41 protein-coding genes, 2 tRNA genes and 1 pseudogene (1 of these 44 running past the window's edge) are annotated in these 57,671 nt (G+C 60.5%); 33 read left to right on the top strand and 11 right to left on the bottom strand.

Annotated elements, in window-relative coordinates:
* The 5 genes from ACCD02_RS26470 to ACCD02_RS26450 form a co-directional block, all read left to right on the top strand.
* A protein-coding gene (locus tag ACCD02_RS26470) for a YqiA/YcfP family alpha/beta fold hydrolase (RefSeq protein ID WP_413308601.1) crosses the window boundary here: on the top strand, positions 1-387 show its 3' portion. 204 nt of this gene lie to the left of the window's left edge; 387 of the gene's 591 nt are visible here — the last part of the coding sequence; its start codon lies off the left edge, out of view; it ends in the stop codon at positions 385-387.
* Positions 388-523: 136 nt separating this feature from the next.
* Positions 524-2,428 (top strand): DNA topoisomerase IV subunit B, encoded by a 1,905-nt coding sequence (gene parE / locus ACCD02_RS26465; protein ID WP_413308599.1) that lies wholly within the window; start codon positions 524-526, stop codon positions 2,426-2,428.
* On the top strand, positions 2,428-3,411 hold the full coding sequence (locus ACCD02_RS26460; RefSeq protein WP_413308597.1) for an esterase-like activity of phytase family protein: 984 nt from the start codon (positions 2,428-2,430) through the stop codon (positions 3,409-3,411). The genes parE and ACCD02_RS26460 overlap by 1 nt, the downstream gene beginning before the upstream one ends.
* 82 nt (positions 3,412-3,493) lie before the next feature.
* The gene (gene parC / locus ACCD02_RS26455) at positions 3,494-5,758 is read left to right on the top strand and encodes a DNA topoisomerase IV subunit A (protein ID WP_413308595.1); all 2,265 of its coding nucleotides are present in this window, start codon (positions 3,494-3,496) and stop codon (positions 5,756-5,758) included.
* A gap of 182 nt (positions 5,759-5,940) precedes the next feature.
* Positions 5,941-6,633 (top strand): membrane integrity-associated transporter subunit PqiC, encoded by a 693-nt coding sequence (locus ACCD02_RS26450; RefSeq protein ID WP_413308593.1) that lies wholly within the window; start codon positions 5,941-5,943, stop codon positions 6,631-6,633.
* A gap of 238 nt (positions 6,634-6,871) precedes the next feature.
* Here the strand turns inward: ACCD02_RS26450 and ACCD02_RS26445 are convergent, their stop codons facing one another.
* Entirely contained in the window at positions 6,872-8,422 is a 1,551-nt protein-coding gene (locus ACCD02_RS26445) for a histidine kinase (RefSeq protein WP_413308591.1), read from the bottom strand.
* Between the two features lie 130 nt (positions 8,423-8,552).
* Here ACCD02_RS26445 and serB point away from each other — a divergent pair, with 130 nt between their 5' ends.
* Complete coding sequence (gene serB, locus ACCD02_RS26440; RefSeq protein WP_413308589.1) at positions 8,553-9,767, top strand: phosphoserine phosphatase SerB; 1,215 nt, start codon at positions 8,553-8,555, stop codon at positions 9,765-9,767.
* Between the two features lie 139 nt (positions 9,768-9,906).
* Here the strand turns inward: serB and ACCD02_RS26435 are convergent, their stop codons facing one another.
* The 4 genes from ACCD02_RS26435 to ACCD02_RS26420 form a co-directional block, all read right to left on the bottom strand.
* Positions 9,907-11,688 carry a molecular chaperone gene (locus ACCD02_RS26435; RefSeq protein ID WP_413308587.1) on the bottom strand — a complete coding sequence of 594 codons (1,782 nt, stop codon included), beginning with the start codon at positions 11,686-11,688 and terminating at the stop codon, positions 9,907-9,909.
* A 263-nt stretch (positions 11,689-11,951) separates the two neighbouring features.
* A complete protein-coding gene (gene asd / locus ACCD02_RS26430; protein ID WP_413308585.1) occupies positions 11,952-12,815 on the bottom strand; it encodes an archaetidylserine decarboxylase in 864 nt (287 codons plus the stop codon).
* 42 nt (positions 12,816-12,857) lie between these two features.
* Positions 12,858-13,673: a thiosulfate sulfurtransferase gene (gene rhdA / locus ACCD02_RS26425; protein ID WP_413308583.1), complete on the bottom strand. Its 816-nt coding sequence runs from the start codon at positions 13,671-13,673 to the stop codon at positions 12,858-12,860.
* Positions 13,674-13,726: 53 nt separating this feature from the next.
* Complete coding sequence (locus ACCD02_RS26420; protein ID WP_413308581.1) at positions 13,727-15,262, bottom strand: HDOD domain-containing protein; 1,536 nt, start codon at positions 15,260-15,262, stop codon at positions 13,727-13,729.
* A 210-nt stretch (positions 15,263-15,472) separates the two neighbouring features.
* Between ACCD02_RS26420 and motA the strand changes: the two genes are divergently transcribed.
* Positions 15,473-16,324 carry a flagellar motor stator protein MotA gene (gene motA / locus ACCD02_RS26415; RefSeq protein WP_413308579.1) on the top strand — a complete coding sequence of 284 codons (852 nt, stop codon included), beginning with the start codon at positions 15,473-15,475 and terminating at the stop codon, positions 16,322-16,324.
* 3 nt (positions 16,325-16,327) lie between these two features.
* Positions 16,328-17,326 (top strand): flagellar motor protein MotB, encoded by a 999-nt coding sequence (gene motB, locus ACCD02_RS26410; protein ID WP_413308577.1) that lies wholly within the window; start codon positions 16,328-16,330, stop codon positions 17,324-17,326.
* Positions 17,327-17,381: 55 nt separating this feature from the next.
* Here motB and rsgA read toward each other — a convergent pair whose 3' ends face one another.
* Entirely contained in the window at positions 17,382-18,413 is a 1,032-nt protein-coding gene (gene rsgA, locus ACCD02_RS26405; protein WP_413308575.1) for a small ribosomal subunit biogenesis GTPase RsgA, read from the bottom strand.
* 109 nt (positions 18,414-18,522) lie between these two features.
* Between rsgA and orn the strand changes: the two genes are divergently transcribed.
* Positions 18,523-19,056: an oligoribonuclease gene (gene orn, locus ACCD02_RS26400; protein ID WP_413308573.1), complete on the top strand. Its 534-nt coding sequence runs from the start codon at positions 18,523-18,525 to the stop codon at positions 19,054-19,056.
* Positions 19,057-19,069: 13 nt separating this feature from the next.
* Positions 19,070-19,681, top strand: coding sequence for a trimeric intracellular cation channel family protein (locus ACCD02_RS26395; protein WP_259104448.1), 612 nt, complete (start codon positions 19,070-19,072; stop codon positions 19,679-19,681).
* A 142-nt stretch (positions 19,682-19,823) separates the two neighbouring features.
* Here the strand turns inward: ACCD02_RS26395 and queG are convergent, their stop codons facing one another.
* On the bottom strand, positions 19,824-20,915 hold the full coding sequence (queG, locus tag ACCD02_RS26390) for a tRNA epoxyqueuosine(34) reductase QueG (protein ID WP_413308571.1): 1,092 nt from the start codon (positions 20,913-20,915) through the stop codon (positions 19,824-19,826).
* Positions 20,916-20,977: 62 nt separating this feature from the next.
* Between queG and ACCD02_RS26385 the strand changes: the two genes are divergently transcribed.
* From ACCD02_RS26385 to ACCD02_RS26330, 12 genes are all read left to right on the top strand, one after another.
* On the top strand, positions 20,978-22,483 hold the full coding sequence (locus ACCD02_RS26385; RefSeq protein ID WP_413308569.1) for an NAD(P)H-hydrate dehydratase: 1,506 nt from the start codon (positions 20,978-20,980) through the stop codon (positions 22,481-22,483).
* Positions 22,484-22,509: 26 nt separating this feature from the next.
* Positions 22,510-22,941: a tRNA (adenosine(37)-N6)-threonylcarbamoyltransferase complex ATPase subunit type 1 TsaE gene (gene tsaE, locus ACCD02_RS26380; RefSeq protein ID WP_413308620.1), complete on the top strand. Its 432-nt coding sequence runs from the start codon at positions 22,510-22,512 to the stop codon at positions 22,939-22,941.
* Positions 22,942-22,958: 17 nt separating this feature from the next.
* The gene (locus ACCD02_RS26375; protein ID WP_413308567.1) at positions 22,959-24,377 is read left to right on the top strand and encodes an N-acetylmuramoyl-L-alanine amidase; all 1,419 of its coding nucleotides are present in this window, start codon (positions 22,959-22,961) and stop codon (positions 24,375-24,377) included.
* On the top strand, positions 24,374-26,341 hold the full coding sequence (gene mutL, locus ACCD02_RS26370; RefSeq protein WP_413308565.1) for a DNA mismatch repair endonuclease MutL: 1,968 nt from the start codon (positions 24,374-24,376) through the stop codon (positions 26,339-26,341). The genes ACCD02_RS26375 and mutL overlap by 4 nt, the downstream gene beginning before the upstream one ends.
* A complete protein-coding gene (miaA, locus tag ACCD02_RS26365; RefSeq protein WP_413308563.1) occupies positions 26,341-27,312 on the top strand; it encodes a tRNA (adenosine(37)-N6)-dimethylallyltransferase MiaA in 972 nt (323 codons plus the stop codon). Before mutL ends, miaA begins: the two co-directional genes overlap by 1 nt.
* A gap of 88 nt (positions 27,313-27,400) precedes the next feature.
* Positions 27,401-27,661 carry an RNA chaperone Hfq gene (gene hfq, locus ACCD02_RS26360; RefSeq protein WP_120127775.1) on the top strand — a complete coding sequence of 87 codons (261 nt, stop codon included), beginning with the start codon at positions 27,401-27,403 and terminating at the stop codon, positions 27,659-27,661.
* Between the two features lie 12 nt (positions 27,662-27,673).
* Positions 27,674-28,975, top strand: a complete 1,302-nt coding sequence (gene hflX, locus ACCD02_RS26355) for a ribosome rescue GTPase HflX (RefSeq protein WP_413308561.1) — start codon at positions 27,674-27,676, stop codon at positions 28,973-28,975.
* 97 nt (positions 28,976-29,072) lie between these two features.
* Complete coding sequence (gene hflK / locus ACCD02_RS26350; RefSeq protein WP_413308559.1) at positions 29,073-30,248, top strand: FtsH protease activity modulator HflK; 1,176 nt, start codon at positions 29,073-29,075, stop codon at positions 30,246-30,248.
* Positions 30,248-31,117 (top strand): protease modulator HflC, encoded by an 870-nt coding sequence (gene hflC, locus ACCD02_RS26345; RefSeq protein ID WP_259104462.1) that lies wholly within the window; start codon positions 30,248-30,250, stop codon positions 31,115-31,117. The genes hflK and hflC overlap by 1 nt, the downstream gene beginning before the upstream one ends.
* Positions 31,118-31,391: 274 nt before the next feature.
* Positions 31,392-32,579 (top strand): ATP phosphoribosyltransferase regulatory subunit, encoded by a 1,188-nt coding sequence (locus tag ACCD02_RS26340; protein WP_413308557.1) that lies wholly within the window; start codon positions 31,392-31,394, stop codon positions 32,577-32,579.
* 54 nt (positions 32,580-32,633) lie between these two features.
* Entirely contained in the window at positions 32,634-33,926 is a 1,293-nt protein-coding gene (locus tag ACCD02_RS26335; protein ID WP_413308555.1) for an adenylosuccinate synthase, read from the top strand.
* 151 nt (positions 33,927-34,077) lie between these two features.
* The gene (locus tag ACCD02_RS26330; protein ID WP_413308553.1) at positions 34,078-36,012 is read left to right on the top strand and encodes a methyl-accepting chemotaxis protein; all 1,935 of its coding nucleotides are present in this window, start codon (positions 34,078-34,080) and stop codon (positions 36,010-36,012) included.
* A 178-nt stretch (positions 36,013-36,190) separates the two neighbouring features.
* On the opposite strand, the gene ACCD02_RS26325 is transcribed toward ACCD02_RS26330, so the two are convergent.
* Positions 36,191-36,277, bottom strand: a tRNA-Leu gene (locus ACCD02_RS26325).
* 122 nt (positions 36,278-36,399) lie between these two features.
* Positions 36,400-36,486, bottom strand: a tRNA-Leu gene (locus tag ACCD02_RS26320).
* Positions 36,487-36,702: 216 nt separating this feature from the next.
* On the opposite strand from ACCD02_RS26320, the gene rnr reads away from it, so the two are divergent.
* The 7 genes from rnr (at position 36,703) to dnaB (ending at position 43,977) form a co-directional block, all read left to right on the top strand.
* Complete coding sequence (gene rnr / locus ACCD02_RS26315) at positions 36,703-39,348, top strand: ribonuclease R (RefSeq protein ID WP_413308551.1); 2,646 nt, start codon at positions 36,703-36,705, stop codon at positions 39,346-39,348.
* Positions 39,345-40,106, top strand: coding sequence for a 23S rRNA (guanosine(2251)-2'-O)-methyltransferase RlmB (gene rlmB, locus ACCD02_RS26310; protein ID WP_413308549.1), 762 nt, complete (start codon positions 39,345-39,347; stop codon positions 40,104-40,106). The genes rnr and rlmB overlap by 4 nt, the downstream gene beginning before the upstream one ends.
* Before the next feature lie 267 nt (positions 40,107-40,373).
* A complete protein-coding gene (rpsF, locus tag ACCD02_RS26305; protein WP_259110413.1) occupies positions 40,374-40,799 on the top strand; it encodes a 30S ribosomal protein S6 in 426 nt (141 codons plus the stop codon).
* 28 nt (positions 40,800-40,827) lie between these two features.
* The gene (gene rpsR, locus ACCD02_RS26300) at positions 40,828-41,058 is read left to right on the top strand and encodes a 30S ribosomal protein S18 (protein ID WP_002551829.1); all 231 of its coding nucleotides are present in this window, start codon (positions 40,828-40,830) and stop codon (positions 41,056-41,058) included.
* A gap of 38 nt (positions 41,059-41,096) precedes the next feature.
* A complete protein-coding gene (locus ACCD02_RS26295) occupies positions 41,097-41,993 on the top strand; it encodes a hypothetical protein (RefSeq protein WP_413308544.1) in 897 nt (298 codons plus the stop codon).
* A 19-nt stretch (positions 41,994-42,012) separates the two neighbouring features.
* Positions 42,013-42,459, top strand: coding sequence for a 50S ribosomal protein L9 (gene rplI, locus ACCD02_RS26290; protein ID WP_259110731.1), 447 nt, complete (start codon positions 42,013-42,015; stop codon positions 42,457-42,459).
* A 123-nt stretch (positions 42,460-42,582) separates the two neighbouring features.
* Entirely contained in the window at positions 42,583-43,977 is a 1,395-nt protein-coding gene (dnaB, locus tag ACCD02_RS26285) for a replicative DNA helicase (RefSeq protein WP_413308542.1), read from the top strand.
* A gap of 35 nt (positions 43,978-44,012) precedes the next feature.
* Here the strand turns inward: dnaB and ACCD02_RS26280 are convergent, their stop codons facing one another.
* Both ACCD02_RS26280 and ACCD02_RS26275 read right to left on the bottom strand, forming a co-directional pair.
* Positions 44,013-46,925, bottom strand: a complete 2,913-nt coding sequence (locus ACCD02_RS26280; protein WP_413308540.1) for an RHS repeat domain-containing protein — start codon at positions 46,923-46,925, stop codon at positions 44,013-44,015.
* A gap of 153 nt (positions 46,926-47,078) precedes the next feature.
* On the bottom strand, positions 47,079-51,413 hold the full coding sequence (locus tag ACCD02_RS26275) for a hypothetical protein (RefSeq protein WP_413308538.1): 4,335 nt from the start codon (positions 51,411-51,413) through the stop codon (positions 47,079-47,081).
* Positions 51,414-51,627: 214 nt separating this feature from the next.
* Between ACCD02_RS26275 and ACCD02_RS26270 the strand changes: the two genes are divergently transcribed.
* From ACCD02_RS26270 to ACCD02_RS26255, 4 genes and pseudogenes are all read left to right on the top strand, one after another.
* The gene (locus ACCD02_RS26270) at positions 51,628-53,931 is read left to right on the top strand and encodes a YgiQ family radical SAM protein (protein WP_413308536.1); all 2,304 of its coding nucleotides are present in this window, start codon (positions 51,628-51,630) and stop codon (positions 53,929-53,931) included.
* A 304-nt stretch (positions 53,932-54,235) separates the two neighbouring features.
* Positions 54,236-54,355: pseudogene (locus ACCD02_RS26265) on the top strand (hypothetical protein); the annotation flags it as partial.
* Positions 54,356-54,432: 77 nt separating this feature from the next.
* Complete coding sequence (locus ACCD02_RS26260) at positions 54,433-55,314, top strand: DUF4123 domain-containing protein (protein ID WP_413308534.1); 882 nt, start codon at positions 54,433-54,435, stop codon at positions 55,312-55,314.
* On the top strand, positions 55,311-57,671 hold a 2,361-nt coding region (locus ACCD02_RS26255; RefSeq protein ID WP_413308532.1), incomplete at its 3' end, for a toxin VasX. The genes ACCD02_RS26260 and ACCD02_RS26255, both read left to right, overlap by 4 nt.

Raw genomic sequence — 57,671 nt, 5'->3', positions numbered from 1 at the left:
GGCAGCTCGCTCGGCGGCTACTATGCGACTCACTTGGCCCAGCGCTACGGCCTCAAAGCCTTGTTGATCAATCCAGCGGTCAATCCACACCAGTTGTTTGACGGCTTTCTTGGCCCCCAGGAAAACCTCTATACCGGTGAGCGCTGGGAACTGACTCTCGACCATGTGCAAGCCCTGGCCGAACTGGAAGTCCCGGCCCCGCAGGATCCGCAGCGTACGCAGGTATGGTTGCAGACCGGCGACGAAACCCTGGATTACCGGCGCGCCGAAGCCTTTTACCGGGCCTGTGCCCTGCGCATTCAGGCCGGTGGCGATCACAGCTACCAAGGGTTTGCCGAGCAGTTGCCTGCCGTGTTGAGTTTTGCCGGATTTGCGCCTGAGTTGTAACCGAACCGGTGGGACCGGCTTCAGCCGGGAAGGCGTTATGCCAGACAATGCAGATGCATTGAAGATACTGGCCCCTTCCCGACTAAAGCCGGTCCCACAGTGCTGAAATTTAACGAACCATTGATGACGAGACCCCATGGCCAATCCCAGCGCTAGCTCTTATAACGCCGACGCCATCGAAGTCCTCTCGGGCCTCGACCCGGTACGCAAACGTCCGGGCATGTATACCGATACCTCGCGGCCCAACCACCTGGCCCAGGAAGTCATCGACAACAGTGTCGACGAGGCCCTGGCCGGTCATGCCAGGTCGGTGCAGGTCATCCTGCATGCCGACAACTCGCTTGAAGTGTCCGATGACGGTCGCGGCATGCCTGTGGATATTCACCCGGAAGAGGGTGTCTCCGGGGTCGAGCTGATCCTGACCAAGCTGCACGCGGGCGGTAAATTCTCCAACAAAAACTACCAGTTCTCCGGCGGCCTGCACGGTGTGGGGATCTCCGTGGTCAACGCGCTCTCGACCCTGGTCCGGGTCCGGGTCAAGCGCGACGGCAACGAATACGAAATGAGCTTTGCCGACGGTTACAAGGCGTCCGAGCTGGCCGTGATCGGCACGGTGGGCAAGCGCAATACTGGCACCAGCGTATATTTCGCTCCGGATCCCAAGTATTTCGATTCGCCGAAGTTTTCTGTCAGCCGCCTCAAGCATGTGCTCAAGGCCAAGGCCGTGTTGTGTCCGGGGCTGCTGGTCAGCTTTGAAGACAAGGCCAGTGGCGAGAAGGTCGAGTGGCATTACGAAGATGGCCTGCGTTCCTACCTGCAAGACTCGGTGACGGATTTCCTGCGTCTGCCGGACGAGCCGTTCTGCGGCTCCTTCGCCGGTAATAAAGAAGCTGTCGACTGGGCCTTGCTGTGGCTGCCCGAAGGCGGCGACAGCCTGCAGGAAAGCTACGTCAACCTGATCCCCACGGCCCAGGGCGGTACCCACGTCAACGGCCTGCGTCAGGGCCTGCTCGATGCGATGCGTGAATTCTGCGAATTCCGCAATCTGCTGCCGCGCGGGGTCAAGCTGGCGCCGGAAGACGTCTGGGAGCGGATTGCCTTCGTCCTGTCGATGAAGATGCAGGAACCGCAGTTCTCCGGCCAGACCAAGGAGCGACTGTCGTCCCGGGAGGCGGCGGCCTTCGTTTCCGGAGTGGTCAAGGACGCTTTCAGTCTGTGGCTCAATGCCAACTCCGAACTGGGCATGCAACTGGCCGAACTGGCGATCAATAACGCCGGTCGTCGTCTGAAGGCCAGCAAGAAGGTCGAACGCAAGCGCATCACCCAGGGCCCGGCGCTGCCCGGCAAACTGGCTGACTGCGCCGGGCAGGACCCGATGCGTGCCGAGCTGTTCCTGGTCGAGGGTGATTCCGCCGGTGGTTCGGCCAAGCAGGCGCGGGACAAGGAGTTCCAGGCCATCCTGCCGTTGCGCGGCAAGATTCTGAACACCTGGGAAGTCGACGGCGGCGAAGTCCTCGCCAGCCAGGAAGTACACAATATTGCCGTGGCCATCGGCGTCGACCCGGGTGCCGAGGACGTCAGTCAGCTGCGTTATGGCAAGATCTGCATCCTCGCCGACGCCGACTCCGACGGTCTGCACATTGCCACTTTGCTCTGCGCGCTATTTGTTCAGCACTTCCGTCCGCTGGTCCTGGCCGGTCACGTGTATGTGGCCATGCCGCCGCTGTATCGCATCGACCTGGGCAAGGATATTTATTACGCCCTGGACGAAGCCGAGCGTGATGGCATCCTTGACCGACTGGTCGCCGAGAAGAAACGCGGCAAGCCTCAGGTCACCCGATTCAAAGGTCTGGGTGAAATGAACCCGCCGCAACTGCGCGAGACCACCATGGACCCGAACACCCGGCGTCTGGTCCAGCTGACCCTGGAGGACATCGAGCAGACTTCGGAAATGATGGACATGCTGTTGGCCAAGAAGCGCGCCCCGGATCGCAAGAACTGGCTCGAATCCAAAGGCAACCTGGCCGAGGTTCTGGCTTGATGCGAGTCTGGCTGGCGGCTTTGCTGGTCGTCATGGCCCCGGTCTTCGCCGTGCCGATGGTGGTGCAGGAAGAGCTCAAGCTGCTGTCCGAGCATGCCGTCGACGATATGCCCGGCGGTAATCTGTCGGGCCTGACCTATTGCAACGGCAGCATGTGGACGGTATCCGATCGCGACGACGAGGTGCTCTACAGCCTCGATATGAGCAATACGGTGTGGAGGGCGGTTGCCCATCACCTGGATCTTCCTCCGGTACCGGACAGTGGCCTGCCCCTGACCTTGCGTTCGATGACCAAAGCCTCGTCCTATATGCGGGGCGGGGCAATGGACTTCGAAGGCGTGAGCTGCGACGCCAAGGGCAACCGCTATCTGGTCAGCGAAGGCTATGCCACGGTGCTCAAGGTGCCGGTTGATGGCGCGCCGCAGTGGCTTGATCTGCCGACAAAGTTGGTGGAGGAGGCCCGTGACAGAGGCATGCTGCAACATTTCAATGCGATCTTCGAAGGCATCGCCGTCAACGCTGCGGGCGACCGTTTGTGGCTGGCGGCCGAGCGCGAGGAGCGTGGCTTGCTGGCGGTTCAGCATGACGCAAACGGCTGGCACTGCAACGGCAGCTGTGTGCTGAATACCGATACCGACAAGACCCGGCTACCCAAACAGTTGGGCGGCAAGAAGGTGTCCCAGGATTATTCTGATCTGATGCTCTACCACGACAAATTGTTCACGCTGGAGCGGGCAACCTATCGCATCTGCCGTCGCACCCTGGAAACCGGCGTGGTCGAGCGCTGCTGGTCATTCGCTGAAGAAGCCCTGCAGCCCATGCGCCTGTACGATCAACCCTATGGCCTGACCGAGGCGCTGGTGATTGACGACAAGGGTGCCTGGATCGGCATCGACAATAATTTCGGTGCTCGCGCCGATGGCGAGAAACGCCCGATTGTCTGGCGTTTCGCCGCCCCCGCCGATGGCTGGGATGCGCGTTGATGAGCCCGTTTGAAATCAATCGAATAGACCCGGCGCCGCAGCGACAGCCTGCCACGCCCGAATACTTACTGATGAGGCCCGCATGAGCGACTCCCTTGACCTCAGCCTGGATGGTGTAGAACGCCGTTCACTGTCTGACTTCACCGAACAGGCCTACCTCAACTACTCCATGTACGTGATCATGGACCGGGCCTTGCCGCATATCGGCGACGGCCTGAAACCTGTACAGCGCCGCATCATCTACGCCATGAGCGAGCTGGGCCTGGACGCCGATTCCAAGCACAAGAAGTCGGCGCGTACCGTCGGCGACGTGCTCGGTAAGTTCCACCCCCACGGTGACTCGGCCTGCTACGAAGCCATGGTGCTGATGGCGCAACCGTTCAGCTACCGTTACACACTGGTGGACGGCCAGGGCAACTGGGGTGCGCCGGATGATCCCAAGTCCTTCGCTGCCATGCGTTACACCGAGGCGCGCCTGTCGCGTTACTCCGAAGTGTTGCTCAGCGAACTGGGCCAGGGCACCGCGGACTGGGTGCCGAACTTCGACGGCACCCTGGATGAGCCAGCGGTATTACCGGCGCGCCTGCCCAATATCCTGCTCAATGGCACCACCGGTATCGCCGTCGGCATGGCCACCGACGTGCCGCCGCATAACCTGCGCGAAGTCGCCACCGCCTGCGTACGCCTGCTCGACGAGCCCAAGGCCACGGTCGAACAACTGGTCGAGCATATCCAGGGCCCGGATTATCCGACCGAAGCAGAGATCATCACGCCACGTGCCGATCTGCTGAAAATGTACGAAACCGGGAAGGGCTCGGTGCGCATGCGTGCTGTGTACCATGTCGAAGATGGCGACATCATCGTTACCTCGCTGCCGCATCAGGTGTCTGGCGCCAAGGTGCTCGAGCAGATTGCCGCGCTGATGCAGGCCAAGCCGTCCAAGGCGCCGCAGGTTGCCGACCTGCGCGACGAGTCCGACCACGAGAACCCTTGCCGTATCGTGATCATTCCGGTGAACAGCCGGGTCGACCACGAAGCGCTGATGCAGCACCTGTTTGCCACCACGGACCTGGAGTCCAGCTACCGGGTCAACATCAATATCATCGGTCTGGACGGCAAGCCGCAGCTGAAAAACCTGCGCGCCCTGCTGGTCGAATGGCTGGAATTCCGCGTGCTGACCGTGCGTCGCCGCTTGCAATTCCGCCTCGATAAGGTGGAGCGTCGTCTGCATCTGTTGGATGGCTTGCTGATCGCCTACCTCAATCTGGATGAAGTGATTCATATCATCCGTACCGAGGAGCATCCGCGTGCCCGCCTGATCGAGCGCTTCGAGCTGAGCGAAATCCAGGCTGATTACATCCTCGATACCCGCCTGCGTCAGTTGGCACGCCTCGAGGAAATGAAGCTGCGCAATGAGCAGGACGAACTGAACAACGAGCGCACCAAGCTGCTGGCTCTGCTCGGCAGCGAAGCCAAGCTGAAGAAGCTGGTGCGCACCGAGCTTCTCAAGGACGCCGAGACTTATGGCGATGATCGCCGCTCGCCGATTGTCGAGCGCGCTGAAGCCAAGGCCATGACGGAACATGACCTGCTGCCTAACGAGAAAGTGACTGTCGTACTGTCGGAAAAAGGTTGGGTGCGCTCGGCCAAAGGTCACGATATCGACGCGACCGGTCTGTCCTACAAGGCCGGTGACGGTTACAAGACTGCGGCAATGGGGCGTTCCAACCAGTACGCGGTATTCATCGACTCCACTGGACGCAGCTATTCCCTGGCGGCTCATACCCTGCCATCGGCACGGGGCCAGGGTGAGCCGTTGACCGGCAAGCTGCAGCCCCCTCCGGGCGCCACCTTCGAGTGCGTGCTGCTGCCGGACGACGATGCGCTGTACGTGATCGCCTCTGACGCTGGCTATGGCTTCGTGGTCAAGGGTGAGGATCTGCAGGCCAAGAACAAGGCCGGCAAGGCGCTGTTAAGCCTGCCGAATGGCGCCAGGGTTATCCTGCCGCGTCCCGTGGCTGATCGTGAACAGAACTGGCTGGCTGCGGTGACCACCGAAGGCCGTCTGCTGGTGTTCAAGATCAGTGACTTGCCGCAGCTGGGCAAAGGCAAGGGCAACAAGATCATCGGCATTCCCGGCGAGCGCGTGGCTACCCGCGAAGAGTACGTCACCGATCTGGCCGTGATTCCTGACGGCGCAACCCTGGTTCTGCAGGCTGGCAAGCGCAACTTGTCGCTCAAACCTGACGATCTGGAACATTACAAGGGCGAACGCGGTCGGCGAGGCAATAAACTGCCGCGGGGCTTCCAGCGGGTCGATGCCTTGTTGGTGGAAATCGCCGGATAATTGCAGATTAGAGCTATCGGTCTTCGTTTTCCTACGAAGATCGGTGCTTAATCGCTGGAGTCACGACGCATATTCACGGATGATATGACGAGATGCGGCACTTCAATGGCTGAGTGCCTGTACGGCTTTTATTCAGCATTTATACACGATGATGGCATTTTAATAGCTATCTGGACGGGACGATGAAACTTTTACGCCTTCCTCTTCTCATGCTGCTGACCAGCGTTCTGGGTCTTGCGGGTTGCAGCATGCATCAACCGACCGCCCTTTATCAGCTCGACAGTGGCGATCCCGGTCAACCGAAAAATACAGGTCTGGCCGTGGTGCTTGGCCCTGTTGCCATCGCTGACTATCTGCAACGTGAAACCCTGCTGCAACGCCAGCCCGATGGCAGCCTGACGGCTTCGCCGGATGGACGCTGGGCCGGCAGCCTGTCTTCGGACATCGATCAATTGCTGCTACGACAACTGTCGTGGAAGCTCGACAGCCAGCGTGTAGTCATGGCTCCCGCTGTCGCCAATTTCATTCCGGATGTACAGGTTGTGCTGTCCATCACCCGCCTGGACTCCGGCGAGCAGCAACCGGCGATTCTCGATGCCCAATGGCGTCTGCTGGATCGCAAGGGCCAGGTGCGCGACAGCCGCCTGATTCACTTGCAGGAAAACCACAACGGCACTTCTGCCTCGCAGGTGAAGGCGCAGGGCATTCTTTTGCAGCGCCTGGCCGATCAGGTCAGCGCCGCAGTCAAGCCGATTGCCTGGCAGCCGGTGGAAGAACCGAAGAAGCCGCCGGTAGCCAAGGCCAAAGAGCCTGAGAAGCCGAAGATTCCAATCGCTTCGCCGATTCGTACGGATCTGGAAGTGTTCAGGTTCTAATAGATTTCTATGTCGGCCTGCTCTGTTGGAGCGAGGCTTGCCCGCAAAATGAGCGACACGATAAGACAGCCATGCCGCGTCGACCCATTCGCGGGCAAGCCTCGCTCCAACGCATCACCATTGCCGCGAGATGGCGTGGTATCAGTTACACCGCAGAACGCTGAATTGATATAGATCTTGCCCCCCCACACCCTGCCTCGGCAGGGTGTTTTTGTTTGGGGCTTGGCAAGCGGGAGGGTCAGGCCTTGCGCGCTTCGTGCATGCGCGCCAGTTGCCGTTCCAGCATGGACGGGTAGGGCTCCATCAGGCGTTCGACGCAGCAGGCGCCTTCGGGGCTGGCGATGGGGCGGATGCGGGCGCGTTGGCGGATCAGGCTGTCGTCGCTGATCTTGCGCTCCACCAGCAGCAGGTTGCGGCTGTGTTGCGACAGGGCAAGGGCGTCCTGGGCAGTCTCGGTCAGCAGCAGGTCGATCTGGCTCAGACCGGACAAGCCATCACCCAGGGTCAGGCCCAATTGCAATTGCAGGGTGATGCCGCTGTCGGCGACTTCGATCTGCAGGGCATGGCTCAAGGCGCGCAACAGCTCACCACAGCAAATGGCGTTGGTCAGGTAGTCATCGCCGCTGTCCTGGCTGTGGAACAGCATCAGGGTGCTGCCGTCGTTCAGGGTGTGCAGTTCGCTGTCATACAGCGATGCGGCCTGGTCGATGCAGTCGCGATAGCGTTGCAACAGGTCAGTCAGGCGTGCCCGGGGCAGGCGACGCAACTGATCCTGAGCGCCCAGTTGCACGGCCAGCACCGCACTGTGGCGTGGCTGGGTGTCGACCACGGCGGTGCGTTGAGGCTGCACGACCGGAGCAGAGTGATCGCGCAGGTCGGCAAAGGGGTCGTGATCGTCTTCTTCATCTTCCTCGGCGACCAGGGCGCGCGGCACCAGAGGCTTGTGCACCGGGCGCGACGCCGGGGCTTCGTCGAAACCCGGATCGCGCAGATCACGGACTTCAAAGGCCGGATCATCATGCTCGCTGGCGTTGCCGAAGTGGTCGTCCTCTTCTTCTTCGTACTCGGGTTCCGGCTCCGGCACGGGCTCCGGAGCGGGAGGGGCGAAGGAGGTGCGCAGTTGCCGGGCCAGGTCGCCGATTTCGTCCTGGCGATCGGTGGCCGGGGTGTAGGGGTCGATATCCCGCAGCCAGATGCGCAGTTGCAGCAGCGGCGTGGAGATATGCCGGCCCAGGCGCAGGCTCAGGGCCAGGGCCAGAGCCAGCAGGATGCCGGCGAGGATCCCCATGCTTTGCAGGCTGATGGTCATGGGCTGCTGGAACTGGCTCATGTCCAGGCTGATGCGCAGGTGCCCGGCGATGACGTCCTGAAAGGTGATCTTGATCTCGTACAGCCCTTCGCTTTCGCCCAGCAGGCCGTTTTTCGGGCGCTGTCCGGCTTCGGCAAGGATGCGGTTATCCACGCTGTAGATTGCCGCATGGGCCACCAGCGGGTTTTTCACCAGGTTACCCAATAGGACGTTGAGGCTGAGGATGTCGTTGGACACCAGCAGTTCAGTCGCTGAGGTGGCTGTCTGAGTGGTCAGGGCCTGTCCCAGCGCATCGGCCTGCTCGTGCATGGCCTGCTTGAACTGCAGCCCCATGACGCCGGCATAGATCACCAGCGCCAGGGCGACGAGGATCACGTTATGGCTGGCGATACGCAACGCGATCGGCACACGACGGTGGCGTAACGCACGGAAGATCAGCAGGAAGAAGTTATCGGTTTTGACGGGCGTGGGCCGGTTCACAGAGCACGGCTCTCTTGGAGAAGTTGCCGCGCAGTATAGCGAGCGACCCAGTAGCGGCAAAGCGCTGGCTGTGCCCGATGGTCACTGAAAGTGGGTAGAATGCGGTTTTTTTCCACTGCGGGGGTGCGCCTTGCGCGAAATTGTCCTGATTAACATCACAGGTGTTGACCGTCCCGGTCTCACTGCGGCCATCACCGGGGTACTTGCCCAGGGTGGCGTGAACATTCTCGATATTGGTCAGGCAGTGATTCACGACACCTTGTCGTTCGGCATCCTGGTTGAAATTCCGGGGACCGAGCAAGGTTCTTCGGTGCTCAAGGACATCCTGTTCACCGCTTACAAGCTGGATCAGCAGGTGCGGTTCACGGCGGTGTCCGAAGAGGACTATCAGCAGTGGGTCGATGGTCAGGGCAAGGCCCGGCATATCGTCACCCTGCTGACCCGCAAAGTGACCGCCGAGCAATTGCAGCGCGTCAGCTCGATCACCGCCAAGTACGGCCTGAATATCGACCAGATCGATCGCCTGTCCGGGCGCATGCCTTTGGACACTCCGGCCGACAAGGGCAAGGGCTGCATCGAGTTTTCCGTGCGCGGCGAGCCGGAAGATGCCAAGGCCATGCAGGCTGAATTCCTCAGCGTGGCTCAGGAACTCAATGTCGATATCGCCTTCCAGCAGGACTCGCTGTTCCGCCGCAACCGTCGCCTGGCGGTATTCGACATGGACTCGACCCTGATCGAAGCCGAGGTTATCGATGAATTGGCCAAGGCTGCCGGTGTGGGCGAACTGGTTTCGCAGATTACCGAACGCGCCATGCGTGGCGAGCTGGATTTTCGCGCGAGTTTCAAGGAGCGTCTGGCGCTGCTCAAGGGGCTGGATGTCAGCGTCTTGGACGAGATCGGCGCGCAGCTGCGCCTGACTGAAGGTGCCGAGACGCTGTTTGCCGAACTCAAGCGCCTGGGCTACAAGACCGCCATTCTATCCGGTGGCTTCACCTACTTCGCCAAGCAGTTGCAGGCGAAACTGGGTATCGACTACGTGTTCGCCAATGAGCTGGAAGTAGTGGATGGCAAATGCACGGGGGTGGCCATCGAGCCGATCGTCGACGCCAAGCGCAAGGCTGATCTGCTGCGCGAGCTGGCGCTAAAGGAAGGTTTGAGCCTGGAACAGACCATTGCCGTAGGCGACGGTGCCAACGACCTGCCGATGCTGGCCATTGCCGGCCTGGGGGTAGCGTTCCGCGCCAAGCCGCTGGTCAAGCAGTCGGCCAAACAGGCGATCTCGACTCTGGGCCTGGACGGCATCCTCTATCTGTTGGGGTTCCGTGACCGTGAAGGGCGTGCCTGACACGAGGTCTGCCGGGAAACGGTTGTGGGAGCGAATTCATTCGCGAAAGCAGTACTTCAGACGATGAGGTTTTATTGAATGAGCTGACCTCTTCGCGAATGAATTCGCTCCCACAGGCTGCCTCAATTCATATCGAAGTTTAGAGCGACGTCCACAGCGAATCGAATTCCTGCCCCGGACCATTATCGTTGCGCGCTGACTTAGGCGCCTCGAAGGTCTGGTATTCGAACTGGTTGTAGCTGCCACTGCCGGCGCGCCGATGTTGCAGGGCGCCACGGCGTTCCTCACCGGCGATATTGATCATCACGTGATTGCCTTCCTGAAACGGCAGGCAGGGCGCGAGGATCGTCGCCGGTTGGCCGATGGCGCGGACCTCCGGCAGCAGCAGGGCGCGCAGGTACTGGCTGTTCTGGCCTTCGCGCACCAGTTGCAGGCCGCAAGGCTGGGCAAAGGGGGCGATCAGCTCGACGCCCATCTGCGTGCCGCCACTGCGTACCTGGCGTACCCAGCGCACCACGGCAACGCTCCAGCCTTGCGCCACATCATCCTGAATCCCGATCAGCTCACCGGCCTGCAATTGGTCCGGTACTTCTTTTGGCCAGGCCAGGCAGTAGCCGCCAGGGCTGTGGTTGACGATGTGCAGATCGTAGTTCTGAAAGCTCTGCTGGGCGTTGGCAGCGGCTTCGCTGCCTTCAGCGTCGTTCTGGTGGTACTGGATTTCTTCGTAGGGCAGCAGCACCTGAGAAGTATTGCCGCGCTGGGTGTCGAAGGCGCTCGACCAGGGGTCGTCGTTATGCTCCATCAACTCCAGCTTGAATTCTGCCGCCTTGCCGGCGGTCGGCACTTGCAGCATGTCACTGAAGGATTTCTGCCCACCGACATTGAAATGCAGTGCGCTCATGCCGATGCAGACGTTCAGCGTGCCCTGGCCCGGCGTGCGCTGGAAAGTGCGCTCGGCGACATCGCCCCAGGCCGCCGCTACGTGTTGCAGCAGGTCGGTCGAGAAGCCTGGCGGCACCAGCAATGGCGACTGCGAGCGCTGTTCGGCTGGCAGTTCCAGATACTGATTGATGGTCGCCGCCAGTGTCAGCGGGTTAAGGCCCAGCAGCTCCGGCCACTGCTCGTCGGGGAACAGCGATTTGTACAGGGGCGGTTTGTCGGCCTTTGGCGACAGCGCAAACAGGCTTTCGCCATCGGCCGGCGATTGCAGCTTGACCATGGCACTCCAGGGCTCCAGTACATCAGCCAGGCGACCGATGTTGATCTGGCGCATCTGATTGCAGCGCGAGCAACCCAGCAGCAGCGCGACGATATAAGTCTGCTCGATGCTCAGCGTGCGGGTATGGCTGGCCAGGCTGTCGCTGACCGGAGTGTTCTGCAGCTGGTTCTGCCGGGCGATCTGATAGATCTGGTGCATTTCCAGCCAGAGGCCGTCCTGCACCGGGCAGTAAAGCTGGCTGGCGCGGATCAGCGGACCATTGAGGCAGTGCAGCGCACGCTGCATGGCCGTGGTCAGGGCAGGGGCCAGCTCTTTATTGAAGTTGGGCGACAGTCGCTCGATGATCTGCTTGTAACCCACCGCAAGATGGTTTTGCAGGGCTTGGCAGAGATTGGCGACCTTACGGGGTCGCTCATCGAGGACGATGGCTTGATTGAGGAAGTGGCGTTCAAGGTGCTTGCAGACGAAATAAACTTCCGGACGCAACAGCTCCAGAAGTTGCAGGCGGTTTTCGCTGGAGGTCATCAACTGGTTGAGTTCGCTCAAGCCCTGATAAAGCTGACGAGCGGTTTCACCGAGGTTTGCTTTGGGCAGCGTGGAGATCCAGCGCTTCAAGTCGCGGGGAGTGGCTTCACAGAACGATAGGCTCGACTGCGTTGGCGTAGGAACACGCAGCAACATAGGGAGGCTCAAATTACTCATGTGACAGGCAAACTCCAACTGCTTACAGGCCCGAACGGCGGCTTCAATCAACCGATTAATAGCATTTCCATGAGCGAGTCGATGGAGTCTACGTCAATTAAAAGCAAAGTGTCCTACTACACCGATGATGTCACTTTAGCATTGTCCGTGTCAGGCCGCAGCATTGGTAAGGTCTTACTGCGGTCATGTCCTTTCTGAGTTGTCAGGCCGGCAATGGGCGAGCATCGCTCGTGTTCGCCCATTTACATTCAGACTGACGGGTCTCAAGCAAGTTTCGATGATGCCAGCGCCTGACCCATTTGCACAGGCGCGCCCGCCGACAACTCGCTCAACCAACTGACCTGATTCGGCCCGAACAATACGATGGCCGTGGAGCCTAGCTTGAAGCGGCCCAGTTCCGCCCCTTTTTCCAGATGAATGGGCGCACGGGCAGCTTCGTCATAGCGCACGCTTTTCAGTTCGCGTTTGGGCGGCGTGACCAGTCCGGCCCAGACCGTTTCAATCGAGGCCACGATCATTGCGCCAACCAGTACCACGGCCATTGGCCCATGCTCGGTATCGAACAGGCAGGCGACACGCTCGTTGCGGGCGAACAGTTCCGGAACGTTTTCTGCGGTGGTCTGGTTGACCGAGAACAGGCGGCCCGGCACGTAGACCATTTCACGCAAGGTCCCGGCAACCGGCATGTGCACGCGATGGTAGTCCTTGGGCGACAGGTAAACCGTGGCGAACTCGCCACCCATGAACGGCGCGGCCAGGGCAGCGTCGCCACCGAGCAGTTCCAGGGCGCTGAAGCTATGGCCTTTGGCCTGGAAAATCCGGCCCTGCTCGATGCTGCCCAACTGGCTGATGGCACCGTCGGCCGGTGACAGTATTGCGCCGGGCGTCTGGTCCAGCGGACGCGCTCCGGGTTTCAGGGCGCGGGTGAAGAAATCATTGAAATGTTCATAGGCAGTGAGGTCCTCGACCAGCGCCTGAGACATGTCCACCTGATAGCGCTGGGCGAACCAGCTGGTAAAGGCATTCTTGAACCAGCGCACGCGACACTCGGCGATGCAGCCAGCCAGTCGTGACAGCAGGTGATGGGGCAGGACGTACTGGAAGAAAATAAACAAATTTTGTTTCATCAAATTTCCTAGAGCGTATTCGCGGTGAATTCCGGATGTGACTTACTTCTCGACAGGGGTATCGGGGTGGTTGCCCCACTCGCCCCATGAGCCCGCATAGCCTTTGACGCGCGGGTACCCTAGCGCCTTCGCCACCAGATAAGTGAAGCCGGAGCGATGGTGAGTCTGGCAGTGCGTGATGACTTCTTTGTCAGGCGTGATGCCCAGTTGTTCCAGGACTTGCGGCATGTCCTTGCGGATACGCAAATTGCGCGCCTGATCCATGCCGGCCGTCCATTCGAAATTGACCGCGCCGGGAATATGCCCGCCCTTGGCCGCCAGGACTTTCTCGCCGGAGTATTCGGTCGGGCCGCGCGCATCCCAGATTGCCAGGTCGGCAGCGCCGAGGCGTGATTGCAGATATTCCCGGGTGGCAGTGGGCTCCTCATGGAGGGTCAGGGCCACCGGGCCGCCGACAGGGGCGGGCGTCTCGGTGCTCAAGGGGAGATCCTGGGCCTGCCAGGCCAGCAGGCCGCCATCCAGGTAGTGATATTTGCTGTGGCCGATGACATCCAGCAGCCAGATGAAGCGCCCGGCCCAGCCGCCGCCTTCGTCGTCGTAGACTACGTAGACCGCATCCGGGTTGTGGCCCAATTCACCGAACAGCTCTTGCAACTGCGTCAGGGGCGGCAGCAGGCCCGGTGCCGGTGGCTGGCCCAGTTGCGTACGCTTGGGGTCGACGAAACGCGCACCCGGCAGATGACCGGCGGCATAGCGGGCGCTGCTGGTCAGGTCCACCAGAATCAGCTCGGGGGCGTGCAGATGTGGCTGCAAGTCGCTGGGTTCGATCACCAGCGGCAAGCTGGAGAAGACTGACATGGGTGCCTCCAGATCATCGAAAAGAGGCGAATTGTACACCAAGCCCTAAGTTCTCAACTCTTGCGATTGGTAAAGCTGGCCAAGGCGCGTTCGATGCACTGGGTGGTCTTGCCGAAGGCCTGCACGCTGATTTCCGAGAACGGCCCGCCGCCCTGGTCGGCGACAATCAACATGACGACCTTGCCGTTATTGGCGACGGACTTGATCAGCCAGTGGCTGCCGTTGAACAGGGCTTTCAGGCTGCCGGGCAATAACGCCGAGAACTGCGCGTGGTTGGCGGGCGTCAGGCGTAATTGTGTGGGCTGGGCCAACAGGCGCTGCAGCACGGTGCTTTCCTTTATATGCAGCACGGTGCCGCCGACTTCCTTGGGCAGCCCGACAGACTGGTGTACACGCAGACTGGTGCCGGTCTTTTCCATCATCAACAGCAGGACGCGCTGCATGCCGCAGGCCTTGAGGGCGTCCCGGGCACAGATGGTCAGGTGCATGGCGTTGGTGAAGCGGCTCGGCTCTAGCAGCAGCTCGGCACACAGCTGGCGCCAATGCTGCAGTGCATCGGCCGACGGCGGCGGTGCGGGTAGCAGGCCGCGGTGTACGCGGCGGGTGTTCCATGGCCAGATCAGCGCTTCGGCCGGATGCCACAGGCCAGGGGATGCGTGCAGGCGGCCACTGCTGGCGGCGTTCTGATGGACTTGCTGCTGAGTTTCGTCCAGGGGTTGCTGCAGGTACAGGCAGGTGAGCAGTTCCCAGCGGATGCAGTGAGGGCTGTTCCACGCCTGTTGTGCCGACAGGGCCAGGCCGTTGCCGAGCAACACGGTATTGGCAGGCTGGTTGAACCAGCGGCGCAGGTTGGGATCGGCGTCCATCAGCTGTTGCTGCTGCAAGGGGTCGTCGTTTTCCCTGGCGATGCGCAGCGCCTTGACCACCTCCCGGCGTTCGCTGATCAGCAGTCGATAACCCTGGGTAACCCATAGTGGCAGGCGCCAGGTTTCGGCTACGGCCAGGCACAGGTCGAGCAGGGCGACACCAAATAGCTCTTTTTCCACCGCCCGAGCCCGTTCGCCCTTGTGGATAACCCGAAGTTCCCAGTCTTCCAGCAGTTTCGGGTGAGCCAGCGCCATAGGCCAGAGCGGCGCCAGGAACAGCAGGGCGCCCAGATGAATGTCCTGCCACAACCGCGCCAGGCGGCTTGCGAACAGTCCGTTGGCCTGCTGCGTGGCGTGCTGGCTGATCAGTTGCAGTTGCAGGAAGGCGACCGGAATATCGGCAGTTTCCACCGAAGGCAGGCGGTTAAGCAGCACTTCCGTGCGGGCCAGGCCCAGGCGATTGATGGCGATCTCAAGGCTTTCGGCCGGTTCGGTCAGGCCAGTGGTATGGTGGTTGGCTTCACGCATGACGCTCAGCACCAGCGCCGGGCTGTCTTGCATCATGTCCGCGATTTCACGCAGTGACCGCCGACTGTCATTCAGCGCGTCCTTTACCTTTTTGTGGTTGGCCGCAGGCACGGGGAGCGCAAGGCTGTCCAGGTGCTTGACCCACGCAGTGAGGTTGTTCGGAACGACTGTCGAATGCGAGGTTTCTGACGGCATGCAGGAGGCCTGTTTGACGAGTTTTTTTGAGCAATCTGACAGCTGGTTTTCCGGGCTCCGGCCGCTTTGCCTGAGCCTTTGGCCGAGGACCGAACTGGCTTTTCGCCTTAACTGGCTATAGTCTGGCCCAGTTAGGCCGATAAGGAGAAGAAGAGTTTCACGAACTTCCGCATATGTCCCTGAACCCGACTCAGTAAGTACCCTTTACCTATGGCTAAAATAATCGGCATTATTGTGGTTTTCGCGAGTGTGCTCGGCGGATACGTGCTGTCCCACGGCGCAATCGCAGCATTGATACAGCCCTTTGAAGTCCTGATCATCGGTGGTGCGGCCTTCGGTGCGTTCCTCCAGGCCAACCCTGGGCACATGACCAAACTCGTGATCAAGAAATCGCTGAAGATGTTCAGCTCGCGGTTCACTCACGCGTTTTATCTCGAAGTGCTGGGCCTTGTTTACGAGATCCTCAACAAGAGCCGGCGCGAAGGCATGATGGCCATCGAAGCGGACATCGAAGATGCTGCGGCCAGCCCGATTTTTGCCAAATACCCTGGCGTCCTTAAAGACGAGCGCATGACTGCGTATATGTGCGATTACCTGCGCATCATGTCCTCGGGCAACATGGCCCCCCACGAGCTGGAAGGCCTGTTCGACATGGAGTTGCTGAGCATGAAGGAGGAGCTTGAGCATCCTTCCCATGCGATCACCGGTATTGCTGACGGCATGCCCGGTTTCGGTATCGTTGCGGCGGTATTGGGTATCGTGGTCACCATGGCGTCCCTGGGGTCGGGCGACAAGGCAGCCATCGGTATGCACGTAGGTGCGGCACTGGTAGGTACCTTCTTCGGTATTCTCGCGGCGTACGGCTTCTTCGGCCCGTTGTCCCAATGTCTGGCCCACGATGCCAAGGAGGAAGTGAACGTCTACGAGGCGATCAAGGCTTCCCTGGTGGCTTCGGCTTCCGGCATGCCGCCTTCCCTGGCGGTGGAGTTCGGTCGCAAGGTTCTTTATCCCGCGCATCGGCCCAGCTTCAGCGAGCTGGAGCAAGCGGTTCGCGGTCGCTGAGTCATGGAAAATAATCAGCCGATAATCATCAAGCGCGTCAAGCGCTTCGGGGGCGGGCACCACGGTGGTGCATGGAAAATCGCCTTCGCCGACTTTGCTACGGCGATGATGGCGTTCTTCCTCGTGCTGTGGCTGATGTCGTCGGCCACGCCCGAGCAGTTGATCGCCATTGCCGGTTATTTCAAGGACCCGGTGGGTTTCTCCGATAGCGGTTCGCCCTACGTTATCGATCTGGGCGGTTCGCCGGAAATGTCTCCCGACCAGACCTTGAATCCCGAGATCAAGTCCACACCGACTCCGGACAACGTGCCGATCGAGTCGGATACGGCTGAAGCCAAGGCGGAGGCGCTTGAGAAGGAACGTCTGCAACTGCTGCTGCAAGAGCTGCAGAACAAGGTCAATGAGAACCCTCAGCTGCAAAAGTTCAAGGACCAGATTCTCATCGATATCACGACCGATGGCCTGCGCATCCAGATTACCGACGCCGATAACCGGCCGATGTTCGATTTGGGCAGCGCGCGTCTGAAGCCGTATTTCGAAGACATCCTGCTGGCCATGGCTGACACCATCAAGGCGGTGCCGAACAAGATCAGCGTCAGTGGCCATACCGATGCCAAGCCTTACGTGGGCAATGGTGACTATGGCAACTGGGAATTGTCGGCCAACCGTGCCAATGCCGCGCGTCGGGCGCTGGTAGCGGGTGGTTATCCCGAGCCGCAGGTTGCGCGGGTCGTAGGTTTCGCCTCGTCGGCTCTGTTCGATCGCGAACATCCGCTGAATCCGGTCAATCGCCGTATCGATATCGTCGTGCTGACCAAAAAGGCCCAGCAACGCATCGAAGGCAGTCAGGGCGGCGAAGCAGCACCCGCTGCGGCGCCGACCGGTTCTGCGCCGGGCGCAGGTACGGCGCCGGCAGCGCCGGACCCGCAGGCCGGGGCGCAACCCCATGAGCTGCGGGAGAAGCTGAACCTGTTCGAGGATGATCCGACCAAGCTCAAGTAAGCAGACACGAAAAAAAACGCCCCTCGGGGCGTTTTTTTATGGGGCGCGGATCAGCTCAGTAGCTGGATTCCGGCAGACTGGCGATGATCGAGCGATAGCTGTTCATGCGCTGCTGCTGGACGCGGCCGTCTTCCAGGGCCTTGAGCAGTGCGCAACCGGGCTCGCGGTCGTGCTTGCAGTCGCGGAAGCGGCAGGTGCCGATCAAGTCGTTGAACTCGATAAAGCCCGCCTCGACATCGAAGCGACTGACGTGACCGAGGCCGAATTCACGGATGCCCGGTGAGTCAATCAGATCGCCGCCACGGGGGAAGTGGAACAGCCGCGCCGTCGTGGTGGTGTGGGTGCCCTGGCCGGAGAGTTCGGACAGCGGCCCGACACGGGTTTCGACTTCCGGCAGCAGGCTGTTGACCAGGGACGACTTGCCGACCCCGGATTGCCCGACGAATACGCTGATGTGACCATCAAGTTGGGCTTGCAGCTGTTGCATGCCATCGCCCTGATGGGCCGAAACCTCCAGTACCGGATAACCCAGCTGCCGATAGACCGCCAACAGCGCATTGAGGGCCGGGGCATTCTGATCGTCGATCAGGTCGGCCTTGTTCAGCAGCAATAAAGGACGGATCCCGGCATGCTCGGCGGCCACCAGATAGCGGTCGATGAGGTTGGCATGGGGCTCGGGCATGGGCGCAAAGACAATCACGATCAGGTCGACGTTGGCGGCTACCGGCTTGAGCTGGCCGCGGCTGTCCGGGCGGCAAAGTTCGGTGCCTCGCGGCAGTTGCGCGACGATCACGCCGATGCCCTGGTTACCGGCGCGCCAGACTACGCGGTCGCCAGTCACCAGTGCAGGCAGGTTGGCGCGTAGGTGGCAGCGGAAGACCTGGCCTTGCAGCTCGCCTTCCTGGGCCTCGACTTCTACCTGGACGCCGAAGTGCGCGATTACCAGGCCGGTCTGTTCGGGGCCGAGATCGCCACCTTCCAGAGTCTGCAGCGCTTGCGTCTCGCGTTTGGCGGCGCGGGCTGCGCGTTCGCCCTGGATTTTTTCGATGCGCCAGTTTTGGCGACGATTGAGTTGGCGTTTGGCCATGGGTGTTCCGAGTCGATAAAACAGCTAAATGGGTGATGCCGGTGAAACGGGCTGGAGTCTACCACGCCGGGGTGAGCTAAACTGCGCGCCTACGTTGAGGAGCCAACACATGCAGAGCAAGCAGAACCTGATTTGGATCGATCTGGAAATGACCGGTCTGGACCCGGACACCGATGTCATTATCGAAATGGCCACCATCATTACCGACAGCGAACTCAATACCCTGGCCGAAGGTCCGGTGATTGCCGTGCACCAGAGCAATGAAATCCTCGCCGGGATGGATGAGTGGAACACCCGCCAGCACGGCGGCTCGGGCCTGACCCAGCGCGTGCGCGAGAGCACCATCAACACGGCCGAGGCCGAGGCGCAGACCCTGGCGTTCATCCAGCAGTGGGTGCCCGAGCGCAGTTCGCCGATCTGTGGCAACAGCATTTGCCAGGATCGCCGCTTCCTGTATCGCCGCATGCCGACTCTGGAAAACTATTTCCACTACCGCAACCTCGATGTTTCTACCCTCAAGGAATTGGCTGCCCGCTGGTCGCCTGAGCTGAAATTCAAGAAAGGCAGCACCCATCTGGCCCTGGACGACATCCGCGAGTCCATCGCCGAGCTGCGTTACTACCGCGAGCATTTCATCAAGTAAGGCGCCTGACTCCGTGCTGCTGACGCTCTATTTGATCGCGATTACTGCCGAGGCCATGACCGGCGCGCTGTCCGCCGGGCGGCGCGGCATGGACTGGTTTGGTGTGGTGCTGATCGCCTGCGTGACGGCACTGGGCGGCGGCTCGGTGCGCGATGTGCTTCTCGGGCACTATCCGCTGACCTGGGTGCGCCACCCGGAATACCTGATCCTGACCAGCGTGGCGGCGTTGCTGACGATCTTTATCGCGCCGTTGATGCGCCATTTGCGCTCGCTGTTCCTTGTGCTGGATGCCCTGGGACTGGTCGCGTTTACCCTGATCGGCTGCACCACGGCGCTGGAAACCGGGCATGGCCTGTTGGTCGCGTCGGTGTGCGGGGTGATTACCGGGGTATTTGGCGGGATTCTGCGGGATATCTTCTGCAACGATATCCCCCTGGTATTCCGTCGCGAGCTTTATGCCAGCGTCTCGTTCCTTGCCGCCTGGTGCTTTCTGCTGTGTCAGCACCTGGGGCTGCCGACGGAGCAAAGCGTGTTCATCACCCTGTTTGCCGGATTGCTGTTGAGGTTATTGGCGATTCGCAATCATTGGGAAATGCCCAAGTTTGTCTATAAGGATGAGCAATAAGCAGGCGAGAGCGAATATTGCGGCGGCGAATTGTGGGAGCGAATTCATTCGCGAAAGCGGTATTCCAGTCGCTAAAGAGGTGTCGAATTCACCTGCATCTTCGCGAATGAATTCGCTCCCACAGAGTCGCGCCCATAGAGCCCTAGTCGCGGCTGTTGTGTTGTCTCAACGCCCACTCCACATGCTCGCGCACCATCTGCGACGGATACTCCCTGCGCGCTTCAAGCGCCTGCAAGACCGGAATGGTCGACGGTGCATTGCCCAGGCCCACGGCCAGATTGCGCAGCCAGCGTTCATAACCGGCCCGGCGCAGGGGTGATCCCTCCGTGTTGGTGAGGAATGTTGTCTCATCCCACATGAACAGTGCGGCCAGCTCGCTGTTGTCCAGGTTATGTCGGGGCTGGAAATCGTTCTGCTCGGTGGGGCGGGCGAAGCGGTTCCAGGGGCAGACAATTTGACAATCGTCGCAACCAAACACCCGATTGCCGATCAGCGGTCGCAGTTCTTCCGGGATCGCGGTCTTGAGCTCGATGGTCAGGTAGGAAATACAGCGCCGGGCGTCCAGTACGTAAGGGCCGACGAAGGCCGCGGTTGGGCAGATATCCAGGCAGGCGGTGCAGCGTCCGCAGTGCTCGGTGGAGTGAGGCGCATCGACCGGCAGGGCCAGATCGACGAACAGCTCGCCGAGAAAGAAAAAACTGCCGGCCTTGCGATTGAGCACCAGAGTGTTCTTGCCGATCCAGCCCAGCCCGGCCTGCTCGGCGATGGCTTTCTCCAGTACCGGCGCGCTGTCGACGAAGGCGCGATAGCCAAAGGGGCCGATGGCCTGCTGGATGCGCTCGGCCAGTTGCTGCACGCGTTTGCGAATCAGCTTGTGATAATCACGACCCAAGGCGTAGCGCGAGACATAGGCTTTTTCCGGTTCGATGAGGCGCTGGGTCATCTCGGTGTCGCCGGGCAGGTAGTCCATGCGCAGGGACACCACGCTCAGGGTGCCGGGCACCAGTTCGTCCGGATGGGAACGTTTGCTGCCATGGGCAGCCATATAGTCCATCTCGCCGTGATAACCGGCTTCCAGCCAGCGTTGCAGGTGCTGTTCATGTTCGGCCAGATCCAGGCCGCTGATGCCGACCTGCTGGAAACCCAGCTCACGCCCCCAGATCTTGATCGACTGGGCAAGGGTGGCCAGCTCAGCGCTGCTGAGTGTGAGTGCTTCGGCATTAATAGCGGACATGCAGAGGGGAAACCGATGACAAGATGCGTATAATTCTGCCAGACATCGGAGCCGATAGACGCATGCTCGACACTAAACCTCAATTACCCGACGCGCTGTACAACGCCGCCCAGGTCCGCGACCTCGATGCACGGCTGATTGCAGCGGGAACGCCTGGCCAGGAATTGATGCAGCGCGCCGCTCATGCAACCTGGCGCGCCATTCGTCGGCACTGGCCTGATGGTCGCTCGCTGACGGTCCTGGCCGGGCATGGCAACAATGCCGGGGACGGTTATCTGGTCGCGCTGTTGGCGCGCAAGGCCGGGTGGCAGGTCGCAGTGCTGGCGGTGGGCGATCCTGCCGTGCTGTCCGGCGATGCCGCCACGGCCCATGCCAGCGCCCTGGCCGGTGCTGTCGATATCCAGCGGTGGTCGGGGCAGGTCCTCGACACCTCCTCAACCATTATTCTCGATGCGCTGTTGGGTACAGGGCTCAGCGGTGACGTCCGCGCGCCTTATGCCGACGCCATCGCCGCGATCAATGCCAGTGGCCAACCGGTTGCCGCCGTGGATATTCCTTCGGGTCTGAGTGCCGACACCGGGCGGGTATTGGGCGTGGCGGTGCGTGCCGACCTGACCGTGAGCTTTATTGGCCTGAAACTCGGGCTGTTGACTGGCGAGGGCCGGGATTACATTGGCGACCTGGTCTTCGACGACTTGCAGGCCGACCCACAGATCGTCGCCCAGACAGCGACCAGCGCTATTCGTCTGGATATCCACAACCTTGCGCGACTGGGCCCGCGCTCGCCGTCAGCCCATAAAGGCCTGTTTGGCCGCGTGTTGGTGCTGGGCGGCGACCATGGGTTTGGTGGCGCGACGCTACTGTCGTCGGAAAGTGCCCTGCGCAGCGGTGCCGGCATGGTGACCCTGGCGACCCGGGAAGAACATGTAACGGCGGCCTTGAGTCGCTGTCCCGAAGTCATGACCGTGGGCGTGCGCTCGGCCAATCAGGTGCAAGGGCTGATCGAGGCTGCCAGTGTTCTGGTGGTGGGGCCCGGTCTGGGTCAGGCGAGTTGGGGCAAGAGCCTGCTGTCGGCAGCGGCCAATGCCGCCAGGGCGCAGGTTTGGGATGCCGATGCCCTGAACCAATTGGCGAACGGTAATGTCAGTTTGCCTGCAAATTCTGTGATCACGCCCCATCCCGGTGAAGCGGCACGCTTGCTAGGTATCGAAACTCGCGAAGTACAGGCCGATCGCCCGACGGCAGCTCTGGCCCTGGCTCATAAATTCAATGCTGTCTGCGTGCTCAAGGGCAGCGGCAGCCTGATTGCCGACAGCAGCGGGCGTCTGGCCCTGTGTGATCACGGTCATCCGGCCATGGCTACGGCCGGGCTGGGTGACGTTCTGGCCGGGCTGGTCGGGGCGTTGCTGGCGCAGAAGATGGAGCCGTTTGACGCAGCCTGTCTGAGTGTCTGGCTGCACGCCCGGGCCGGCGAGCAGGTGGGCCGGAACGGACGTGGCCTGGCCGCCAGTGATTTGATTCCCGCTATTCGTCAGCTATTGGAGGAGCTACAACCGTGTCTGAGTTAATCGTCAATCTGGTCGGTGAAGAGGCCATGATGGGCTTCGGCGCGCGCCTTGCCGCCGTCACCGGCGCGGTCGGCGTGATTTTCCTCGAAGGTGACCTGGGCGCGGGCAAAACCACCCTGTCCCGTGGCTTGATTCGGGGCTTGGGCCATGTCGGCGCGGTTAAAAGTCCGACCTTTACCCTGGTCGAACCCTACGAGATCGGCAATCTTCGCGCCTATCACTTTGACCTCTATCGGCTGGTCGATCCCGAGGAGCTGGAGTACCTGGGGATTCGCGATTATCTGGAAGAGGATGCACTTTGTTTGATCGAGTGGCCCGAACGTGGTGCAGGCTTTTTGCCAAAGCCGGACATGACCATTACCATTAGGCCCCAAGCACAAGGCCGCTCGCTGTTGCTGAGCCCTCAGGGTTCGCGCGGGGAAGCCTGGTGCGCCGCTTTAGCATTGGAATTCAAATAGAAATGGGGTTGTCAGGTATGCGCATGCGCGCGCTGGTTGCTGTGATGGGGCTGCTGTTGATGGCACTGGCTGTCGACGTATTGGCCGCGACACAGGTACGAAGTGTTCGCTTATGGCGCGCGCCGGATAACACACGGCTGGTTTTCGACCTGTCCGGGACGGTGCAGCACAGTGTGTTCACCTTGACCTCGCCCGATCGCCTGGTTATCGATATCAATGGCGCAACCCTGGGTGGTCCGCTGAATATCGCTACGGCCAATACGCCTATCATCAGCATGCGCTCGGCCCAGCGTACGCCGACCGACCTGCGCGTGGTCATCGACCTGAAAAAGGCCGTCACCCCCAAGAGCTTCGTCCTGGCGCCGAATCAGCAGTACGGCAACCGCCTGGTCGTGGACCTCTACGATAACGCCGAGGACGCCAATCCGCCGCCGGCACTGCCGCCGACCACCGTTACCGCGGCCCCGGCCGTGCCGGTCAGCCCATCCAAGCCTGAAATAAAACTGGCTCCCGTACCCAACGGCAAGCGCGATATCGTGATTGTCGTGGATGCCGGTCACGGCGGCGAAGACCCCGGCGCTTCAGGCTCCAGCGGGCAGAAAGAGAAAAACGTGGTGCTCTCCATCGCCAAGGAGCTGCAACGCCAGATCAATGCCGAGAAAGGCTATCGCGCGGAGTTGACCCGTACCGGTGACTACTTCATCCCGTTGCGCAAGCGCACGGAAATCGCCCGGGCCAAAGGCGCGGACCTGTTCGTTTCGATCCATGCCGACGCCGCGCCATCCTCGGCGGCCTTCGGGGCGTCGGTGTTCGCCCTCTCCGAGCGCGGTGCGACGTCCGAGACCGCACGCTGGCTGGCCGACAGCGAAAACCGTTCCGACCTGATCGGGGGGGCCGGTGCCGTCAGTCTGGATGACAAGGACCGCATGCTGGCCGGGGTACTTCTCGATCTGTCCATGACCGCCTCGCTGTCGTCGAGTCTTAACGTGGGGCAGAAAGTCCTGAGCAACATCGGTCGAGTGACTTCGCTGCATAAGGCGCGGGTGGAACAGGCTGGGTTCATGGTGCTGAAATCCCCGGATATTCCGTCGATTCTCGTCGAAACCGGATTCATTTCGAACAATGCCGAGGCCAACAAGCTGCAGGCTGCCTCGCACCAGCAGGCGCTGGCGCGTTCGATCAATGCCGGGGTCAAGCAGTTCTTCCAGCAGAATCCGCCCCAGGGCACTTACATTGCCTGGCTGCGGGATAACGGCAAGCTGGCCCAGGGCCCGCGCAATCATGTGGTCCGCTCCGGCGAAACCCTGGCCATGGTCGCGGCTCGCTACGATATGAGCCCGGCCGCGTTGCGCAGTGCCAACGATCTCAAGAGTGATGATTTGCGCGTTGGTCAGGATCTGAAAATCCCGAATACGGAGCTGGCGTCACAGCCATGACAGACCTTCTTATAGACGACGCTGAGTCGGTGACCGCCAGCCCTTCGGGTGACGTTGCCGAGAATGCCGCGCGCATCGAATTACTCAGCCCGCGCCTGGCCAACCAGATCGCTGCCGGTGAAGTGGTCGAGCGCCCCGCCTCCGTGATCAAGGAGCTGCTGGAAAACAGTCTGGATTCCGGCGCCCGGCGTATCGATGTGGACGTCGAACAGGCCGGAATCAAGCTGCTGCGGGTGCGAGACGACGGTCGCGGTATCGCCTCCGATGACCTGCCCTTGGCCCTGGCCCGCCACGCCACCAGCAAGATTCGTGAACTTGAAGACCTGGAGCGGGTGATGAGCCTGGGGTTTCGCGGTGAGGCCCTGGCCTCTATCAGCTCGGTGGCCCGCCTGACCCTGACTTCCCGTACCCGTGGTGCCGATCAGGCCTGGCAGGTTGAAACCGAAGGTCGTGACATGGCGTCCCGGGTACAGCCCGCCGCGCATCCGGTCGGCACTTCGGTGGAGGTGCGCGACCTGTTCTTTAATACCCCGGCGCGGCGCAAGTTCCTCAAGGCCGAGAAAACCGAATTCGATCACCTGCAGGAAGTGATCAAGCGCATGGCCCTGGCGCGTTTCGACGTGGCCTTCCATCTGCGCCACAACGGCAAGACCGTCCTCAGTCTGCATGAAGCCCATGATGACACTGCCCGGGCGCGGCGCGTCTCGGCCATTTGCGGGCCGGGCTTCCTGGAGCAGGCGTTGCCGATCGAGATCGAGCGCAATGGTCTGCATCTGTGGGGCTGGGTCGGCCTGCCGACGTTCTCTCGCAGCCAGGCCGACCTGCAATATTTCTTCGTCAATGGCCGTGCCGTGCGCGACAAGCTGGTCGCCCATGCGGTGCGCCAGGCCTATCGCGATGTGCTGTTCAATGGCCGCCATCCGACCTTCGTGCTGTTTTTCGAGGTCGATCCGGCGGCAGTGGATGTCAACGTGCACCCGACCAAGCACGAAGTGCGTTTCCGCGACGGGCGCATGGTCCACGACTTCCTTTATGGCACCTTGCACCGCGCCCTGGGCGATGTGCGCCCGGAAGACCAGTTATCCGGTACCGTACCGACGGCTGTGCAGGAGCGGGTAACGGGTATCGAGGCCGGTGAGTTCGGTCCCCAGGGTGAAATGCGCCTGGCCGCCAACCTGCTGGAACAGCCCCAAGGCGATGCCTACACTCGGCCAGCCGGAACGGGGGCGGGCAACGGTTATCAGTATCAGTACACGCCGAGGCCGACCTCTTCGGTGCCGGTGGCTGATGCCCAGGCTGCCTATCGCGAGTTCTTTGCACCGTTGCCGACCGGCGCCGCGCCTGCCGGTGTCGTGTCGCTGCCGGAGTCCCAGGGCGATATCCCGCCATTGGGCTACGCGCTGGCCCAGCTCAAGGGTATTTACATTCTTGCGGAGAACGCCATCGGTCTGGTGCTGGTGGATATGCATGCGGCCCATGAACGCATCATGTACGAGCGCCTGAAGATCGCCATGGCCAGCGAAGGTTTGAGCGGTCAGCCGCTATTGGTGCCGGAATCCATCGCGGTGAGCCAGCGCGAAGCTGACTGCGCCGAAGAGCACATGGCGACGTTCCAGCAACTGGGTTTCGAATTGCAGCGTCTGGGCCCGGAAAGCCTGGCGATCCGGCAGATTCCGGCGTTGCTCAAGCAGGCCGAGGCCAATCGCCTGGTGCATGACGTCCTGGCCGACCTGATGGAGTACGGCACCAGCGACCGCGTGCAGGCGCATATGAACGAATTGCTCGGCACCATGGCCTGCCACGGAGCGGTGCGGGCCAATCGCCGTCTGGCGATCCCGGAAATGAACGCCTTGCTGCGGGACATGGAAAACACCGAACGCAGCGGCCAGTGCAACCATGGCCGGCCGACCTGGACCCAGATGGGCCTGGACGATCTCGACAAACTTTTCCTGCGTGGTCGCTGATGAGCGCTTTTCCTCCGGCCATCTTCCTCATGGGGCCGACCGCTGCAGGCAAGACCGACCTGGCCATGGAATTGACCAAGGTGTTGCCTTGTGAGCTGATCAGCGTCGACTCGGCACTGGTCTACCGCGGCATGGATATCGGCACGGCCAAGCCTTCCAGGGCCCAACTGGCCGAGTTTCCCCACCGTCTGATCGATATTCTTGATCCGTCGCAAAGCTATTCAGCGGCCGATTTTCGTACTGATGCCCTGGCTGCCATGGCCGAGATCACCGCACGGGGCAATATTCCCCTGTTGGTCGGTGGCACGATGCTGTATTTCAAGACTCTATTGGAGGGCATGGCCGACATGCCGTCAGCCGATGCCCAGGTGCGTGCCGAGCTGGAAGCGCGGGCGGCGGAGCATGGCTGGCAGGCTTTGCATGACGAGCTGGCGCAGGTTGACCCGGTTTCTGCAGCGCGTATTCACCCCAATGATCCGCAGCGCTTGATTCGTGCGCTGGAGGTTTACCGGGTCAGTGGCATGAATATGACAGCACACAGAGAACAACAAACTGCGCAAAGTACCGACGCAGCCGCTTCGGGGCGTCGGCAATTGCCCTATACTGTCGCCAGCCTGGCCATCGCTCCGGTGGATCGCAAGGTTTTGCACGACCGTATTGCGCTACGATTTTCACAAATGCTGGAACAGGGGTTTCTGGACGAAGTATTGGCATTGCGCTCTAGAGGTGACCTGCATGCCGGGTTGCCGTCGATAAGAGCTGTCGGTTATCGCCAGGTCTGGGATCACCTGGATGGAAAGCTGACTTGGGATGAAATGCGGGAACGGGGCATCATTGCCACGCGCCAGCTGGCCAAACGGCAGTTCACCTGGCTACGCAGCTGGGAGAATCTGCACTGGCTGGACAGTCTGGATAGCGACAATCTGCCGCGTACCTTGAAATACTTGGGATCGGTCTCCATATTGGGCTGAGTCTCTGCAATAGCCGTCTATCCTTGGGGGGTGGCCGGTTCAAGCCAATGAATTCGAATTATTATTGATCCTTAAAGGAGTGCGGCACATGTCAAAAGGGCATTCGCTACAAGACCCTTACCTGAACACTTTGCGTAAAGAGAAAGTGGGGGTATCGATCTATCTGGTGAACGGGATCAAGCTGCAGGGCACCATCGAGTCTTTCGATCAGTTTGTCATTTTGCTGAAGAACACCGTCAGCCAAATGGTCTACAAGCACGCCATTTCCACCGTTGTACCGGTTCGTCCAATCCGTCTGCCTAGCGCTTCCGAGTCCGAAACGGGCGACGCTGAGCCAGGTAACGCCTGATAGGAGTCTGCTTTGTTCTTTGAGCGCCACAGTGGTGGTGAACGAGCCATTCTTGTTCATTTGGATGGTCAGGACCCTGAGGCGCGTGAAGATCCGCAGGAGTTTCAGGAGCTGGCCATCTCGGCTGGCGCCGATACCGTCGCGTTTTTCAACGTGCCGCGTCATCGGCCATCGGCCAAATACCTGATCGGTTCCGGCAAAGTCGAGGAGCTGCGTGATCAGGTCAAGGCCGAACAGGCCGATCTGGTGATTTTCAATCACACCCTCACTCCCAGCCAGGAACGTAACCTGGAGCGTGCTTTCGAGTGTCGTGTGATCGATCGTACCGGTCTGATCCTCGATATCTTCGCCCAGCGCGCACGTACCCACGAAGGCAAGTTGCAGGTCGAACTGGCGCAGCTCGAACATATGAGCACGCGTCTGGTTCGCGGATGGACTCACCTTGAGCGCCAGGGCGGTGGTATCGGTCTGCGCGGGCCGGGTGAAACCCAGCTCGAGACCGACCGCCGCCTGCTGCGGGTGCGTCTGCGTCAGCTCAAGGGACGTCTGGAGAAGGTTCGCAGCCAGCGTGAACAGGCTCGTCGCGGGCGCAAGCGCGCCGACATTCCTTCGGTTTCACTGGTGGGTTACACCAACGCCGGCAAATCGACGCTGTTCAACGCGGTGACCCAATCAGACGTGTTTGCCGCCGACCAGTTGTTCGCCACCCTCGACCCGACTCTGCGACGTTTGCAGCTCGACGACCTGGGGCCGATCGTTCTGGCGGACACCGTAGGATTCATTCGCCACCTGCCGCACAAGCTGGTCGAGGCCTTTCGGGCTACGCTCGAAGAGTCGAGTAATTCGGACTTGCTGCTGCATGTCATCGACGCCCATGGGCCTGAGCGCATGGAGCAGATCGAGCAGGTGATGGCGGTCTTGACCGAGATCGGTGCCCACGAGCTACCGATCCTCGAGGTGTACAACAAGATCGACCTGCTCGAGGGTGTGGAACCGCAGATCCAGCGCGATGCCGATGGCAAGCCGCAACGGGTCTGGGTTTCTGCCCGCGACGGTCGAGGGCTGGACCTGCTCAAGCAGGCGGTGGCCGAGCTGTTGGGTGACGATTTGTTCGTCGGCACCTTGCGCTTGTCCCAACGTTTTGCTCGACTGCGGGCTCAGTTTTTCAATGCGGGTGCGGTACAAAGCGAAACCCATGACGAAGAAGGCAGCAGCCTGCTGGCGGTACGTTTGCCGCGAGTGGAGCTCAATCGACTGGTGAGTCGCGAAGGATTGCAGCCGCTGGAGTTTATTGAACAACACACTTTGCAATAAAAAGCGCGGGAAAGCCGTTACACGGTCTTCACGGGCATTCTGTAGCATGGGTCGGCGCGCCGCGGGCGCGTCTTTGCTTTATCAGATGGAGAGCGCTATGGCTTGGAATGAGCCGGGTGGCAACTCGAACAATCAGGATCCCTGGGGTGGCAAACGCCGTGGTGGCGGCGACCGCAAGGGACCGCCCGATCTCGACGAAGCCTTCCGCAAGCTACAGGAAAGCCTGAACGGGTTGTTCGGTGGCGGTAAGAAACGCAGTGGTGATGGCGGCGGCAACGGCTCGCGCAGTGGTGGCGGCGGTGGCTTCGGCCTGCTGGGCATTGGCCTTTTCGTTCTGCTGGCTATCTGGCTGTACAGCGCCATTTATGTAGTGGACGAGCAGGAGCAGGCTGTCGTCCTGCGTTTCGGCAAATACCACGAGACCGTTGGGCCGGGCCTTAACATCTATTTCCCGCCTTTCGATCGCAAGTATCTGGAAAACGTGACGCGCGAGCGTGCCTACAGCAAGCAGGGGCAGATGCTGACCGAGGACGAAAACATCGTCGAAGTGCCTTTGACCGTGCAGTACAAGATCACCAACCTGCAGGACTTCGTGCTGAACGTCGACCAGCCTGAGGTGAGCCTGCAGCATGCGACTGAAAGCGCGTTGCGCCATGTCGTGGGTTCCACGGCCATGGACCAGGTGCTGACCGAAGGTCGTGAAGTGATGGCCAGTGCAATCAAGGAGCGTCTGCAACGCTTCCTTGATACCTATCGCACCGGTATTACCGTGACCCAGGTGAACGTGCAGAGCGCTGCGGCGCCGCGTGACGTTCAGGAAGCCTTCGACGACGTGATCCGTGCCCGTGAAGACGAGCAGCGTTCGCGCAACCAGGCTGAAACCTATGCCAACGGGGTTATCCCGGAAGCTCGTGGTCAGGCCCAGCGCATCATCGAAGATGCCAACGGTTATCGTGACGAAGTGATTTCCCGCGCCAAGGGTGAGGCCGACCGCTTTACCAAGCTGGTGGCCGAGTACCGCAAGGCACCGGAAGTTACTCGCGAGCGCCTGTACCTGGAGACCATGCAGGATGTGTACAGCAACACCAGCAAGGTCCTGATTACTGGCGACAAGGGGCAGAACAATCTGCTTTACCTGCCGTTGGACAAGATGATCGACAACAGCCGCAGCGGTACTCCACCAACCACGAGCTCCAGCTCTTCCGGTACGGATACGGGTGCACGTAGCGTGGATCCACAGCAGCGCGAAGTGCGCACCAGGGAGAGTCGCTGATGAGCAATAAATCACTGATCGCCCTGATCCTCTGCGCGGTCCTGGCCGTAGTGGCCTGGAACAGCTTCTATATCGTTGCCCAGACCGAGCGTGCAGTACTGCTGCAATTCGGTCGCGTTGTGCAGTCCGATGTGTCGCCTGGCCTGCATGTGAAGGTTCCGTACGTCAACCAGGTGCGCAAGTTCGACGGTCGCCTGCTGACGCTTGATGCGCCGACCCAGCGGTTCCTGACCCTGGAAAAGAAAGCCGTCATGGTCGATGCCTACGCCAAATGGCGGGTGAAGGACGCCGAGCGTTTCTACACGGCGACCTCGGGCCTGAAGCAGATTGCCGACGAACGTTTGTCGCGTCGTCTGGAATCCGGCCTGCGTGACCAGTTCGGCAAGCGCACCCTGCACGAAGTCGTGTCGGGTGAGCGTGACGCATTGATGGCTGACATCACTGGCTCGTTGAACAAAATGGCTGAGAAAGAGCTGGGCATCGAAGTCGTCGACGTCCGGGTCAAGGCCATCGACCTGCCCAAGGAAGTCAACCGCAGCGTGTTCGAGCGCATGAGCACCGAGCGTGAGCGCGAGGCGCGTGAGCATCGGGCCAAGGGTAACGAGCTGGCCGAAGGCATTCGTGCCGACGCCGATCGTCAGCGTCGCGTGTTGCTGGCCGAGGCTTATCGCGAGTCGGAAGAGGCTCGTGGTGATGGTGACGCCCAGGCCGCGTCGATCTACTCCAAGGCCTATGGCCAGGACCAGGAGTTCTACGCGTTCTACCGTAGTCTGCGTGCCTATCGTGAAAGCTTCGCGAACAAAAGTGACGTGATGGTGCTTGACCCGAGCAGCGAGTTCTTCCGCTACATGGGTAAAGCCAAGCCGTGATCGATTCATCCGCCGGGCGGCAAAACTGCCCGGCGGGGTGAATGCACGGTAAAACGTGTGTATGATGCGGCAGCCGGGAAATTCCCGGCTTTTTTGCGTCTGCACGATTGATTGGTCGTTGCCCTCGTGGCAAACGGCAAGATTTTTCGAGGAGAGTGGTCTGCAAGGCCAGTTCCTGGGTATTTGTCGTGCCCGGAATATTGCTTTGACCGCTTTCTGCTTCACTCAAGGCTGGCACTGCTGCTGGCCGCCCGGATCATAGGGGAATGGCGTAATGGCAACGGTTGACCGCTGGCTGCTACCAGATGGCATCGAAGAAGTACTGCCACCGGAAGCGGCGCGCATTGAAGTCGCGCGCCGTCAGGTGCTGGATCTGTTCCAGGGATGGGGCTATGAATTCGTCGTCACTCCGCATATCGAATACCTGGAATCGCTACTGACCGGTGCAGGCTCCGATCTGGATCTGCGCACCTTCAAGGTGGTCGATCCGTTGTCGGGTCGGCAAATGGGTTTCCGCGCCGATATCACACCGCAAGTCGCGCGTATCGATGCGCATACGCTGCGTCGCGAAGGCCCGAGCCGTCTGTGCTATGCCGGTAGCGTGCTGCATGCGCAGCCGCGTGCCCTGTCGACCTCGCGCAGCCCGATCCAGCTCGGTGCCGAGCTGTACGGCGATGCCAGTCCGAGCAGCGACGTTGAAGTCATCAGCCTGATGCTGGCCATGCTGCAACTGGCCGATGTGCCGGATGTGCACATGGATCTGGGGCATGTCGGCATCTATCGCGGCCTGGCCCGTGCTGCGGGTCTGTCTGGCCAGGTCGAGCAACAGTTGTTCGATGCCATGCAGCGCAAGGCCATCGACGAAGTGATCGCCCTGACCGAAGGTCTGCCAGCTGATCTGGCCGCTATGCTGCGGGCACTGGTCGACCTGTGCGGTGGCCGTGAAGTCCTGGCTGCGGCCCGTGATCGTCTGGCTGATGCGCCAGCGCCGGTCCTGGCTGCGCTGGACGATCTGCTGACCATCGCCGAGCGTCTGGCTGCGCGTTTCCCTGATATGCCGTTGTACTTTGACCTCGGCGAGTTGCGTGGCTACCACTACCATACGGGTGTGGTGTTCGCCGTATTCGTGCCGGGTGTCGGCCAGTCGATCGCCCAGGGCGGTCGTTATGATGACATCGGTGCCGATTTCGGCCGGGCGCGTCCCGCCACCGGTTTCTCCACCGATTTGAAGACCCTGGTCACCCTGGGTCGCGCAGATATCGAATTACCGTCTGGCGGTATCTGGATGCCGGACAGTACGGATGCGGCACTCTGGCAGCAGGTTTGCCAGTTGCGCAGCGAAGGTCAGCGTGTTGTCCAGGCTTTGCCGGGGCAGCAGGTGAGCGCCGCGCGTGAAGCCGACTGTGACCGGCAACTGATTCAGCATGGCGAGCGTTGGCAGGTAGTGCCGCTGGCTTCTTGAGTTTTCCTGCCGGCCGCCGCCGGCATTCAGTTTGCGTGAATGAGGACAAGTGTTATGGGTAAGAATGTCGTAGTCCTGGGCACCCAATGGGGTGATGAGGGCAAAGGCAAGATCGTTGATCTGCTGACCGAACATGCTACCGCCGTGGTTCGCTACCAAGGCGGCCACAATGCCGGTCACACTCTTGTGATCGACGGCGAAAAAACCGTTCTGCACCTGATCCCGTCCGGTGTCCTGCGCGAAGGCGTGCAGTGCCTGATCGGTAACGGGGTGGTCGTGGCGCCTGATGCGCTCATGCGTGAAATCATCAAGCTGGAAGAGAAGGGCATTCCGGTGCGCGAGCGCCTGCGTATCAGCCCGTCCTGCCCGTTGATCCTGTCCTACCACGTGGCGCTGGACCAGGCTCGTGAAAAGGCCCGTGGCGAACTGAAGATCGGTACGACCGGTCGCGGCATCGGTCCGGCCTACGAAGACAAGGTCGCCCGTCGTGGTCTGCGCATCGGCGACCTGTTTCATCGTGAGCGCTTTGCGGCCAAGCTGGGCGAGTTGCTGGACTATCACAACTTCGTCCTGGTCAATTACTACAAAGAACCAGCCATCGATTTCCAGAAAACTCTCGACGAGTGCATGGAATATGCTGAGCTGCTCAAGCCGATGATGCTTGACGTCACTGCCGCGCTGCACGACATGCGTCGCGCAGGCAAGGACATCATGTTCGAAGGCGCGCAGGGTTCGCTGCTGGATATCGACCACGGTACTTATCCGTACGTCACCAGCTCCAATACCACCGCTGGCGGTATCGCTACTGGCTCGGGCATGGGCCCGATGTACCTGGATTACATTCTGGGTATTACCAAGGCTTACACCACTCGCGTCGGTTCGGGTCCGTTCCCGACTGAGCTGTTCGACGATATTGGTGCGTTCCTGGCCAAGCGTGGGCACGAATTTGGTGCGACTACCGGTCGCGCCCGTCGCTGTGGCTGGTTCGATGCAGTCATCCTGCGTCGCGCTATCGAAATCAACAGCATCTCTGGCCTGTGCCTGACCAAGCTGGACGTACTCGACGGACTGGAAACCATCAATATTTGCGTGGGTTACCAGAACGAAAACGGTGCAGTCATCGACGCGCCGACCGATGCCGACAGCTACATTGGCCTGGTTCCGGTTTACGAAGAGATGCCGGGCTGGAGCGAATCGACCTTGGGCGCCAAGTCCCTGGACGAGCTTCCAGCCAACGCTCGTGCTTACATCAAGCGCGTTGAAGAGCTGGTTGGTGCACCCATCGACATTATTTCGACCGGTCCTGATCGCAACGAAACCATCGTTCTGCGTCATCCGTTCGCCTGATAAGTCATTGATGCACAAGGAAAGGGTCGCTATTGCGGCCCTTTTTTTTTGAAGCTTGATTCCAGTCACTGGAACGGCACGGCCTTTGCTGTTAAAAACGTCAGAAAAGGTGCCATCATTTTAATGGCGCTTATGGTGGAGGGATTCTCCCGTGTCAGCTGTCCTTTCTCTGTTACGCAGTCGGCTGTTAAGGCCCGTATTCATTGCCCTTGGCATTGCCCTTTTGGTGCAGGTGCTCGTCGCCGTTGCCCTGACTCGGAGCACAGTGACTGCGCTCGAAGCTGATCTGGCGGCGCGCCTGGGTGTAGATTCGCAACACTTGTCCTCGGAGCTTGAGCAGGCCAGCCAGGAGGTGACAAGCAGTCTGAGCAATCTCTCGAGCAGCACCGGGCAGCGTTTGAGCGATGGTTTGTCGGTGCGTCTGAAAGACGAGCAGAAGCAATTGCGCGCCACACTGGAAAAAGACCTCAAGGATTCGGCAACCGATATGGCTGAGTTACTGGCGGCCGTTGCCCCGCGTGCAATGTGGGATAACGACACGCCGACCCTGTCGGAATTTGCTCGTCGCGCCCAGCGCAATCCCAACGTGTTGTTCGTCGTCTATGACGACGCAACGGGTGAGCACCTGACGCGCTATCTCAACCGCGAGAACCCGATCATCAAGGCCCTGCTGGCTAAAGGTGAGGGTGAGCGGGCGATGGATAAGGTGCTGAACGCAGCCAGAAACGACCCTTCCCTGTATTACGTGGAAGCCTCGATCAGCCCTAACGGCGTCGAGATCGGCAAGGTGCGCATGGGGGTTTCCACTTCGTCGATTGACGAAAACGTGGCGGCTTTGGACAAGCGTTTCGCGACCCTGCTTTCCAGTAGCAAACAACTGGTCTCCGACAGTCTGAGCAGTGCTGCGGCCGATAGCTCGGCCGCCTTGCGCACTCGTCTGCAATCGGCTCAAGGCGCCGCATCGGCCATGGCGACCAACACCTCTTCGGCGGTGCAGGATGCGGCCGAAACCTTGCGCTGGCGTATCGGTATGGGGCTGGCCCTGGTCGGTCTCGGGGTGCTGCTGGTGCTGGCCGTGGTACTGGGGCGCCGGGTGGTCAGCAAGCTGTTGCTGCTCATTGCCGCCCTGGATGATCTGGCGGCGGGCGAGGGCGATCTGACCAAGCGGGTCAAGCTCGACAGCAATGACGAAATCGGTGACATGGCGGCTGCGGTCAACCGCTTTGTCGACAAGTTGCAACCCATTGTCCGCGAGGCCGGTGATGTCGCACAGCAGACTGGTGTCGAAATCGGCGCCATGAGCCGTCGCAATGCCGGGGCTGATGCAGCCGCTGAATTGCAGCGCGACGAAGTGGCGGCCAGTCTTCAGGCCCTGGCGCAGATGGCCGACGAAGCCCAGGCGGAAAGCCAGGCGATGCAGGCGGCGCTCAAGCAGGTGGTGGATATTCGGCAGGCGACCGACGAAAACACCCGCACGTCCAATCAGGTCGGCGGTTTGATTGAGGCCCTGGCCGGTCAGGTCGAGAACGGCGCGCAAGTCATCGAGCGGCTTGCCAAGCAGAGCGAACAGATTGAAGTGGTGCTTGAAGTGATTCACGGCATCGCCGAGCAGACCAACCTTCTGGCTCTCAACGCCGCGATCGAAGCGGCGCGGGCGGGGGAGACCGGGCGCGGTTTTGCCGTAGTAGCTGACGAAGTGCGAGCTTTGGCCAGCAAGACCCAAAGCTCTACCGGCGATATCCAGGAACATATCGCCAAGCTGCAGAGCGGAGCGAAGGAGGCGGTCGCGACCATCGGTCTGGCCGGGCGTCAGGCGAAAGAAGGGTTGGCGGTTCTACGCGATAGTGCGCGGTTGCAACTGACCGTGCAGGCGTCGGTCGAGCAGGTCCATGCGGCTATCGGCCTGGCGACCAGAGCGGCGGAGCATCAGGCTCAGGGGGCGCAAGCTGTGCGCGGGCGCGTCGAGGTAATCCATGCCCAGGCCGAGAAAGCAGCTCAGGCAGTGGTCGAGACCACCGCCAGCGGCAAGGCGCTGGACAAGCTAGCGGCGCAGCTCAAGGCGAGTCTGGGGCAGTTCAGGGCGTAAGACGAGGTTCGCTGGAGAGGGCAGGATCTCGTTGGAGCGAGGCTTGCCCGCGAAAAGCTCGGTAAATCTGGGGCATTGCTTGAGGCTGAAATATCGCCTGGGCGGGCAAGCCTTGCTCCACCAGATTTACGGAAGGCAGAAAGCACAAAACCGAGCACAAGGCTCGGTTTCGTTGAATTGGTGCCCAGAAGAAGACTCGAACTTCCACGACCTTGCGGTCACCAGCACCTGAAGCTGGCGTGTCTACCAATTTCACCATCTGGGCAATGCGCTGATTTAATTAGATTTATCGCTAAAATGCAACTAAAAACGTAACTATTTTTGCGATAAGCTTTTTTCAGCTTTCGTAAAACACAAAACCGAGCACAAGGCTCGGTTTCGTTGAATTGGTGCCCAGAAGAAGACTCGAACTTCCACGACCTTGCGGTCACCAGCACCTGAAGCTGGCGTGTCTACCAATTTCACCATCTGGGCAATTCGTTGATTTCATTCGATAATTCGTCTGATTTCAACTACAACGTGGCGCGTGCCGTCGTTGTGGGGCGCATCTTACGGAGGCAAAACGGGGCTGTAAACCCCCTTTCGTAAAATTTTTTTTGAAATAGCGAAAAGGCGCGGCAAATGGTGTCTTCGCGTTTCAATCGGGTATATGCCAAACTAAATGCATACAGACAAGGTGAACTCATACTAATGGCCGATTGGCAGTCCCTCGATCCCGAGGCCGCTCGTGAAGCGGAAAAATACGAAAACCCTATCCCCAGCCGCGAGCTGATCTTGCAGCACCTGTCCGAGCGTGGATCGCCGGCCAGTCGTGAGCAACTGGTGGAGGAGTTTGGTCTGACCACCGAAGATCAGTTCGAAGCGTTGCGTCGTCGCCTGCGTGCGATGGAGCGCGATGCGCAACTGATCTATACCCGCCGTGGGACCTACGCGCCGGTAGACAAGCTCGACCTGATCCTGGGCCGTATCTCCGGTCACCGGGACGGCTTCGGCTTCCTGTGCCCGGACGACGGTTCCGAAGACCTGTTCATGAGCCCGGCGCAAATGCGTCTGGTGTTCGATGGCGACCGTGCCCTGGCCAGGGTCTCCGGTCTGGACCGCCGTGGCCGTCGCGAAGGGGTGATTGTCGAAGTCATTTCGCGCGCCCACGAAAGCATCGTCGGTCGCTATTTCGAAGAAAGCGGCATCGGTTTTGTCGTGCCGGATAACCCGAAGATCCAGCAGGAAGTGCTGGTGACGCCGGGGCGCAATGCCGATGCCCGGGTAGGGCAGTTCGTCGAGGTCAAGATCACTCATTGGCCAACGCCACGCTTCCAGCCCCAGGGCGATGTGATCGAAGTGGTGGGCAACTACATGGCGCCCGGCATGGAAATCGATGTCGCGCTGCGTACCTACGACATTCCTCACGTATGGCCGGAGGCCGTGCTCAAGGAAGCGGCGAAGCTCAAGCCGGAAGTCGAAGATAAAGACAAGGAGCACCGCGTCGATCTGCGCCATCTGCCGTTCGTCACCATTGACGGCGAAGATGCCCGTGACTTCGACGATGCGGTCTACTGCGAGGCTCGTCCCGGCAAGCTGCGCCTGTTCGCCGGCGGCTGGAAGCTCTACGTTGCTATTGCCGACGTGTCCAGCTATGTGAAGATCGGTTCGGCTCTGGATACCGAAGCACAAGTGCGCGGCAACTCGGTGTATTTCCCCGAGCGCGTGGTGCCGATGCTGCCCGAGCAGCTGTCCAACGGCCTGTGCTCGTTGAATCCACTGGTTGATCGCTTGGCCATGGTTTGTGAAATGACCATCTCCAAGACCGGCGAAATGACCGACTACGTGTTCTACGAAGCGGTCATTCACTCCCATGCGCGCCTGACCTACAACAAGGTCAGCGCGATGCTGGAGCAGCCGAAGTCCAGCGAAGCGCGGCAATTGCGTGGCGATTACAAGGAAGTGCTGCCGGACCTCAAGCAGCTCTATGCGCTGTACAAGGTCTTGCTGGGCGCGCGGCATGCACGCGGCGCCATCGACTTCGAAACCCAGGAAACCCGGATCATTTTCGGCTCCGAGCGCAAGATCGCGGAAATCCGCCCGACCACGCGTAACGATGCTCACAAACTGATCGAGGAATGCATGCTGGCGGCCAACGTGGCCACGGCGCAATTCCTCAAGAAACACGAGATTCCCGCGCTGTACCGGGTGCACGACGGTCCGCCGCCGGAGCGTCTGGAGAAATTGCGCGCGTTCCTCGGCGAGCTTGGCCTGTCGTTGCACAAAGGCAAGGACGGCCCTACGCCGAAGGACTATCAGGCTCTGCTGGAAACCGTGCGTGAGCGCCCGGACTACCATCTGATCCAGACGGTCATGCTGCGTTCGTTGAGCCAGGCGGTCTACACGTCTGATAACAACGGTCACTTCGGCCTGAACTACGAAGCGTACACCCACTTCACTTCGCCGATTCGCCGCTACCCGGATTTGCTGACTCACCGCGCGATCCGCAGCGTCATCCGCTCCAAGCAGGAAACCCCGCACGTACGGCGTGCCGGTGCCGCGACCATTCCGAAAGCGCGCATCTATCCGTACGACGAGGCGGGCCTGGAGCAGTTGGGCGAGCAGTGCTCCATGAGCGAGCGCCGCGCCGATGAGGCCACCCGTGATGTGGTCAACTGGCTCAAGTGCGAGTTCATGAAGGACCGCGTCGGCGAATCCTTCCCGGGCGTGATCACCGCCGTGACCGGTTTCGGCCTGTTCGTCGAGCTGACCGATATCTATGTCGAGGGCCTGGTACACGTCACTGCCTTGCCGGGCGATTACTACCACTTCGATCCTGTGCATCACCGCCTGGCGGGCGAGCGCACCGGTCGCAGCTTCCGCCTGGGCGACACCGTGGAAGTGCGGGTCATGCGCGTCGATCTCGACGAACGCAAGATCGACTTTGAAATGTCGGAAAAAACCACTACAGCCCCGGTTGGCCGCAAGCGTCGCAGCAGCGAGCCTGCGCCGGCTGCGACACCTGCTCCGGCTGCCAAGGAAAAGGCGTCTGCCCCGGCCCGTGCGCCGAGCAAGCGCGCGGCCAAGACTGATGGGACGTCCGACGCCTATCGTTCGAGCGATGCCGCTGCCAAGAATGCCGAAGTACGCAAGAGTCGCGAGCTGAAACAGGCTTTGCTGGCGGAGGCAAAGGGCGGCAGCAAGACCTCATCGGGAAAGTCCGGTAAAGCCGGTTCTGCGCCTGCGTCATCGGGCAAGCCGGCTAAACCGAGCAAACATCGCAAGGGCGCGCCAAAATCGGGCTCGGCATCTGCGGCCGATGGCGGCAGTCTGCGTAAACCTAAGGCCAAGTCATGAGTCAGTTGGAAAAAATCTACGGCGTGCATGCCGTAGAAGCCCTGTTGCGCCACCATCCCAAGCGGGTCAAGCAGATCTGGCTGGCCGAGGGTCGCAGCGACCCGCGCTTCCAGGTCCTGCTGCAGTTGGCAGGGGAAAACCGTGTGTCGGTGGGGCAGGCCGAGCGTCGCGAGATGGACGCCTGGGTCGAGGGCGTGCACCAGGGTGTAGTGGCTGAAGTCAGCCCGAGCCAGGTCTGGGGCGAAGCCATGCTCGACGAGCTGCTCGATCGCACTGAAGGCGCGCCGCTGTTGCTGGTGCTGGACGGCGTGACCGATCCGCACAACCTCGGCGCCTGCATGCGCACGGCCGATGCTGCCGGCGCGCTGGCAGTCCTGGTGCCCAAGGACAAATCGGCCACCTTGACGCCGGTCGTGCGCAAGGTCGCCTGCGGCGCTGCCGAGGTCATTCCTCTTGTTGCCGTGACCAACCTGGCGCGCACCCTGGAAAAACTCCAGCAGCGCGGCTTGTGGGTCGTCGGCACGGCGGGGGAGGCCGAGCAGGAGTTGTATGAGCAGGACCTGACCGGGCCGATCATCATGATCATGGGCGCCGAAGGCAAAGGCATGCGCCGCCTGACCCGCGAGCATTGCGACTACCTGGTGCGCCTGCCCATGGCCGGTAGCGTCAGCAGCCTTAACGTCTCGGTCGCTACGGGTGTGTGCTTGTTCGAAGCGTTGCGCCAGCGCAAGGTCAAGGCCGCTGGCAAGAAAGCCTGATTGCTCCCTTCGCGGATGAATCCGCTCCCACAGGTCATGCGTCAACCTTGTGGGAGCGAATTTATTCGCGAAGGCGTCATGCGCATCACCGATGCGCTGCTCAAATAATCACCAATTGCCTTGCACCTGTGCATCCCCTTCTCTACAATTGCGCCCCTTGCTGTCACGGCAGGCGCTGATGTGCCTGTCCCTGAGCAAGACTCACAGTGTCATTCACTCCTTGTCTGACCGCATTTTGCGGCAGGCTACAACCCGTAAGGAGCATTCATGCGTCATTACGAAATCATCTTCCTGGTCCACCCGGATCAGAGCGAACAAGTCGGCGGCATGGTTGAGCGTTACACCAAGCTGATCGAAGAAGACGGCGGCAAAATCCACCGTCTGGAAGACTGGGGCCGTCGTCAACTGGCCTATGCAATCAACAATGTTCACAAGGCTCACTACGTGATGCTGAACGTTGAGTGCACCGGCAAGGCCCTGGCCGAGCTGGAAGACAACTTCCGTTACAACGATGCCGTGATCCGTAACCTGGTCATCCGTCGCGACGAAGCCGTTACCGGCCAGTCCGAGATGCTCAAGGCTGAAGAGAACCGCAGCGAGCGCCGTGAGCGTCGTGACCGTCCTGAGCACTCCGACAGCGCCGATGGCGTTGATGGTGATGACAGCGACGTTAGCGATAACGCTGACGAGTAATCCACGGACCTTTTGAGGAGCCTATTACATGGCACGTTTCTTCCGTCGTCGTAAATTCTGCCGCTTCACCGCTGAAGACGTGAAAGAGATCGATTACAAAGATCTCAACACTCTGAAAGCCTACGTATCCGAGACCGGCAAAATCGTTCCAAGCCGTATCACTGGTACCAAAGCACGTTATCAGCGTCAGCTGGCCACCGCTATCAAGCGCGCCCGCTTCCTGGCCCTGCTGGCCTACACCGACAGCCACGGCCGCTGAGACCAGGTCGTCGACAAAAGTAGCAAAGGATAGAACGCATGCGCGCCATGGCTAATTTCATCATGCGCGGTCGCGTGCAGGCCACCTTGATAGTGGCCGGATGTGCGGCATTGCCGCTGTTGTTCTGGTTGAGTGCTGCCGCGGGATGCCTTGTGCTTCTGCGGCGCGGGTTGAGTGATGCCATGGGTGTCCTCGCCTGGGCTCTGCTGCCGGCCTTGGTCTGGTGGTACTACGGTGATCCTCGCATCTTGATGGTGCTGATCGGCTCACTGGGGTTGGCGACGCTTCTGCGAGCCAGCGAATCCTGGGTCCGCGTGCTGCTGGTCAGCGTGGCAATGGGTCTGGTGTATGCCTTGATCCTGGGTGCGGTTTTCCGCGAACCCATCGAAGCGATGGCGCTGGAGTTGGAAAAACTTCTGCCGCGAATCCTCGAAGGGCTCTACCAACAGATGTCGGTAGATGAGCGGGCGCGCCTTGGGGCATTGATCGCACCTGTCCTGAACGGCCTGATAGCGGCGTTGTTGCAGATTGTCAGTGTGCTGTGCCTGATTGTCGGGCGTTACTGGCAAGCGTTGTTGTATAACCCGGGCGGTTTCGGGCGCGAGTTTCGCGCAGTCAGACTGCCTCGAATAGCGGCGTTGGTGCTGTTGGTGTGCATGCTGGTGGGGCCGAATTTCGGTCCGCAGATGGCGATGTTGACACCGTTATGCAGTGTCCCGCTGGTATTCGCCGGGCTGGCCTTGATGCACGGTCTGGTGGCTGAAAAGCGACTGGCCAGGTTCTGGCTGGTGGGGTTGTACGTCACGCTCGTCATGTTCATGCAACTGATCTATCCGTTGCTGGTGGCCTTGGCCATTGTCGACAGCCTGATTGATTTTCGCGGTCGCCTGGCGTCGAAGGACGCCGATGATGGCCCTGCGAACGGTGAAGGTTAAAAGTTAAGAGGATTTTCACATGCAACTGATCCTTCTGGAAAAAGTCGCCAACCTGGGCAACCTGGGCGACAAAGTGAACGTTAAGGCCGGTTACGGTCGTAACTTCCTGCTGCCTTACGGCAAAGCCACCGCAGCGACCGCAGCTAACATTGCTGCGTTCGAAGAGCGTCGTGCTGAGCTGGAAAAACTGGCTGCAGACAAGAAAGCTTCTGCCGAAACTCGCGCTGCCCAACTGGCTGAGCTGGAAGTGACTATCACTGCCACCGCTGGCGACGAAGGCAAGCTGTTCGGTTCGATCGGCACCCACGACATCGCTGATGCACTGACCGCCTCCGGCGTTGAAGTTGCGAAAAGCGAAGTTCGTCTGCCGAACGGCACTATCCGTAACGTTGGTGAATTCGATGTAGCCGTGCACCTGCACAGCGACGTTGAAGCAACCGTTCGCGTTGTCGTGGTAGCAGCTTAAGCAGTACGTAATCGTCTGGCGGCCTGGCCGCTGGAGGATTAACATCGGGCACGATCCTGTTTACAGGTCGTGCCCTTTGTCTTTCTGCTATTCCTTTTTGCAAACACCCGAATTCAGGTGGTCATGAACGAACTTTCCGCTCCCGAGCAATACGATCTGCAAACCGCCGCCCTCAAGGTGCCGCCGCATTCCATCGAGGCCGAACAGGCTGTGCTCGGTGGTCTGATGCTGGACAACAATGCCTGGGAACGCGTGCTGGATCAGGTCTCGGATGGCGATTTCTATCGACATGACCACCGCCTGATCTTCCGTGCCATCGCCAAGCTGGCGGACCAGAACAGCCCGATCGATGTGGTGACCCTGGCCGAACAACTGGACAAGGAGGGCCAGACCTCCCAGGTCGGTGGTCTCGGCTATCTTTCGGAGCTGGCGAAAAACACGCCGTCCGTCGCCAACATCAAGGCGTATGCGCAGATCGTTCGACAGCGCGCGACCCTGCGCCAGTTGATCGGCATCAGCACCGAAATTGCCGATAGCGCGTTCAACCCGGAAGGGCGCACGGCCGAAGAGATTCTCGACGAGGCTGAACGGCAGATCTTCCAGATCGCTGAAGCGCGGCCCAAGACCGGCGGTCCGGTCAGCGTCAACACGTTGCTGACAGCGGCCATCGATCGTATCGACACCCTGTTCAACAGCGACAACGCCATTACCGGTCTATCTACGGGCTACACCGACCTCGACGAGAAGACCAGCGGCCTGCAACCGGCCGACCTGATCATCGTCGCCGGTCGTCCGTCCATGGGTAAGACCACCTTCGCCATGAACCTGGTGGAAAACGCCGTACTGCGCAGCGACAAGGCCGTACTGGTGTACTCCCTGGAGATGCCAGGCGAATCGCTGATCATGCGTATGCTCTCGTCCCTGGGCCGTATCGACCAGACCAAGGTTCGTGCCGGCCGCCTGGATGACGATGACTGGCCGCGTCTGACCTCGGCGGTCAACCTGCTCAACGACCGCAAGCTGTTCATCGATGACACTGCCGGTATCAGCCCGTCGGAAATGCGCGCGCGCACCCGGCGCCTGGTGCGTGAGCACGGCGACATTGCCATGATCATGATCGACTACCTGCAGTTGATGCAGATCCCCGGCTCCGGCGGCGACAACCGTACCAACGAGATTTCCGAGATCTCCCGCTCGCTCAAGGCCCTGGCGAAGGAATTCAACTGCCCGGTCATCGCCCTGTCCCAGCTCAACCGCTCCCTGGAGCAACGGCCGAACAAGCGCCCCATCAACTCCGACTTGCGCGAATCCGGAGCGATCGAGCAAGACGCCGACGTGATCATGTTCGTCTACCGCGACGAGGTGTATCACCCTGAGACTGAGCACAAAGGCATCGCGGAAATCATCATCGGCAAGCAGCGTAACGGCCCGATCGGTACCACGCGCCTGGCCTTTATCGGTAAGTACACGCGGTTCGAGAACCTGGCGCCGGGCAGTTATAATTTCGACGATGAATAGTGGTCAGGGCGCCGGCGCGTAAGCGATAAGCTTCGTCAGTTGCTACGCGTAACCAGCGCTCTTCCAAGTTTATGATTCCATATGCTGTGTGGGCGAAACGTTGAACCTACTATTTCGAAGGCCAGACGATAGTCGCCCCTGCCATGGGCGGCGCCTGTAAGAATGATGTCTGCCGTAGGTCCCCCACTTACTCCCGTATGGGTATGACGATTTGGATCGTACTTGGCCAGCGCCTTGCGTGTTGCCGCTTCCATTCCAAGCCGTTCGTTTTGTTGCAGGTACTCTGCAATTTCAGGGTCTTCAAAAAAGCCCTCGGTATCCAAGGTGAAAATAGGCGTCCTTGGTCTTGCCGCAGGGTGGACTTCTAATTCTGGTGACGAATGTCTTCGTCCCATCGCCTGTGGCAGGCCTAATAATCCGCCTGTTCTGGCATTCTCTCTTTCTGCCCGCCTTCTTGCGATTTCTTCGGCACCTAGAGACGTCCGTGGAGAGGATGTCGCCATCGAAAACTGGCTAATCGTGCTGGCGTTGCTGCTGACGCTGCTCCTGACACTGGTTGAGGGGGAGGGTGCGCTGATTTTGATCGCGCCTCGTAGTTCTACGGACATAATATCCTTCAGCTTGTTCTGCTTATAAAAACCAGGGGTGTATTTAGTCTCGCTAAACCACTGAAAATCCTCGGCCGAGCGAATGTCGAATATTCGCAATTGACCCTGCCTGGTGGCGGCCACTTGTACCCATTCAATGGGGCCCTGAGCTCTTTGCACGTTTTTCACGAGTTTTGCAGCTTCTGTCTCGTTAAGGCCGAACTCTTGCGTCTGTTGACTTACGTAGTTCATTTGAGCCTCAGTGTGCGCGCGCTCCGCGTCTCTCCTTCGCTGCCACGCAAATCCCAGGGCCAACGCTAAAGACATCAACCCTGCCGCGACGCCCGTAAGCGTCGTAGTCATGTCGAAACCCTCTCGTCCCTGCTGGTCTGCATGATTGATCGGGCTATTAGCGACCATGCGATACAGATTCAGCCCGTCCGCCACTCCGTCCGGATCCGGATTGAGCCATCGCTGCAACCATGGCGCGTAATACCGCAAACCATAGTAATAAAGCCCAGTGGCATCGCGCTCCTTGCCGGAATAACGAACAACCTTGTATTTCGCCTCAACAGCCGAGCGTGCCGCCCACCAGGCCGTACTGCCAAACGGGTAATAACCCTCATGGCTAATCAGACGCGCTTCACTGTCCAGTTCCAGGGTACAAGAGCCCAAATGATCATCGACGCTGTAACGCAGTTGATCATTGGCGATACCCTCGGGTTGGCGTTCGGCCCAATGCAGGTAACGCACATTGGCGCGCCCGGCCGACAGGGTGATGACTTCAAGGCGTTCGCCGCTGGCGCTGTCGGTGCGTATTTCAAGGCCCGGCAGATAGCGTACTTCACGGCTGTTTTGCACGGATTTCGCCTGGGCCGTGGCGGTCTTGCGCAAGCGCATGCCGGCGGCATCGTAGGCGTAGCGCTCGCAGTCATTATTGCCGTTGACCCGGGTCAGCGAATTGGCTGTGAGTAACTGGTTGCGTGCATCCCAGTGCAAGGCTTGGCCAGCTGTCAGTGTTTGCAAGTTGCCATTGGCATCGAACTGCGTGGCGAAATCAGGCGGGGCTTCTCCCTCCTGCCAGGGCAGCGCCCGGTTGCTGTCTTCGGCGATACACATGCGCTGGGTGCAATGCTGTGCACCTTCATGTTTGAGTTCAAGCAGGTTACCAGCCTCGTCATAACGATAGTGCCGGGTGTAATTGAGGAACTGGCTGGTATCCAGCGCAAGGTTTGCCAGTTCGGGCAATTCCGGGCGAAAGGTAGCGCCAGCGATCTCCCGCCCCGTAGCTTCAATCAGTTGATACAGGCTGTCATATTGATAGCGATTAACGGGATGGATGCGTTGATTGGAAAAATGCCGGGTCGGTTGCGCCTGATCCTCGATGCTGATCACGTTGCCGACCGGGTCATAGTCATAGAGCAAATGCTGCAACTTTTCGGTATTTGTCCGGGTCGTGATCAACTCCCGCAGGCGCCCATTTGCCAAGTCGAACAGTGCCTCACTCCGCACGCCATTACCGGCCGTCTGGGCTTCGATCTGGGCAAAGGCGTTGTACTTGACGTCATGCAGCAGTGTTTGCGCGCTTGCATGCTTGGGTGTCAGGCTGATTTCTTTTAATTGTCCCCAGATGCCGTAAGCAAATGTCTGTTGATTACTCAGGGCGTCTGTCTGGGTGAGCAGGTTGCCCGTCGGGCTGCAGGTGAATTGTGTGGTCGCACCTGGGCCAGGTTCCAGCAGCGCCTCGCGAAGAGTCGGATCCGCAGGCCAGTCCGGCAATTCGAGGCTGCTCAGAAAGCGCCGGTTTTGCCGTAAAACCTGGCCGGTAATTGCGCATGCCAACACCTGTTCGCTGCCAGCGCCGTCGTCGTTGCGGATCAGGCGACCACACAGGTTGTCGGCAGCGGACTGCTCGGAGCTATCGGCGTAGGTGTAGCGCTCCGAGGTCCGTAATCCTTGTTCGCCGAATTGCTCGTACACCGCAGATGCTCGCAGGAGCTCATCATGCTCGGTCAACCAATGGCTGCCTCGGGCATCCCAGCGTTCGAGCATCTGTCCGGCTTCACCGAGCAGAGACACTTGCCAGCCTGCATCGACGCTGTCGACCGCCAGCACGGTGCCGCAGAGGCTGAAGACATTGGCCAGGTTGGGGCGCGTCGCGGGGTTGTCAGAAAGCCGGGCGGACAGGCGCGGATCCCAAGTCGCAATGGCCCTGGCCGCCGGATCATGGTGCCGCCGCTCAACCCGGGCTTGCGCACTGTCACCCACCTGGGCCCGGTGATAGGCAACGTGACGAACATCCAGGCCGCGACCGTCGATGACCTGCAGTAATGGCGTTTTTGCGTGCATGGCATGGGGCATTAGGAGCGCTCCCGGCGTGCAGTTACCCAAAAGCGTAGTTCGTATCCTCATGCTGGACCGGGTTTAGCCGGAAATACGCTTTCCCGGCTAAACCCGGTCCAACAGAAAAGCTGCATTAATTCAGTTGCTTAGTGCTCTCTGACGAGGTGTTACCTAGACGAACCTTTCCGACAGCAGGATCTCCCGCACCTGCGCGCTGCCCAGGGTGCCGCGATGGATTTCATAGCGGCGCCCGGCCTGGGCTTCCTGGATCTGCACCTGTGCTCCGAGGAAGCGCTGATCCGGCCGCTTCAAGTGTGCCGTATCAAAGGCCGGGGCATCGCTTGCCAGCTCCCTGTAATGCAGGTGGGCGTAGGCCCAGACCTGATTGCGGTCCTTTATCTTCAGCTCGAACTCGTCGATATAGTCGCGCGTCGCATGCTGCCTGCTGCTCTTCCTCACTCGCTCCATCGGCATGCGCTCTTCGTGGGTCTTGCGCACGCTCAGGTTGTGGCTGTCGGCCAGGTACTGCAAGTCATTGGCGCTCGGTGCGTTGTTGCTGAGGATCAGGTCGATGCGCAGGTTGCCGCCCTTGTGCCTGAGATAACCGGCTTTCTCACGCAGCTCGGCGACCCTCTGCGACGCCTGTCGACGTTCCTCGACGCTGCCGAACTGGGCCGAAATCTCCTGGATTTCCTGGGCCTGCTCTTCAAGGCGATTAGCCTGATACTCCAGTAAATCCTGAGGTGCGGAGGGCGTCGTGGCGTTTTTCCTGCCCAGATAATCGGCCAGTGATTCGCTGTGCCGGGCTTCGCCGAGCAGTTTGTGCACCGCGATGTCGTAGCTCGCCCACGTCGGTACAGGGGCGGTGTTGCCACTGGCGGTGCGCTCCCGTGGTTTGCTGTTTTCGACCCAGTACTGGCCATTGCTGGACAGCAGGTAGGTCGCCTTGCGCTGGCCGCGACTGTCGAGAATATCGACGATGTTGGGGTTGTCGCTGCGTGGCTTTCCGCTCAGGACCTGATCGTCCTGAGTGCGTATCTCCACGCGATTCTTCGGTGGTGGTGCCGGTGGCGGTGTAACAGGCACGGCTTTCTCCGGCTTTTTCTTCCTGCCGGGGGTCGGCCTGCTGCGGGTCTCCGGCTCCGGCGGCTCGGGAAGCTCGTCCAGTTTGGTCAACAGGCGATCTATTTCGTCGTGAGCCAGGCTGCGAAGACGCTCTACCGCCGAAATGATGTATTTGTTGGACGTCTGCATCTGCTCGAAGGGTGCCGGATCCCTCAGTTCGACGGGAAACTTGTCCAGCGCCTGGAGCTCCAGTTCACTGCTGCTGGTGTAGACATCGATAATGGCGCGGTAGTTATGGGACACGTTATCCAACATGCAGGCAGCGTCGATCAGTGCTTCGCGCTTGTAGGCGAAAGCCGCCGGCAGCGCGGCGAAATCGGTTTTCGCCACTTTCGAATGCAGTAGCAACTGGTGATGCAGATTGCCCAGACTCATGTGCTTGAGCTGGTAATAATCGTCCCCGGCCATCACCAGGTAGGCAGAGGCGTTGGGCTTTTCCAGATGGGTCAGCAGTTCATTGGCTGCGTCAGTGAAGTGATGCTTGCCCAACACATATTGCACGCGTTCGGTCTCGGTCTTTTCGCGAATTTCCTTGAGGCGATCAACTTTCGGCCCTGCGCCGCCAAGCCCGACAAGGGCACCGACCCAATTGCCCTGTTCATCACGGATTACCGGTTCGCTACGGCCTGGGCGGCTGCCTGCGTAGATATTGCCGATATCACTGGCCACAGGATCCTCCGGTCTGACGATGCGCATGACCTTGCGCCCGGGAGCGGAGGCATCGAGGTCGTGCAGTACCTGATAAAACTCGCCTTGGATCTGCACGTAGAGTTTGCCGTTATCCGCATAGAGGCCGTCGCTGCCGACTTTTGCAGTGCCTCTGTACTCGACCGCGTGGCGAAATGCTGCGAGGCGCGTCGCACTTAGCGGGTAAGTGGTCGCTGACGGCAGCCAATCCGCAATGATCGCCGGGTTGAGGTACGCCTGGCTGAAAAGCGCTTGCGTCAGCCTGCGCCCGTCATGAATCTGATAACTCAGGCTCTCGCGCTGGGCGTTGCTCAGGGTGCGCAACAACATCGATGCCAGCGGATATGCGCTGCCGGTGGGTTGCAGCATGTCGTCGTTGACCCGGTCATAACCCGCATATTGGTCATCGAGCCTGGCCAGAGTGAGGGTGTGGGTGGCAGAGTCGTTGCCATAGGTGGCCAGTAACCGTTGAGTTCTGAAGATTTCGCCGCTGAACCCCCGCGCGCCTTGATACACCTGAATGCATAGCTCATCAGGCCAGCCGTTCTGCAAGGTCAGCAGGTTGCAGAGCAGCGCTTCGCCATCCGGTGCCATGCGCCGACCTTTGGGGTCGTTCAGGGCATTGAAGGCGCTGAACAGTCGGGCTTGTACGCTGCCGTCGCCGCCCCGATTCTGCGACAACAGGAGCAAGTCCGGGTTTTGCTGTGGTTGTTGCTGTTGATCGACGCTGCGTCGCCACTGCAGGTCGCGGATGACGTGTCCCAGGGGCGGAGGAATCCGGTCTTCGCCATGCCAGATGGCTTCCAGTTCTGCGCGGGTCACCTGGGTGAGCATCTGTAGATACTGAATATCCTCACGACTCAGTGTCGGCATGTCGGGGCGCAGCATGGTCTGCAACAGCTCGGTACTGGTCAGGTGGCTGACATCGACCGGCGCCAGACGCCAATAGCCGCGTTGCGGGTCGTAGCGTAGAACAGGCTGATACTGCTGCGGATCGGAATGCTTGAGGCGGTATTGCTTGAGAGTCGCATCGTGGGACAGTTCGCCGACGCGTGTCTGATCCTCGACCTGAATCAGTGCGTAAAGTCGGTTTCGCTTGTTGAACAGGCCTTGTTCATCTGCACTTGTGCCATCCAGGACCTTGGCGTCGATATCGGTGTACGGTTTCAAGTCCGCCAGCCACAGGCGGTGCTCGCCATTGTTCAGCTCTACCTCCCGAGGCGTGCCCATGGCCTTGATCAGCTGGTGGGTGCGCTGGGCCGACAGCCGGGCGCCTATACCCTGGATATGACCACTGATCACCAGGTCGGCAATATCGCCAATGGCTTGAACAAAATCCGCAGAGTGGCCTTGGGCCAGGGCCTCGCCAGCGCTGAGGGTGTTGTACGCCAGCAGCCCGAGCGTCGCGCCGAGCATCAGGCGATTGAGCCCGGTGACCCCGCCGGGGACGGGCAGGGTCAGCAACTCGAGTATTTCGCTGCCGATGTATTTCAGGGTTTTGGTGACCCGCTGCACGTCACGGGTCGCGGTCGGTGTGGTGAGCCGTTGCAGATCGTCGGCGATGATCCGGCTCTGGCGCATGGCCATGGCCGTCAGCAGCGAGTGGCTGGGTGGTCGAGGGTTGACCGGTTCGGCGCGAATATGGATTCGCGTGGCGGGGTCGGACTGATTGCCGAATGCCTGATAAAGATGTTTGGCCAGCCAGTTCAGCTGGCTTTGGTCCACGCTCCGGGTTTGCAGCTCACCGAGCAGGGTGGCCTGATCGGCAAGGGAAAGCCCACGCAGCAACCATTCAATGCGATCGGCCATGGCATCGGTACAGATCTGTTCGCGCAGTGATTCAATGGCCTGTGCCGGGTCGGCATGATGGCGCAAAGCGCCTTGTGGGCGGTGGGGAAAGTAGCTGAACACGCCGCTGCTGTGCGGCAGACGGATGATGCAGAATGGCAACGGCAAAGTATCCGGCTGCCCGAGTACCGGTATGCCGAACTGCAAGTGGAAAAATGTCCATTCCAGGCCTTTGGTGCCGGGTGGCATATGCAATAGCCGGGCGCTGTCCTGCATGGCTTGCCCGGTGAGGGTTTTGCTGCGGGCGGCTTCCAGCACATCCAGCTCGAACCAGGCTGCGCAATGGTTGATGACCAACGGGTTGATGCTGGCCTTCAGTTGCTCGTCCAGCGCTTGGCGCAGGCGGGTCGCAAAGTCGAATTGGCGCACGGTCTGGATAAAGTCCGCCACGCTCAGGCCGGGGACAGGCGCCGCGAGGGGATCGCCGGAGTGGCTGTTAAGGGTACTGGCGCGCTGAAAGTCCAGGCCGGAGTGCAGGCCGCTACCCAGGTTGAAGGCAAAGTTTTCTTTCGCAGCCTGCCACAGCGTGCGGGGGGCGCTGTATCCGGGCAGGCGGGTGTGCAGCCAGGTGTGGTGCAGGTCCAGGGTCTGCCCGCACTTGTCCCTTAACAGCGCGACGAGATCGTGGCGGGCAGATTCTTCAAAAGCGCTGTTGAAGTTCCGGATGGCCTCGGCTAACTCGTTGCGCGCCAGGGGTTCGCTGCGGCAAAGCTGCACATAGCGCTGGCGCTGCTCCAGGCTCAAGTCGGCGAGGAAGGTATTGAGCCGGGTTTCGATCAGGTTCAGGGCCTGATAGTCGGACCAGGTTTCGCTGGTCATCAGGAGGTCGTCGTCATTTTGCGTCATGCTGGCATTGCCTTTGTTTGAAAAAAGGCAAGCTAACGGCATGTTTTACGCGCGCGGTCGGTAGATATCTGTCGCGTTGCGTACTGAGTCGGCGGGCCGTTGGTCAGCCCTTGACGGGCGAAGGGGTTAATCCGACGCTCATCGTCGGATTTGGTTAAATTTTGTGCTATATTCCGCGGCCGCAATTTCTCTGAACACTACACCGGTCATCGACATGCAAGCAGCCAAGCCGTTATTTGACTATCCCAAGTACTGGGCCGAATGTTTCGGGCCAGCACCTTTCCTGCCCATGAGCCGGGAAGAAATGGATCAGCTTGGCTGGGATTCCTGCGACATCATCATCGTCACCGGCGATGCCTACGTCGATCACCCGTCGTTTGGCATGGCGATCATTGGCCGGCTGCTGGAGTCCCAGGGCTTCCGCGTCGGGATCATTGCCCAGCCGAACTGGCAGTCAAAAGACGATTTCATGAAGCTCGGCGAGCCGAACCTGTTCTTCGGCGTCGCTGCCGGCAACATGGACTCGATGATCAACCGCTATACCGCCGACAAGAAAATCCGCTCCGACGACGCCTACACCCCTGGCGGCATGGCCGGCAAACGCCCGGACCGCGCCAGCCTGGTGTACAGCCAGCGCTGCAAGGAAGCCTACAAGCACGTGCCGATCGCACTCGGCGGCATCGAGGCTTCGCTGCGGCGCATCGCCCATTACGACTACTGGCAGGACAAGGTGCGCAACTCGATCCTGATCGATGCCAGCGCCGATATCCTGCTGTACGGCAACGCCGAGCGGGCCATTGTCGAAGTGGCCCAGCGCCTGTCCTGGGGCCACAAGATCGAAGACATCACCGACGTGCGCGGCACCGCGTTCATCCGTCGTGATACGCCGCAGGGCTGGTACGAAGTCGACTCCACGCGCATCGACCGTCCGGGCAAGGTCGACAAGATCATCAACCCGTATGTGAATACCCAGGACACTGCGGCGTGCGCCATCGAGCAGGAAAAGGGGCCGGTTGAGGACCCGAACGAAGCCAAGGTCGTGCAGATCCTGGCCAGCCCGCGCATGACCCGGGACAAGACCGTCATTCGCCTGCCGTCTGTGGAAAAAGTGCGTAACGACCCGGTCCTGTACGCCCACGCCAACCGCGTGCTCCATTTGGAAACCAACCCCGGCAACGCCCGTGCGTTGGTGCAGAAGCATGGCGAAGTAGACGTCTGGTTCAATCCACCGCCGATTCCTATGACAACTGAAGAAATGGACTACGTGTTCGGTATGCCCTATGCGCGCGTTCCGCACCCGGTCTATGGCAAGGAAAAGATTCCGGCCTACGACATGATCCGTTTTTCGGTCAACATCATGCGCGGCTGCTTCGGTGGCTGTACCTTCTGCTCGATCACCGAGCATGAAGGCCGGATCATCCAGAACCGTTCCGAAGAGTCGATCATTCGCGAAATCGAAGAGATCCGTGACAAGGTGCCAGGCTTTACCGGTGTCATTTCCGACCTCGGCGGGCCGACCGCGAACATGTACCGCATCGCCTGCAAGAGCCCGGAAATCGAATCCGCCTGCCGCAAGCCGTCGTGCGTGTTCCCCGGCATCTGCCCGAACCTGAACACCGACCACTCGTCGCTGATCCAGCTCTATCGCAGTGCCCGTGCCTTGCCGGGCGTGAAGAAGATCCTGATCGCCTCCGGCCTGCGCTATGACCTCGCCGTCGAGTCGCCCGAATACGTCAAGGAACTGGTGACCCACCACGTCGGTGGCTACCTGAAGATCGCCCCGGAACACACCGAGGAAGGTCCGCTCAACCAGATGATGAAACCGGGCATCGGCAGCTATGACAAGTTCAAGCGCATGTTCGAGAAGTACTCGAAAGAGGCGGGCAAGGAGCAGTACCTGATCCCGTACTTCATCGCTGCCCACCCCGGCACCACCGATGAAGACATGATGAACCTTGCGCTGTGGCTCAAGGGCAATGGCTTCCGCGCCGACCAGGTGCAAGCGTTCTACCCGTCGCCAATGGCATCGGCGACCGCCATGTATCACTCCGGCAAGAACCCGTTGCGCAAGGTCACCTACAAGAGCGACGCGGTGACCATCGTCAAGAGCGAGGAGCAACGCCGCCTGCACAAGGCCTTCCTGCGCTACCACGACCCGAAAGGCTGGCCGATGCTGCGCGAAGCGTTGATCCGCATGGGTCGCTCCGACCTGATCGGCTCCGGCAAGGATCAACTGATTCCTGCGCATCAACCGACCACCGACAGCTACCAGAGCGCCCGGCGCAAGAACTCGACGCCCGCTGGCAGCCACAAGGTCGCCAAGGAAACTACGCGCATCCTGACCCAGCACACCGGCCTGCCACCTCGCGCCAGCGACGGCAGCAAGCCGTGGGACAAACGCGAACAAGCCAAGGCCGCCGCCGAAGCGCGCAACAGGCAGGCCGCCAAGGAACGCATCGACGCCGCCAAGGGCAAAGGCCCGAAAGCGCCGAAACGCAAACCGGCGGTGCCGCGTTAAGCGTCTTTGAGTGATGAAAAACGCCAGCTTTCGAGCTGGCGTTTTGCTTTTTAGATTTTGACGTTTTGACGTATGTTTCTGCCTTATTTGACGGGGCCGCCTGCTTTGCTGCTGTCGGATTTTTGCGCTGCTGGCTGACTTCGACTGCTCCGGTGGCGCCAGCGCAGATTGGTCGGTCTGATCAGAAGCTGCGCAATAAATCTGCTTCAAGAAAAATCCCTCTACATTTGAGGATTTGACCTACAGAGTTGCCCGCATTTTTGCTTTAGCTTCCGTTGTTCGTCACTTGAGCGAGTAACAACGGATGTTTGCGCCCTCCAATCAGACCCACTTCGCCCGGCCGATCAAAGGCCTTTCCCATGATCTTCGGGTGCCAGCCCTCAACTTTCGCCAAGCCATCAGTCAGCCTTTCGCTTTTGACTTGCGACGCGCCCCGACCCCCCGGCTGCGCGCAATACTTCGCTGCCAGATCGGTGTGCAAGCCGCCAAGGGGCACGCCAGGTGAACAACGTTTCCCAAGCCAACTTCCTGTTGATTGATGGCGTGTTACGCCCTGGTGCGATTGCTCGCCTGTATCAACGGGGCGAGTCCCTGGACATCGTGCCGCTGTACATGGGAACACGCTGGGCCGGGCTGCACGATCTGGGGCCGATACTGGTATCGCCACAAGGTCCATCCAGCCTGCTCGACGAGACCCGCGCAAACGCTGCCCGGCAGGCCGACGCTTGCCTGCTGTCGAGTTCCGCGCCAATCAATGCCGTCGCCCATCATTTGCGCCGCTTCCTTGCTCCGGCGGACGTGCTGGGCGGCGTTGGCCTGCTGCGTTTTGCCGACCCCCTGGTCGCACGCTATTGGCTGGGCAGTTATCGAGACGCCCACCTGGACGCCATCCTTGGGCCAATAGACGCCTGGCATGCGCCCGAAATCCCGCATGCCTGGGAACCTGCCCAACCGTTGCGCTGGTGCAGCAGTGTTCGCACTGCGCCAGCGCCCGAGTGGGTCGATACCCACGCTCAATTGGGCGACCTGCAGCTCAACGCGCTCGATCAGGCCGCCCGCTGGCGGTTCATGGAGCAACTGCACTCAGGTCTTGAGCAGCGCCATCCTCACGCTCTGGCGCGTATCAACAACAGCCAGCTCAGCCAGTGGTTCGATGAGCGCTTCGATGAAGCTCGGGCGTGGGGGCTTGCCAGCGATCGCAGCCTGGCGATCTGGGTCGAGTACAGCCTGCGCTGGGGCGATGGCTTTACCCAGCGCCCCGACGGGCCCTATCAGCAATGGCTGGCCCGCAGCCCCGATGCACTGACGCTCGCACCTGAACTGCGTCTCCAGCAGATGGACGAGGCTTGTGTGGATATTGAATTGAACAAGGAGGTGTCATGAGACCACCCGTGACAGAAGCCCGGTTGAATCAGGCTCGGCGCAATCAGCAGTTCAGCAACGCCCCCATGGGCAGCGGCCAGTGCGGGCTGATGGCCCAGGAAGTGGCGGTGTTCCCGGTGCGCTATGCCCTGGACGAGTCCCCGCAAACCAGGGACCGCCCGCAAGGCCCGAACCCGCTGCCCAAAGGCTGGTCGGCTCAACTGCCCGAACTGCAGAGCCGCAGCTACACCCTGCGCCAATTGCGCGACGGCTGGCTCTATGTGTGGAACAGCGTCGATCAGACCTTTCATGAGTACCAGGTAGAAGGCGAATACTTCACCCGCCACAAGTGGACCGATGCCCAGCTGTACCAGGATGTACGGCATAACCCCGGCGAAACCCACCCGTACCTGCTTTACCCCCGGCGCAGCCAGCTGCGTATCGCCTATTCGCCGGTGCAATGGACCTGGCATCTGTGCGAATTGATGCGCATCAGCGCCAGCGAACAGCACCAGTGGATGCGCGCGGTGGATCTGCCGGGGTACTGCACCACCGGCACCGCCAGCCACGGCGCGCCGATCACCGAACTGGGCAACAGCGTGGCGGATATCCTGGTCTATGGCGCCCAGGCCCCGACCTTCAGCAGCACGCTTTTGCCTACCCAGGCCAGCGAAGCCGATACGCCGTTCAAGCCCGCGTTTGAAGAGGCGCTGGTACGGGGACGGGTCCCGGAGCAGGACACCGCGCTGTTCATTGCCCTGGATGATCCACTGGCGATGGTCGATGACCTGAGCATGAACCTCGCCGGTCGGCTCATGGAATACAGCCAGTTCGACATGCAGCATCAACAGGACCTGCAAAGCGCGTTGGCCGTGCAGAATCTGTGCGGTTTCGATGCCGATGCCTATATGCCCGCCTCGCTGAAAGATCCATTCCAGCGCCAGGCCTACACCGATGACCTGTACACCCTGCTGGGTGCTCATGATGAGGTCGAACGCGCCCATGAACTGGCGCCCGGGGATCAGGCGGGCATGGCCAACTGGGCCGCGGCTTCGACCATCGCGGCGGCCGAGAATGCGTTCAAGGCCAAATGGGGGCACCTGCCCGAAAGAGGCAAATGGCAAAAAACCCTTGAAGACTGGAACGCCAAACGCTATTGGCGCGAAGACGTACGCTTTGACGACGCGCAAAAGTACCTGAGCCAGACCACCGCCGAGGCGCAGCGCCTGCAAGAGCATTGCCAGCGCAGCGAACATGACCTGCTTATCTGGCTCGACCAACTCAGCCCCAGCGCCGAGGCGGTCTACCACGACACCTGCGACGAAGATCAGGCCAGCCAGTTGCTGGAAACCGCCCATGCCCTGTACACGCTGCTCGGCAACGGCGAAAACGGCCAACAGTGGTTGTGCCGGCAGGCGGAAAAACCGAGCACCCTGTTTGGCCTGGCGCTGTTCAACTTCAACCCGGAACTCGCCGCCCTGATCAGGCAGGTGACGCTCAACTTCATCGCCACCGGCAACCTGGATGACCAGGGCCGCGAAGGCGATGGCGGCTCGCCCGCCCTGAAACCCGGCTCGGCGGGCGATGCCACCAACCTCGCCACCCGCACCAATGAAATCAAGGCCGTCTTCGACCTGGAAACCGTGCAGAACAGCAAGCTCTACCGCAACATGAGCATCACCGCCAAACACGCCATGGACACCCTGATCAAGGTCGCCAACAATCAGGCCCGCGAAGCCTGGCACGGGCTGAGCGGCCTGTTGTTGCCCGCCATGAAACAAGAACTGGCCCTGATCCTCGCCGCGCCCCAGGTGCTGTTCTCCACCGAAATCTCCACGGCCACCCAGCTGTACTTCGACCCGCACTACCCGCGCTACTACCGCAAGTGGCTGCTGGAGGTCATGACCGTGCAGAAGAAAATAACCGCCGACAAAGGCGTCTTGCAGCGCCCCGGCACGGCTTACGATCAACGCGCCGCCCGACGCTCGCTGCATGCGCAGGTCGCACAACTCAAACACCTGTTCCTGAGGCGCCCCAACCAGATCATCGGCACGGCCTCCGGCTACACCCGCCTGCGCATCTCGATCCTGCAAATCGGCAACTGGCTCGCCGACCTGGGCCAGACCGAGGCCATGCTCCAACTGAAAGTCGCAGGCACCGACGACTACTTCAGACGCACCGGGGCCTGGATGGAACAGAACCTGGGCAATGCCCTGCCAGCCTTACTGGTCGGCCTGAACGCATGGAACGTCCACGCCACCGCCAGACAAGCGCAAAACGACGGTAACTTCACCCAGACCGAATGGATCAGCATGGGCGCCAGCGCGGCCTATGCCGCCAATGCGGTGGCGGCGTTATGGGTGGGGCCGGCGTGGAAT

Source organism: Pseudomonas sp. Pseusp88, assembly GCF_047303955.1.
GTDB lineage: Bacteria > Pseudomonadota > Gammaproteobacteria > Pseudomonadales > Pseudomonadaceae > Aquipseudomonas.
The sequence above is the reverse complement of the archived record's forward strand: the minus strand, read 5'-3'. Positions and strand labels throughout refer to the sequence as shown.

Coding starts and splice junctions, on each gene's coding strand:
- parE (WP_413308599.1), top strand. CDS start 524: ATGGCCAATCCCAGCGCTAGCTCTTATAACGCCGACGCCATCGAAGTC.
- ACCD02_RS26460 (WP_413308597.1), top strand. CDS start 2,428: ATGCGAGTCTGGCTGGCGGCTTTGCTGGTCGTCATGGCCCCGGTCTTC.
- parC (WP_413308595.1), top strand. CDS start 3,494: ATGAGCGACTCCCTTGACCTCAGCCTGGATGGTGTAGAACGCCGTTCA.
- ACCD02_RS26450 (WP_413308593.1), top strand. CDS start 5,941: ATGAAACTTTTACGCCTTCCTCTTCTCATGCTGCTGACCAGCGTTCTG.
- ACCD02_RS26435 (WP_413308587.1), bottom strand. CDS start 11,688: ATGAGTAATTTGAGCCTCCCTATGTTGCTGCGTGTTCCTACGCCAACG.
- asd (WP_413308585.1), bottom strand. CDS start 12,815: ATGAAACAAAATTTGTTTATTTTCTTCCAGTACGTCCTGCCCCATCAC.
- rhdA (WP_413308583.1), bottom strand. CDS start 13,673: ATGTCAGTCTTCTCCAGCTTGCCGCTGGTGATCGAACCCAGCGACTTG.
- ACCD02_RS26420 (WP_413308581.1), bottom strand. CDS start 15,262: ATGCCGTCAGAAACCTCGCATTCGACAGTCGTTCCGAACAACCTCACT.
- motA (WP_413308579.1), top strand. CDS start 15,473: ATGGCTAAAATAATCGGCATTATTGTGGTTTTCGCGAGTGTGCTCGGC.
- motB (WP_413308577.1), top strand. CDS start 16,328: ATGGAAAATAATCAGCCGATAATCATCAAGCGCGTCAAGCGCTTCGGG.
- rsgA (WP_413308575.1), bottom strand. CDS start 18,413: ATGGCCAAACGCCAACTCAATCGTCGCCAAAACTGGCGCATCGAAAAA.
- orn (WP_413308573.1), top strand. CDS start 18,523: ATGCAGAGCAAGCAGAACCTGATTTGGATCGATCTGGAAATGACCGGT.
- queG (WP_413308571.1), bottom strand. CDS start 20,915: ATGTCCGCTATTAATGCCGAAGCACTCACACTCAGCAGCGCTGAGCTG.
- ACCD02_RS26385 (WP_413308569.1), top strand. CDS start 20,978: ATGCTCGACACTAAACCTCAATTACCCGACGCGCTGTACAACGCCGCC.
- tsaE (WP_413308620.1), top strand. CDS start 22,510: ATGATGGGCTTCGGCGCGCGCCTTGCCGCCGTCACCGGCGCGGTCGGC.
- ACCD02_RS26375 (WP_413308567.1), top strand. CDS start 22,959: ATGCGCATGCGCGCGCTGGTTGCTGTGATGGGGCTGCTGTTGATGGCA.
- mutL (WP_413308565.1), top strand. CDS start 24,374: ATGACAGACCTTCTTATAGACGACGCTGAGTCGGTGACCGCCAGCCCT.
- miaA (WP_413308563.1), top strand. CDS start 26,341: ATGAGCGCTTTTCCTCCGGCCATCTTCCTCATGGGGCCGACCGCTGCA.
- hfq (WP_120127775.1), top strand. CDS start 27,401: ATGTCAAAAGGGCATTCGCTACAAGACCCTTACCTGAACACTTTGCGT.
- hflK (WP_413308559.1), top strand. CDS start 29,073: ATGGCTTGGAATGAGCCGGGTGGCAACTCGAACAATCAGGATCCCTGG.
- hflC (WP_259104462.1), top strand. CDS start 30,248: ATGAGCAATAAATCACTGATCGCCCTGATCCTCTGCGCGGTCCTGGCC.
- ACCD02_RS26340 (WP_413308557.1), top strand. CDS start 31,392: ATGGCAACGGTTGACCGCTGGCTGCTACCAGATGGCATCGAAGAAGTA.
- ACCD02_RS26335 (WP_413308555.1), top strand. CDS start 32,634: ATGGGTAAGAATGTCGTAGTCCTGGGCACCCAATGGGGTGATGAGGGC.
- rnr (WP_413308551.1), top strand. CDS start 36,703: ATGGCCGATTGGCAGTCCCTCGATCCCGAGGCCGCTCGTGAAGCGGAA.
- rlmB (WP_413308549.1), top strand. CDS start 39,345: ATGAGTCAGTTGGAAAAAATCTACGGCGTGCATGCCGTAGAAGCCCTG.
- rpsF (WP_259110413.1), top strand. CDS start 40,374: ATGCGTCATTACGAAATCATCTTCCTGGTCCACCCGGATCAGAGCGAA.
- rpsR (WP_002551829.1), top strand. CDS start 40,828: ATGGCACGTTTCTTCCGTCGTCGTAAATTCTGCCGCTTCACCGCTGAA.
- ACCD02_RS26295 (WP_413308544.1), top strand. CDS start 41,097: ATGCGCGCCATGGCTAATTTCATCATGCGCGGTCGCGTGCAGGCCACC.
- rplI (WP_259110731.1), top strand. CDS start 42,013: ATGCAACTGATCCTTCTGGAAAAAGTCGCCAACCTGGGCAACCTGGGC.
- dnaB (WP_413308542.1), top strand. CDS start 42,583: ATGAACGAACTTTCCGCTCCCGAGCAATACGATCTGCAAACCGCCGCC.
- ACCD02_RS26280 (WP_413308540.1), bottom strand. CDS start 46,925: ATGCCCCATGCCATGCACGCAAAAACGCCATTACTGCAGGTCATCGAC.
- ACCD02_RS26275 (WP_413308538.1), bottom strand. CDS start 51,413: ATGACGCAAAATGACGACGACCTCCTGATGACCAGCGAAACCTGGTCC.
- ACCD02_RS26270 (WP_413308536.1), top strand. CDS start 51,628: ATGCAAGCAGCCAAGCCGTTATTTGACTATCCCAAGTACTGGGCCGAA.